At 72.6% G+C, this 54572-nt stretch carries 56 protein-coding genes and 2 pseudogenes (2 of these 58 only partly in view); 27 read left to right on the top strand and 31 right to left on the bottom strand.

What is annotated here, in order from left to right:
* Positions 1–1645 carry the 5' portion of a hypothetical protein gene (locus OIE51_RS12150; RefSeq protein WP_326597657.1) on the bottom strand. Its footprint begins 23 nt before the window's first position, so 1645 of the gene's 1668 nt are visible here — the first part of the coding sequence; it begins with the start codon at positions 1643–1645; the stop codon falls past the left edge of the window.
* Entirely contained in the window at positions 1642–1956 is a 315-nt protein-coding gene (locus OIE51_RS12145; RefSeq protein WP_326597655.1) for a type VII secretion target, read from the bottom strand. Before OIE51_RS12145 ends, OIE51_RS12150 begins: the two co-directional genes overlap by 4 nt.
* A gap of 102 nt (positions 1957–2058) precedes the next feature.
* Between OIE51_RS12145 and OIE51_RS12140 the strand changes: the two genes are divergently transcribed.
* The 3 genes from OIE51_RS12140 (at position 2059) to OIE51_RS12130 (ending at position 5517) form a co-directional block, all read left to right on the top strand.
* The gene (locus OIE51_RS12140; protein WP_326597653.1) at positions 2059–3657 is read left to right on the top strand and encodes a serine/threonine-protein kinase; all 1599 of its coding nucleotides are present in this window, start codon (positions 2059–2061) and stop codon (positions 3655–3657) included.
* 4 nt (positions 3658–3661) lie between these two features.
* Positions 3662–4639, top strand: a complete 978-nt coding sequence (locus OIE51_RS12135) for a C40 family peptidase (protein ID WP_326597651.1) — start codon at positions 3662–3664, stop codon at positions 4637–4639.
* 194 nt (positions 4640–4833) lie between these two features.
* Complete coding sequence (locus OIE51_RS12130) at positions 4834–5517, top strand: phosphatase PAP2 family protein (RefSeq protein WP_326597649.1); 684 nt, start codon at positions 4834–4836, stop codon at positions 5515–5517.
* Positions 5518–5741: 224 nt separating this feature from the next.
* Here the strand turns inward: OIE51_RS12130 and OIE51_RS12125 are convergent, their stop codons facing one another.
* A complete protein-coding gene (locus OIE51_RS12125) occupies positions 5742–5930 on the bottom strand; it encodes a hypothetical protein (protein WP_326597647.1) in 189 nt (62 codons plus the stop codon).
* 112 nt (positions 5931–6042) lie between these two features.
* On the opposite strand from OIE51_RS12125, the gene OIE51_RS12120 reads away from it, so the two are divergent.
* Positions 6043–6882, top strand: a complete 840-nt coding sequence (locus tag OIE51_RS12120) for a hypothetical protein (RefSeq protein ID WP_326597646.1) — start codon at positions 6043–6045, stop codon at positions 6880–6882.
* 43 nt (positions 6883–6925) lie between these two features.
* Here the strand turns inward: OIE51_RS12120 and OIE51_RS12115 are convergent, their stop codons facing one another.
* Positions 6926–7270, bottom strand: coding sequence for a metal-sensitive transcriptional regulator (locus OIE51_RS12115; protein ID WP_326597644.1), 345 nt, complete (start codon positions 7268–7270; stop codon positions 6926–6928).
* 196 nt (positions 7271–7466) lie between these two features.
* On the opposite strand from OIE51_RS12115, the gene pstS reads away from it, so the two are divergent.
* From pstS to pstB, 4 genes are read left to right on the top strand one after another with little or no spacing between them, the layout of a single operon-like run.
* Positions 7467–8567 carry a phosphate ABC transporter substrate-binding protein PstS gene (gene pstS, locus OIE51_RS12110; protein ID WP_326597642.1) on the top strand — a complete coding sequence of 367 codons (1101 nt, stop codon included), beginning with the start codon at positions 7467–7469 and terminating at the stop codon, positions 8565–8567.
* Between the two features lie 13 nt (positions 8568–8580).
* Positions 8581–9528 carry a phosphate ABC transporter permease subunit PstC gene (gene pstC / locus OIE51_RS12105; RefSeq protein ID WP_326597640.1) on the top strand — a complete coding sequence of 316 codons (948 nt, stop codon included), beginning with the start codon at positions 8581–8583 and terminating at the stop codon, positions 9526–9528.
* A complete protein-coding gene (gene pstA, locus OIE51_RS12100; RefSeq protein WP_326597638.1) occupies positions 9525–10601 on the top strand; it encodes a phosphate ABC transporter permease PstA in 1077 nt (358 codons plus the stop codon). Before pstC ends, pstA begins: the two co-directional genes overlap by 4 nt.
* A 38-nt stretch (positions 10602–10639) precedes the next feature.
* Positions 10640–11419 (top strand): phosphate ABC transporter ATP-binding protein PstB, encoded by a 780-nt coding sequence (gene pstB, locus OIE51_RS12095; RefSeq protein ID WP_326597636.1) that lies wholly within the window; start codon positions 10640–10642, stop codon positions 11417–11419.
* A gap of 36 nt (positions 11420–11455) precedes the next feature.
* Here the strand turns inward: pstB and OIE51_RS12090 are convergent, their stop codons facing one another.
* The 8 genes from OIE51_RS12090 to OIE51_RS12055 all read right to left on the bottom strand — a co-directional run bounded on the left by OIE51_RS12090 (position 11456) and on the right by OIE51_RS12055 (position 20744).
* The gene (locus OIE51_RS12090; RefSeq protein ID WP_326597635.1) at positions 11456–14761 is read right to left on the bottom strand and encodes a S8 family serine peptidase; all 3306 of its coding nucleotides are present in this window, start codon (positions 14759–14761) and stop codon (positions 11456–11458) included.
* Positions 14762–14930: 169 nt separating this feature from the next.
* Positions 14931–15929 (bottom strand): inorganic phosphate transporter, encoded by a 999-nt coding sequence (locus tag OIE51_RS12085; protein WP_326597633.1) that lies wholly within the window; start codon positions 15927–15929, stop codon positions 14931–14933.
* A gap of 7 nt (positions 15930–15936) precedes the next feature.
* The gene (locus OIE51_RS12080; RefSeq protein WP_326597632.1) at positions 15937–16557 is read right to left on the bottom strand and encodes a DUF47 domain-containing protein; all 621 of its coding nucleotides are present in this window, start codon (positions 16555–16557) and stop codon (positions 15937–15939) included.
* A 97-nt stretch (positions 16558–16654) separates the two neighbouring features.
* Positions 16655–16999: a DUF2516 family protein gene (locus OIE51_RS12075; protein ID WP_326597630.1), complete on the bottom strand. Its 345-nt coding sequence runs from the start codon at positions 16997–16999 to the stop codon at positions 16655–16657.
* Between the two features lie 92 nt (positions 17000–17091).
* A complete protein-coding gene (locus tag OIE51_RS12070) occupies positions 17092–17592 on the bottom strand; it encodes a hypothetical protein (protein WP_326597629.1) in 501 nt (166 codons plus the stop codon).
* Between the two features lies 1 nt (position 17593).
* Entirely contained in the window at positions 17594–17995 is a 402-nt protein-coding gene (locus tag OIE51_RS12065; RefSeq protein ID WP_326597627.1) for a helix-turn-helix domain-containing protein, read from the bottom strand.
* 76 nt (positions 17996–18071) lie between these two features.
* The gene (locus OIE51_RS12060; RefSeq protein WP_326597625.1) at positions 18072–19895 is read right to left on the bottom strand and encodes an FAD-dependent monooxygenase; all 1824 of its coding nucleotides are present in this window, start codon (positions 19893–19895) and stop codon (positions 18072–18074) included.
* A 267-nt stretch (positions 19896–20162) separates the two neighbouring features.
* Positions 20163–20744: a TetR/AcrR family transcriptional regulator gene (locus OIE51_RS12055; protein WP_326597623.1), complete on the bottom strand. Its 582-nt coding sequence runs from the start codon at positions 20742–20744 to the stop codon at positions 20163–20165.
* Positions 20745–20857: 113 nt separating this feature from the next.
* Here OIE51_RS12055 and OIE51_RS12050 point away from each other — a divergent pair, with 113 nt between their 5' ends.
* Entirely contained in the window at positions 20858–22468 is a 1611-nt protein-coding gene (locus OIE51_RS12050) for an MDR family MFS transporter (protein ID WP_326597622.1), read from the top strand.
* Between the two features lie 250 nt (positions 22469–22718).
* Positions 22719–22844, top strand: a complete 126-nt coding sequence (locus OIE51_RS12045) for a hypothetical protein (RefSeq protein WP_326597620.1) — start codon at positions 22719–22721, stop codon at positions 22842–22844.
* A gap of 42 nt (positions 22845–22886) precedes the next feature.
* Here OIE51_RS12045 and OIE51_RS12040 read toward each other — a convergent pair whose 3' ends face one another.
* Positions 22887–23303, bottom strand: a complete 417-nt coding sequence (locus tag OIE51_RS12040; protein ID WP_326597619.1) for an ankyrin repeat domain-containing protein — start codon at positions 23301–23303, stop codon at positions 22887–22889.
* A gap of 400 nt (positions 23304–23703) precedes the next feature.
* Here OIE51_RS12040 and OIE51_RS12035 point away from each other — a divergent pair.
* A pseudogene (locus tag OIE51_RS12035) lies at positions 23704–24055 on the top strand (MMPL family transporter); the annotation flags it as partial.
* Here the strand turns inward: OIE51_RS12035 and OIE51_RS12030 are convergent.
* From OIE51_RS12030 to OIE51_RS12020, 3 genes are all read right to left on the bottom strand, one after another.
* Positions 23946–25106: an aminoglycoside phosphotransferase family protein gene (locus OIE51_RS12030; protein WP_326597617.1), complete on the bottom strand. Its 1161-nt coding sequence runs from the start codon at positions 25104–25106 to the stop codon at positions 23946–23948. The pseudogene OIE51_RS12035 and the gene OIE51_RS12030 overlap by 110 nt on opposite strands.
* Before the next feature lie 128 nt (positions 25107–25234).
* Positions 25235–25927: an HAD family hydrolase gene (locus tag OIE51_RS12025; RefSeq protein WP_326597615.1), complete on the bottom strand. Its 693-nt coding sequence runs from the start codon at positions 25925–25927 to the stop codon at positions 25235–25237.
* Positions 25928–26794, bottom strand: coding sequence for a winged helix-turn-helix domain-containing protein (locus tag OIE51_RS12020; RefSeq protein WP_326597614.1), 867 nt, complete (start codon positions 26792–26794; stop codon positions 25928–25930).
* A 153-nt stretch (positions 26795–26947) separates the two neighbouring features.
* Between OIE51_RS12020 and OIE51_RS12015 the strand changes: the two genes are divergently transcribed.
* Entirely contained in the window at positions 26948–27133 is a 186-nt protein-coding gene (locus OIE51_RS12015; protein WP_326597613.1) for a hypothetical protein, read from the top strand.
* Between the two features lie 52 nt (positions 27134–27185).
* On the opposite strand, the gene OIE51_RS12010 is transcribed toward OIE51_RS12015, so the two are convergent.
* Genes OIE51_RS12010 through OIE51_RS12000 form a run of 3 tightly spaced genes read right to left on the bottom strand, consistent with a single transcriptional unit; the run spans position 27186 to position 29967 of the window.
* Entirely contained in the window at positions 27186–28433 is a 1248-nt protein-coding gene (locus tag OIE51_RS12010; protein ID WP_326597612.1) for a GNAT family N-acetyltransferase, read from the bottom strand.
* A 57-nt stretch (positions 28434–28490) separates the two neighbouring features.
* Positions 28491–29405 (bottom strand): asparaginase, encoded by a 915-nt coding sequence (locus tag OIE51_RS12005; protein WP_326597610.1) that lies wholly within the window; start codon positions 29403–29405, stop codon positions 28491–28493.
* 37 nt (positions 29406–29442) lie between these two features.
* Positions 29443–29967, bottom strand: coding sequence for an RsiG family protein (locus tag OIE51_RS12000; RefSeq protein ID WP_326597609.1), 525 nt, complete (start codon positions 29965–29967; stop codon positions 29443–29445).
* Positions 29968–30120: 153 nt separating this feature from the next.
* Between OIE51_RS12000 and dtd the strand changes: the two genes are divergently transcribed.
* On the top strand, positions 30121–30546 hold the full coding sequence (gene dtd, locus OIE51_RS11995; protein ID WP_326600608.1) for a D-aminoacyl-tRNA deacylase: 426 nt from the start codon (positions 30121–30123) through the stop codon (positions 30544–30546).
* Between the two features lie 78 nt (positions 30547–30624).
* Here the strand turns inward: dtd and ygfZ are convergent, their stop codons facing one another.
* Together ygfZ and OIE51_RS11985 are read right to left on the bottom strand one after the other, a co-directional pair.
* A complete protein-coding gene (gene ygfZ / locus OIE51_RS11990) occupies positions 30625–31599 on the bottom strand; it encodes a CAF17-like 4Fe-4S cluster assembly/insertion protein YgfZ (protein ID WP_326597608.1) in 975 nt (324 codons plus the stop codon).
* 10 nt (positions 31600–31609) lie between these two features.
* Positions 31610–32068 carry a Fur family transcriptional regulator gene (locus OIE51_RS11985; protein WP_326597607.1) on the bottom strand — a complete coding sequence of 153 codons (459 nt, stop codon included), beginning with the start codon at positions 32066–32068 and terminating at the stop codon, positions 31610–31612.
* Between the two features lie 180 nt (positions 32069–32248).
* Between OIE51_RS11985 and OIE51_RS11980 the strand changes: the two genes are divergently transcribed.
* A complete protein-coding gene (locus tag OIE51_RS11980) occupies positions 32249–33004 on the top strand; it encodes an SDR family oxidoreductase (protein ID WP_326597606.1) in 756 nt (251 codons plus the stop codon).
* A gap of 67 nt (positions 33005–33071) precedes the next feature.
* On the opposite strand, the gene OIE51_RS11975 is transcribed toward OIE51_RS11980, so the two are convergent.
* On the bottom strand, positions 33072–33650 hold the full coding sequence (locus tag OIE51_RS11975) for an FABP family protein (protein WP_326597604.1): 579 nt from the start codon (positions 33648–33650) through the stop codon (positions 33072–33074).
* A 406-nt stretch (positions 33651–34056) separates the two neighbouring features.
* Here OIE51_RS11975 and OIE51_RS11970 point away from each other — a divergent pair, with 406 nt between their 5' ends.
* Positions 34057–34419, top strand: coding sequence for a DsrE family protein (locus tag OIE51_RS11970; RefSeq protein ID WP_326597602.1), 363 nt, complete (start codon positions 34057–34059; stop codon positions 34417–34419).
* 135 nt (positions 34420–34554) lie between these two features.
* Here the strand turns inward: OIE51_RS11970 and OIE51_RS11965 are convergent, their stop codons facing one another.
* The 6 genes from OIE51_RS11965 to OIE51_RS11945 all read right to left on the bottom strand — a co-directional run bounded on the left by OIE51_RS11965 (position 34555) and on the right by OIE51_RS11945 (position 37936).
* Positions 34555–34842 carry a DUF1416 domain-containing protein gene (locus OIE51_RS11965; RefSeq protein WP_326597601.1) on the bottom strand — a complete coding sequence of 96 codons (288 nt, stop codon included), beginning with the start codon at positions 34840–34842 and terminating at the stop codon, positions 34555–34557.
* A gap of 32 nt (positions 34843–34874) precedes the next feature.
* Positions 34875–35714: a sulfurtransferase gene (locus OIE51_RS11960; RefSeq protein WP_326597600.1), complete on the bottom strand. Its 840-nt coding sequence runs from the start codon at positions 35712–35714 to the stop codon at positions 34875–34877.
* Between the two features lie 118 nt (positions 35715–35832).
* Entirely contained in the window at positions 35833–35934 is a 102-nt protein-coding gene (locus OIE51_RS26940) for a putative leader peptide (protein ID WP_407702178.1), read from the bottom strand.
* A 101-nt stretch (positions 35935–36035) separates the two neighbouring features.
* On the bottom strand, positions 36036–36758 hold the full coding sequence (locus tag OIE51_RS11955; RefSeq protein WP_326597598.1) for an LmeA family phospholipid-binding protein: 723 nt from the start codon (positions 36756–36758) through the stop codon (positions 36036–36038).
* Positions 36759–36884: 126 nt separating this feature from the next.
* Positions 36885–37673, bottom strand: a complete 789-nt coding sequence (locus tag OIE51_RS11950) for a hypothetical protein (RefSeq protein ID WP_326597597.1) — start codon at positions 37671–37673, stop codon at positions 36885–36887.
* A complete protein-coding gene (locus OIE51_RS11945; RefSeq protein ID WP_326597596.1) occupies positions 37670–37936 on the bottom strand; it encodes a MoaD/ThiS family protein in 267 nt (88 codons plus the stop codon). The genes OIE51_RS11950 and OIE51_RS11945 overlap by 4 nt, the downstream gene beginning before the upstream one ends.
* Positions 37937–38205: 269 nt before the next feature.
* Between OIE51_RS11945 and OIE51_RS11940 the strand changes: the two genes are divergently transcribed.
* The 6 genes from OIE51_RS11940 (at position 38206) to OIE51_RS11915 (ending at position 45470) form a co-directional block, all read left to right on the top strand.
* Positions 38206–38964: a winged helix-turn-helix transcriptional regulator gene (locus OIE51_RS11940; protein ID WP_326597594.1), complete on the top strand. Its 759-nt coding sequence runs from the start codon at positions 38206–38208 to the stop codon at positions 38962–38964.
* A gap of 109 nt (positions 38965–39073) precedes the next feature.
* The gene (locus tag OIE51_RS11935) at positions 39074–40099 is read left to right on the top strand and encodes a LacI family DNA-binding transcriptional regulator (RefSeq protein ID WP_326597592.1); all 1026 of its coding nucleotides are present in this window, start codon (positions 39074–39076) and stop codon (positions 40097–40099) included.
* 96 nt (positions 40100–40195) lie between these two features.
* Positions 40196–41164, top strand: coding sequence for a S1C family serine protease (locus OIE51_RS11930; protein WP_326597590.1), 969 nt, complete (start codon positions 40196–40198; stop codon positions 41162–41164).
* 15 nt (positions 41165–41179) lie between these two features.
* Positions 41180–41896 (top strand): response regulator transcription factor, encoded by a 717-nt coding sequence (locus OIE51_RS11925; protein ID WP_326597588.1) that lies wholly within the window; start codon positions 41180–41182, stop codon positions 41894–41896.
* 2 nt (positions 41897–41898) lie between these two features.
* Positions 41899–43302, top strand: coding sequence for a HAMP domain-containing sensor histidine kinase (locus OIE51_RS11920; RefSeq protein ID WP_326597587.1), 1404 nt, complete (start codon positions 41899–41901; stop codon positions 43300–43302).
* 173 nt (positions 43303–43475) lie between these two features.
* The gene (locus OIE51_RS11915; protein WP_326597586.1) at positions 43476–45470 is read left to right on the top strand and encodes a glycosyltransferase; all 1995 of its coding nucleotides are present in this window, start codon (positions 43476–43478) and stop codon (positions 45468–45470) included.
* 28 nt (positions 45471–45498) lie between these two features.
* Here the strand turns inward: OIE51_RS11915 and soxR are convergent, their stop codons facing one another.
* Positions 45499–46053 carry a redox-sensitive transcriptional activator SoxR gene (soxR, locus tag OIE51_RS11910; protein ID WP_442811907.1) on the bottom strand — a complete coding sequence of 185 codons (555 nt, stop codon included), beginning with the start codon at positions 46051–46053 and terminating at the stop codon, positions 45499–45501.
* 73 nt (positions 46054–46126) lie between these two features.
* On the opposite strand from soxR, the gene OIE51_RS11905 reads away from it, so the two are divergent.
* On the top strand, positions 46127–46969 hold the full coding sequence (locus OIE51_RS11905; RefSeq protein WP_326597582.1) for a metallophosphoesterase family protein: 843 nt from the start codon (positions 46127–46129) through the stop codon (positions 46967–46969).
* Positions 46966–47685, top strand: a complete 720-nt coding sequence (locus OIE51_RS11900) for a 4'-phosphopantetheinyl transferase family protein (RefSeq protein ID WP_326597581.1) — start codon at positions 46966–46968, stop codon at positions 47683–47685. Before OIE51_RS11905 ends, OIE51_RS11900 begins: the two co-directional genes overlap by 4 nt.
* A gap of 147 nt (positions 47686–47832) precedes the next feature.
* Here OIE51_RS11900 and OIE51_RS11895 read toward each other — a convergent pair whose 3' ends face one another.
* Positions 47833–49611, bottom strand: a complete 1779-nt coding sequence (locus OIE51_RS11895) for a bifunctional metallophosphatase/5'-nucleotidase (RefSeq protein WP_326597579.1) — start codon at positions 49609–49611, stop codon at positions 47833–47835.
* A 137-nt stretch (positions 49612–49748) separates the two neighbouring features.
* Between OIE51_RS11895 and mshD the strand changes: the two genes are divergently transcribed.
* The 4 genes and pseudogenes from mshD to OIE51_RS11875 all read left to right on the top strand — a co-directional run bounded on the left by mshD (position 49749) and on the right by OIE51_RS11875 (position 53886).
* Entirely contained in the window at positions 49749–50657 is a 909-nt protein-coding gene (gene mshD / locus OIE51_RS11890) for a mycothiol synthase (RefSeq protein ID WP_326597576.1), read from the top strand.
* 288 nt (positions 50658–50945) lie between these two features.
* Positions 50946–51122, top strand: a pseudogene (locus OIE51_RS26935) (helix-turn-helix domain-containing protein); the annotation flags it as partial.
* 57 nt (positions 51123–51179) lie between these two features.
* A complete protein-coding gene (locus OIE51_RS11880) occupies positions 51180–53390 on the top strand; it encodes an RNA degradosome polyphosphate kinase (protein ID WP_326600607.1) in 2211 nt (736 codons plus the stop codon).
* The gene (locus OIE51_RS11875; RefSeq protein ID WP_326597575.1) at positions 53374–53886 is read left to right on the top strand and encodes an NUDIX hydrolase; all 513 of its coding nucleotides are present in this window, start codon (positions 53374–53376) and stop codon (positions 53884–53886) included. Before OIE51_RS11880 ends, OIE51_RS11875 begins: the two co-directional genes overlap by 17 nt.
* A gap of 44 nt (positions 53887–53930) precedes the next feature.
* On the opposite strand, the gene OIE51_RS11870 is transcribed toward OIE51_RS11875, so the two are convergent.
* Positions 53931–54572 carry the 3' portion of a class I SAM-dependent methyltransferase gene (locus OIE51_RS11870; protein WP_326597573.1) on the bottom strand. It continues 153 nt past the right edge of the window, so the window shows 642 of its 795 coding nt (coding positions 154–795); its start codon lies off the right edge, out of view; it ends in the stop codon at positions 53931–53933.

Raw genomic sequence — 54572 nt, 5'->3', positions numbered from 1 at the left:
CCCCTTCGGGGGTGCGGAAGGCGGCGGAGACGAAGCTCAGGGTGAGCAGCGGCTCTTCGCCCGGCCCGCCCGCCAGGGTGGCGTCCACGGTGTATCCGGTGCCGGGGTGCGCGAGGAGAAGGCGCGGGGAGCGGTGGGCGTTGGGCTGCTCGCCGTCCTCGACGATCTCCCAGCCGCGCTCCGGGAGTTCGCGGCGCAGCCGGTCAAGGCCCGCTTCCAGCGCCTCGCGCGGCACTCCGGAGAGGGACCAGGGGTGGCGCATCCGGTAGGTCCGGTGGCGCTCCGGATCCGTGCCGCCGGGGGAGCGGGGGCGGTCCAGGGAGACACCGGGCCCCGGCTCGCTCACGGTGCCCCGGACCGCGATGACGTCCAGGATCTCGCTGGACAGGCTCCGCGCCTCCGCGCGCGCCGCCGGCACGGACTTCACGGCCGGTGCCGGGCGCGCGACACCGGCCGGAACGTCGTCGTTCGCGTCGGTCTCCTCGCTCTCGTCCGGAACTTCGCCCGGTGCGCCGACCACCTGCCACGCCTGCCGGGCGAGGCTTCCGGTGGCGTGGCCCTGGCCGATGAGCGTGATGCGGCCGGGCCCGGAGGCTCTGCGCGCGGCCCGCAGACCGGCCGTGAAGTCGCGCAGCGCGGCGGGCGCGAGGGGATCGCCGAGCCAGGTGACCGTGGAGACCCGCTCGCCCGGCGTCAGTTGCTGGACGTGCCGCCACAGGTCGGTCGCGTGCGACAGCTCCTCGGCGACGGTGTCCAGGCCCGCTCCGGGGGCCGGGACGACGACCGCCGTGCGGGCCGCCGTGTCGGGGTCGCCGTTGGCGATGACCGCCCGGCCGGGGCCGTCCGTGGAGAACGCCAGCAGGAACGCCGGCGGCGGGCCCCCCGCGCCGCGCCGGTCGAGGCGCGCGCGGAGGACCGCGATCCCCGCCGGCCACCGCGCGGAGTCCGCGGATTCGGCGTCGATCAGCTCCAGCACGGAACGGTTCGCCCGGTCCCGCACCGTGGCCGGGAGGCCGTCGAGGGCGCCGATCCGGGCGGGGCGGACGGTCAGCAGGGCGTCGCGCTCCTGTGGTGACAGGCCGTCCCACCAGGCGCGGTTGGCGCGCGGCGGGTGGCCGTCTGGGACGGCGGGGGCGCCGGGGAAGCCCGGGGCGGCCGTCAGCTCGGCGAGCGCGGGGGCGTAACGGGCGTCCGTCTCCTCCGCGCGGCGCAGGGCGGCGGCGATGCGCTGGGCCAGGCCCGTGGCGGTCGCGCGGTGGCCGATGCCGGAGGAGGCGACGGCGGCGGCCGGAGCGGGATGGCGGAGGCCGCCGTCGTCCGTGACCTCGTAGCCGAGCTCCGCCGCCTCGTCCAGCGCCGCGCGCAGGCTCGTCCGCGCCTCGGTCAGCTCCTCGGCCAGACCGGTGAGGGCTGTCTCGACCAGCCCGCACCGGGCCCGCGCGTACCGGCAGTTGTCGGACAGCAGCCGCAGCCGGTCACGGGCGGCGGTGGCCGCCTCGTCGTCCGGCGGCGGGTCCGCGGCGAGCATCCGGCCCTCGACGAACCGCCACGCCTCCTCCGCCCACTGGGCCGTCGCGCCCCAGCGGGCCGCCTCGGCCGCGAACGACTGGGGCAGCATGTCACGCAGTTGGGGAACGGTGATCACCGGAGAGAGCCCTCGGCCCGCTCATCGGCCCGCTCATCGGCGCGGTCGGAGGCGGTGGCGGCGAACGTGAACCCGTCCCGCAGCCGCGCGCATTCGGCCTGCACGGCGGTGAGCCGCTCCGCCCAGCTCGCCCGCACCCGCCGCAGGGCGTGTGCGGACGCCAGCTCGGCCGTGCCGTGCCGTCCGGTGCCACCGCCATCGGCGTCCGCGCGCAACCGGGGGAGCACCGCGTTCAGTTGCTCGTGGAGCGTGTCGGCGTGGCGGGCGAGGCGGCGCAACGTGGCGGTGTCGACGTCGGCTTGTGACGTCATGTAGTCATCCCTTCACTCAGGGCTCCGGTGGGCGCCCCACCGTACCGAAGGGCGGGGACCGGCGCACGCCGACGGTCCGGCGGATGCGGCACAGTAGTGCGCGTGGAGCCGTTGCGTAGCCAGGACCCCGCCGCGATCGGGGAGTTCACGCTGTTGGCCCGGCTCGGCGCCGGCGGCATGGGGCGGGTGTATCTGGGACGGTCGCCGGGCGGGATCCTGGTGGCGGTCAAGGTGATCCGGGAGGACATCGCCGACGACCCGGACGCGCTGGCCCGGTTCCGGCGCGAGGTGGCGACCGTGCGGGCGGTGCGCGGCGCCTATACGGCCGATCTGATCGGCGCCGCGCTCGACGCGCCGCCGTACTGGCTGGCCACCGAGTTCGTGCCGGGGCCGACGCTGCTGCGGGCCACGAGGGAGGCCCCGCTGGCGCCCGAGCTGTGCACCGGGCTGTTCGCCGCGCTGGCCGAGGCGCTGGCGGTGGTGCACGACCAGGGCGTCGTGCACCGGGACGTGAAGCCGCACAACGTGATCCTGTCGCCCGCCGGGCCCCGGCTGATCGACTTCGGCATAGCGCGGGCGGCCGACCTCACGCGGCTCACCCGGACCGGACAGGCGCCCGGCACGCCCGGCTACGCCGCGCCCGAGGTGCTGACGGGCTCGGCGGCGGGGCCGGCGGCCGACGTGTTCGCGCTGGGCGCGACGCTGGCCGCGGCGGCCACCGGCAGACAGCCGTACGGCGACGGCGAGTGGCCCGCCGTCAGCTACCGGGTGGTGCACGGCGAGATCGACGTGGACGGCGTGCACCCGGGGCTGGCGGCGCTGATCCGCGCGTGCGTGGCGCGCGACCCCGCGCGGCGGCCGTCGCCGCGGGAGGTGATCCGGCGCTGCGGTGTCGACTGGGCGCTCGCGGACGTTCCGGCGTACCGCGCGCTGACCGCGGGCGCCGAGCCGCCCCCGGCCGATCTGCGGGCCGCCACGACGGCCGGCCTGGTCCCCCCGGGCCATGGCTCGCCCTTCCCGGCCCGCCGGGGCCGGGGCCGGGGCGTGCTGGCGACGGCCCTGGCCGTCGCGGCGATCGCGACGGCGACGACGTTGATCCTCCTCCCGGAGGGCGGGGGCGACGACGGGACGGCGGAGGACCCGGGAGCCCTGGAGACGACGGATCTGATCGGCGTCGAGCCGGCGCCGCCGGAGGACGACGGCGGGACCGGGGAGGACGACGGGGCCCCGGACCTCCAGTCCGGCGAACCTCCGCGCCTGAACGCCGACTTCAGCACCGCGAATATCTGGGACTCCAACGCGGGATACTGCCTGCAGGCGGCCGAGGAGAGTCTTGACCAGTTCCAGTGGAGTCACACGAGGGAAGCGGCCGGCGACACGGTGCGGATCGGCTGGCGGCTGAAGGCGGATCTCGGCCAAGGGGAGGCTCCGTATCATGTCGCCGCGGCGGTGCGCCGCCCCCGGACGTCCGACACCACGGGCTCCTCGGGGCAGGATCTGGTCTTCTCCAGCGAGAGCTACGACTTGTTCGAAGGGGATCCCGTGGAGTGGCGATACGTCACGTATCCCGACGACTTCCCCGGCGCCGTCCCCCTGCGGGACATGGCGGGCGACTGGACCGTGATCCTCTATCACGTCCGCGCGCCGGACGACGCGGCGAGCATCGGCTGCGACGGTTTCACCGTGCCCGGGGGAGGGTGAGCGCATGAAGAAGGTCCTTCTGGTGGTCGGCCTCGGCTTCGGCGGGCTGGCCGGCTTCATGGCCCTGCTGGTCGTCGGCGTCTACAGCGCCGGCGTCGGCCTGGTCGGCGGCGACGGGCGCGGCGGCGGCCAACTGGCGAGCAACACCGTGCCGGAGGAGTACGTGGCCCTGGTGCAGCGGTGGGGCGCCTACTGCGACACCCTCAGCCCGGCGCTGCTGGCCGCCCAGCTCAACCAGGAGAGCGGCTTCCTCGTCGACCAGACGAGCGGTGCCAACGCCCAGGGCATAGCCCAGTTCATCCCCAGCACCTGGGCGACCCACGGCATCGACGCCAACGGCGACGGCGAGGCCAACGTCTGGGACCCGGAGGACGCCATCCCCTCCGCCGCCGTCTACGACTGCGCGCTCGCCGGGTACGTCGAGGACGTCCCCGGGGACCCGGTGGACAACATGCTGGCGGCCTACAACGCGGGCCCCTACGCGGTGATCCAGTACGGCGGCGTGCCGCCCTACACCGAGACGCAGAACTACGTCCGCATCATCCGCGAGGCGGAGACCAGCTTCGCCGCCGTCCCCGCCGAGCAGCGGCTGCCCCCGCTGGAGCAGGCCGCCGGGGCCGTGCACTTCGCGCAGGAGAAGCTGGGGACGCCGTATCTGTGGGGCGGTGACGGCACGCCCGAGGAGGGCGGGCGGTTCGACTGCTCCGGACTGACCAAGGCCGCCTACGACTCGGTCGACATCGAGCTCCCGCGCGTCGCCAACGATCAGTGGAACGCCGGGCCGCACCCGGACCGGGACGAGCTGCTGCCGGGGGATCTGGTCTTCTTCGCCTACGACCTGAACGATCCGCGCAGCATCCACCACGTCGGCCTCTATGTCGGCGGCGGGTACATGATCAACGCGCCGTACACCGGTGCCGTCATCCGGTTCGACCCGATCGACTCGCCCGACTACTTCGGAGCCACCCGGCCGACGGCGTGATCCCGTAAAGCCTTGGCCAAAGCTTCCGTGTTCACCTGCCGCCCAGCGTTGCTGTTCGATAACACCGACGCCGCCTTTCGATGGACATCGGCGCACACGGGGAAATAGTTGACGTTACCTGTACCGGAACAGGGGCTCCTCTTCCCCGCCTGCCCCGGTGGGGACCCCCACGCCTGAAGGGCCCGCGACGGCACATGGCTGGACTCGATCAACTCGATAATCCGGACGTCGAGCTGGACGTCCTCTACGATCTCAACGGCCTCGCCGAGCGGCTCCCCGGCGGCGCCGAGAGCGTCCTGGTCTTCGTCGGCCAGCGCGGCATCCCGGCCGCGCTGGCGCTGCTCCTGATCACCGCCTGGGCGCTGCTGCGCCGTCGGCCCGACGCCGCGCAGGCCGTGGCCGGGGTGCTCTGGGCGGGGCTCGCCGCCGGGATCGCCCATCTCGTCAACGTGCCCATCCGCGGCTTCGTCGCCCGGCCCCGGCCGGTCGACACCTATCCGGACCTGCACGTCCTGGTCGAGGGCAACGACGGGCACTCGTTCGTCAGCGACCACGCCGGTGCCGCCATGGCGATCGCGGTGGCGCTCTTCCTCGTGCACCGCGCTCTCGGCCTCGCCGTCTTCGGGCTGGCGGTGCTCCAGGGCTTCGTTCGCGTCATGCTCGGCGTGCACTACCCCACCGACGTCATCGGCGGCTTCGCCCTCGGCGCCGCCGTCGCGCTGCTGCTCGCGCCCCTCGCCATGGCGGCGCTGACGCCGCTGGTCGCGCTCTGCGCCAGGACCCGGGGCCTGGGCTGGATCGCGCGCCGACCGGCCGCCGACGGGTGTCCGTCGACGCCGCGGGGACAGCAGACGCCCGAGCGCGGGCTCGCCGCCTAGGGCCCGTCGTCGACGAGGCCGCCCTGCCCCCGACGCCTGGCACGCACGCTCGTCCGCGTCGCCGAATCGCCCACGTACTCCCCCAGACCCCGTCCGGGGGACCCCCAGGCGTCCGAGGACGATCCGGCGCCTTGCGATCGCACGCCAGACGCCGGGGGCGGCCTGACGCCCCCTTTGACGACGGACCCCCGCCGTGTCCGACCCGGGGACCGGCGGCCCGGCGGCTACGCGACGGTGCCGGCCAGGTGCGCCGCCGCCTCGGTCCGCGCGAGCGGGCGGGAGCGGCGGGCCGGGCCGTACCAGCCGCAGATACATCGCGGGGCGATGAAGGGCCCGCGCTCGGTGAGAGTGACTTGGTGCTCGGCCCTCGTGGAGGCGGGCGGCGGCGGCTCGGCTTCACCCTGCTCATGCACCCCACCACCGTAACGGCCGCCGCGAGGAGTCGTTAGGGGGGACAAGTCCGAAACGACGGTTGTTTGGGGGTGTCGGCAGACCATGGCGGTGTGGCGGCGCGCGCGAGGGAACGTGATCGCCCCGGGAGGCGCGGGCCGCGCCGGGCCGCTCGCCGCTCTGCTCGCCGCTCTGCTCGCCGCTCTGCTCGCCGTCGCCGGCTGCGCGGGCACGGGCGCCGCCGCCGAGGACGAGCGGGCCGGCGCGAGCGGGGGTGCCGGTGCCGGTGCCGGTGCCGAGGAGATCATCCGCCGGGCCGCCGACCTGCTCGCGGAGTCCGGCACCTCGCAGGCGCACACCGCGATGCACATGGCCTCGGGCGGCACCCGCATCACCATCCACGGTGAGGGCGGCTTCGACTATGCCGAGCGCGTCGGTGAGCTGCGCGTCACCCTGCCGGAGGGCGAGCCGGTCACCGAGATCTTCGTGCCGGGCCTGCTCTACATGAAGAACCGGGGCGCGGGCGTCCCCGCCGACAAGTGGGTGCGTGTCGACATCGCCTCGCTGCCCGACGGGAATCTGGTGACCGGCGGCGCCACCGACCCGATCACGGCCGCCGAGCTGCTGCGCGGGGTGCGGACCGCCGACGACCTCGGCGAGGCCACGGTGCACGGCGAGACGCTGCGCCATTTCCGCGGGGTGACCGACATCGCGGCGGCGGCGGAGGCGACCCGCTCGGAGCACTCCCGGCGGCAGCTCAGCGCCGCGCTGGACGGCTTCTCGGAGACGGAGGTCCCGTTCGACGCCTTCCTCGACGACCGGGGCCTGCTGCGGAAGGTCCGCCACCAGTTCAGCTACGCGGGCGACGCCGCGGGGGTCGACGTCGCCTCCACCGTGACGCTGCACGATTTCGGGGTGCCGGTGGCGGTCGCGCTGCCCGAGGCCGGGGACGTGTACGCCGGGGCCGTGGCCTGACGCCCGTCCCGGGCTTCCCGCCGCCCTCCCCGGACCGGCGGCCTCACGTCCTGAGCATGCGGGCGATGGCCGCCGTGGCCTCCTCGACCTTCTCGTCGATGCCGGGGCCGCCCTTCTCCGCGGCGTGCGCCACGCAGTGCCGCAGGTGCTCCTCCAGAAGCTGGAGGGCGAACGACTGGAGGGCCTTGGTGGAGGCGGAGACCTGCGTCAGTATGTCGATGCAGTAGACGTCCTCCTCGACCATGCGCTGGAGCCCGCGGATCTGCCCCTCGATGCGGCGGAGCCGCTTGAGGTGCGAGTCCTTCTCCTTGCTGTAGCCGTGGGGGCCCTGTGGGCCGCCGGCCACCGGTGCTTTCCCCGCCGCCGCGACCGTGTCAAACGTGGTCATTTCGGTCCTCCTGGGACTCTTATACCCCTGCTGGGTATAGCGTAACGAATGGACGACGGGGCAGGCAGTATGGTGCAGCCCCGGGCGGCCCCGTACGCCTGCCCTGTTCATCTTCTATTCACTTATAACCGTCGGCTGATTCACCTGATCTGCCTACTTTCGGAACCGAGCGGCTAACGGGAAGGACGGAACGACAGTGACGCTACGCCTCGGCGCGGTGCTGGTCTCCGGCGCTCTGGTCGCCCTCACTGCCTGTGGAACGGACGACAACTCCGGCCTTTCCGGCGCGGTGGACTTCTCGCTGGAGGATCTCGACTGCGGCCCCGGCGGCACGCTGCTCGCCTCCGGGTCGAGCGCCCAGTCCAACGCCATGGAGGTCTGGGTGAACACCTACCAGGCCAACTGTGACGGCAGCCAGATCAACTACAAGGCGACCGGCTCCGGGGCCGGGGTGCAGGAGTTCCTCCAGGGCACCACCGCCTTCGCCGGCACCGACTCGCGGCTCACCGAGGGCGAGGTGGACGAGTCGCGTTCCGTCTGCCGCGACGGCGGCCAGGCCGTTCACCTTCCGATGCTCGCCGGGCCCATCGCCGTCGGCTACCACGTTCCCGGCGTCGACGACCTCGTCCTCGACTCCGCCACCCTGGCCCGGATCTTCGACTCCGAGATCCGCCGGTGGAACGATCCGGCCATCGCCGAGCTCAACCCGGACGCCGAGCTGCCGGACATCCCGATCACCCCGTTCCACCGCTCCGACGGCTCGGGCACCACCGACAACTTCACCTCCTACCTGCACACCGCCGCCCCCGACGCCTGGCCGTACGAGCCGGACAAGGCATGGAAGGGCTCCGGCGGCCAGTCCGCCGAGGGCTCCTCCGGGCTGGTCGGCATGGTCCAGCAGAACGAGGGCGCCATCTCGTACTTCGAGCTGTCCTACGCCCACCAGAACGGCATCGACACCGTCCGCGTCGACACCGGTGCCGACGAGCCCGTCGAAGCCACCGTGGAGAACGCCTCCAACGCCATCGCCGAGGCCGATCTCGTCGGCACCGGGGGCGATCTGGCCCTGGAGCTCGACTCCGCCACCCGCGAGAGGGGCGTCTACCCGATCGTCCTGGTGACGTACGAGATCGTCTGCGACCGGGGGAACGCCCCGGGCACGCTGGACCTCACCCGGGCCTTCCTGGGGTACGCGGCCGGTGAGGAGGGACAGCGCGCCCTCGCCGAGATCGACTACGCGCCGATCTCCGACGACATCATCCAGCAGGTGCGCCGGCGCATCGACGCGCTGGCCTGAGACCGGGAACGGTATGCCCGCCACGAAGAAGAACACCGACACGCGCCTCGGCGACCGGGTGTTCAGCACCCTGTCCAAGGGGTCGGGGATCGCGCTGCTGGTGATCATGGCCGCGATCGCCGTCTTCCTCGCCATCCGCGCCGTGGTCGCGATCGGCGAGGACGAGGGGAACTTCCTCACCACCTTCGAGTGGGACGCCAACGCCGACCCGCCCGTCTTCGGTATCGCCGTCCTGCTCTTCGGCACCGTCGTCAGCTCGGTCATCGCCATGGCGCTGGCCGTGCCGGTCGCGGTCGGGATCGCGCTGTTCATCTCGCACTACGCGCCGCGCCGGCTGGCCACCACCATCGGCTACGTCGTGGACCTGCTGGCCGCCGTGCCGAGCATCATCTACGGCCTGTGGGGCGCGCTCTACCTGGTGCCGCACATGACCGGCCTGTTCCTCTGGCTCGACCAGTTCTTCGGCTGGACCGGCGTCCTCGCCTACGACGGCACGCCCGCCCGCTCCCTGATGACCGTCGGCATCCTGCTCGCCATCATGATCCTGCCGATCATCACCAGCGTCACCCGCGAGGTCTTCCTCCAGACCCCCAAGGCCAACCAGGAGGCCGCGCTCGCCCTCGGCGCCACCCGCTGGGAGGTCGTCCGCATGACCGTCCTGCCCTTCGGCCGCTCCGGCGTGATCAGCGCCTCGATGCTCGGCCTCGGCCGGGCGCTGGGCGAGACGATGGCCGTGGCCACCGTGCTCTCGCCGAGCTTCCTGATCGACCCCAGCCTGCTGGAGTCCGGCGGCGGCACGTTCGCGCAGAACATCGCCAGCCAGTTCAAGGAGGCCGGCTCCACCGGCCGTGACGCGCTCATCGCCTCCGGCCTCGTCCTCTTCCTTCTCACCCTGCTGGTCAACGGCGCGGCGCGGCTGATCATCGCCCGCCGCCGGGAGTACTCGGGGGCCAACGCATGACCGACATCGATGTGACCGTCCGCCGCACGCCCGTCGGCCCCGGCCGGGCCACCCTCCGGCCGCCCCGGCTGCCGCGCTGGGCCACCGCCGCGCTGGTCGTCGGCTCCCTCGCGGCCGGTGCCACGGCCGGGCTCGTCGGCCGGCTCGACAGCCGCGCGCAGTGGGGCCTGATCGCGGCGCTGGTCTTCATCACCGCCACCTACGGCCTGTCCGCCGCGATAGAGGGCCGCCGGTACGCCAGGGACCGGATGGCCGCCATCCTGGTCTGGGCGAGCTTCATTCTCGCGGTGCTGCCGCTGGCCTCCCTCGTCTGGGAGACGGTCGCCCGGGGCGTGCCCGGCGTGAGCTGGTACTTCCTGACCCACTCCATGAACGGCGTGCTGAGCTGGCAGGACGGCGGTGGCATCTACCACGCCCTGCTGGGCACCGTCGAGCAGGTGCTGATCGCCTCCCTCATCGCCATCCCGATCGGCCTGCTCACGGCCGTCTACCTGGTCGAGTACGGGCGCGGCAAGCTGGCGAAGACCATCACCTTCTTCGTGGACGTGATGACCGGCATCCCGTCCATCGTGGCCGGCCTGTTCATCCTCAGCCTGTGGATCATGATGCTCGACTTCGGGTACTCGGGCTTCGCCGGGGCGATGGCGCTGGCGATCCTCATGATGCCGATCGTGGTCCGCTCCACCGAGGAGATGCTCAAGCTCGTCCCCAACGAGCTGCGCGAGTCGGCGCTCGCGCTGGGTGTGCCGAAGTGGCGGACGATCCTGAAGGTCGTGCTGCCGACCTCGATCGGTGGCATCACCACCGGCGTGATGCTGGCCCTGGCCCGGATCGCCGGCGAGACCGCGCCGATTCTGCTGCTCGTCTTCGGCAATCAGATGATCAACGGCAATGCGTTCGAAGGGGCGCAGTCCTCCCTGCCACTGTTCGTCTACGAGCAGTGGGGGTACGGGACCGAGCAGGCGTACGACCGCGCCTGGGCCGCCGCCCTCGTCCTGATCGCGTTCGTCATGATCCTCAACCTGGTCGCCCGCGGCATCGCCCGCTGGAAGGCCCCCAAGACCGGCCGCTGACGAGAGCGACGAGAGAAGAAGAAAGAGAAGTCCCCATCATGGCCAAGCGCATCGAGGTCAGCGGACTGACCGCCTACTACGGCACGCACAAGGCGATCGACGACATCACGCTGCACGTGGAGCCCCGGTCCGTGACCGCCTTCATCGGCCCGTCCGGCTGCGGCAAGTCGACCTTCCTGCGCACCCTCAACCGCATGCACGAGGTCACCCCGGGCGGGCGCGTCGACGGCAAGGTGCTGCTGGACGACGAGGACCTCTACGGCCCCGGCGTGGACCCGGTCTCCGTGCGCCGGACGGTCGGGATGGTCTTCCAGCGGCCCAACCCGTTCCCCACCATGTCCATCTACGACAACGTGGCGGCCGGGCTGAAGCTCAACGGCGTCTCCTACCGCAAGCCCGAGCTGGACGACATCGTGGAGAAGAACCTGCGCGCCGCGAACCTCTGGAACGAGGTGAAGGACCGCCTCAACAAGCCCGGCTCCGGGCTCTCCGGCGGTCAGCAGCAGCGGCTGTGCATCGCCCGCGCCACGGCCGTGGAGCCCGAGGTGCTGCTGATGGACGAGCCGTGCTCCGCGCTGGACCCGATCTCGACCCTGGCCATCGAGGACCTGATCGACAAGCTGAAGACCCAGTACACGATCGTCATCGTCACGCACAACATGCAGCAGGCGGCCCGTGTCTCGGACCGCACCGCCTTCTTCAACCTGTCGGCGATCGGGCAGCCGGGGAAGCTCATCGAGGTCGACTCGACCCACAAGATCTTCTCCAACCCGTCGGTGCAGGCGACCGAGGACTACATCTCGGGCCGCTTCGGGTGAGAAGCGGCCCGAGACGCGGGACGTGCTAGCCGTTCATCAGACGGTGCGGTAGGCGTCGATGATGGTCTGGGTCAGGGTGTTGCCCTGCTTGTCCTCGACCTCGGCGCGGAAGGAGACCGTGCGGCCGGCCTTCGGGTTGGTGATCCGGATCTTGCCGCGCTTCACCTCGACGTCGGTCCAGGTCCGGCCGTGGTCGTAGGAGACCGACACGGTCAGGGAGTCCAGGTTCCGGCCGGCGGCCGAGCCCTGGACGGTGACCGGGACGTCGACGGTCCTGCGGGCCGCCGCGGTGCTGTCGTCGTTCAGCCGGGGCGTGAACCGGACGGCGGACGCGGGCAGCGAGACCGTCTCCTCCTCGCCGACCCCGGCGGAGGTGAAGGTGTAGGCCGCGGTGACCTCCGTCGAGACGTCGGCCGCCGCGTACGACTGCTCCGGGTCACGGCTGGCGGTGGTCACCAGCTCGTACTCGGCCTCGTCGGACGGCACCTCGAACTCGACGTAGTCGATGATGTCCTCCGCCGTGGCGTACACCTCGCCGTCGCGATACAGGATCGTCTGGGAGCTGTCGACCACGCTGTACCCCAGATGGCCCTCGCCGTCGCTGAACGGGGAGATCCAGCCGCTGATGACGTCACCCGTGCGGAAGAGCCCGTTGGCCGGGCCGAAGGCGGGGCCGAAGACGCCGACGTTGAACGTCTCCGCGTAGCGGATCCGCGGCCGGTAGGTCTCGTAGTCCGTCCAGCCGCCCGCCGAGGCGAACACCTCGTCGTTCTCCTGCATGAACTCCTGCGACCACTGGCCGGTGCCGGCCTCCACGTAGACCTCGGTGGTGTGCGGCAGTTCGTGCGTCATCGCCGAGGCCGAGCCGACCTCGGACGAGAACGTGAACAGCACTCCGCGCTGGCCGGGCAGCGACGCGCCCTCCCGGGTGGTGATGCGGGCGAAGTCGCCGCTTCCGATGTGGTCGGTCAGACCCGTGTAGAAGGAGTCCTCCCGGGTGTCCACGGAGTAGTACTGGCGGTTGCCGCGTTCCCAGGTGGTGCTGGCGTAGCCGGAGATGTCGGCGGTGCCGCCGCCCTCGCCGATCTGCGCGGTGCGGAAGCCGCCGGGCAGCCCGGCCGCGCTCCATGAGGAGTCGAAGGAGTACGCGTCCTCGTTGACGACCCGGTATCCGACGGTCAGGTCGGTCTGTTCGGCCCGGGTGTCGGCCACCGTCATCTCGATGGCCTCCGCGTCGCGGGCGTCGGCATCCAGGGTGGTGTCCTCGGTGAGCGCCAGGTTCGGCGCCACCAGCCAGTCGAGACCGTTCCAGTCCTCCTCACCGGGGTCGACGACGTTGGTCTCGACCTGGTACTCGCCGGCCGGCAGGCGGACCGAGCCGGAGCTGGTGCCCTCGTCGCCGTAGATGTCGTAGAACTGGAAGGTCTCCGCGTCGATCACCGTCGCCCACCAGTCGGTGGCCGGGGCGCCGGAGCGGTCGGTGACGTCGACGGTGAGCTCGAACATCCGCTCCTCGCGTTCCACCGCGCCGGCCGTGGTGACGCTCTCCCCGCCGTCGCCGGTGGCGGTCAGGTACAGGCTGTACGCGCCGTACACGTCGCCGCCGACGCTCGTGTCGGCCGAGACCTCGACGGTGGCGGTGCCGCCCGCCGGAACGGTCACCTCGTCGGCGCCCAGGGTGAACATGCCCTCGGGCGCCGCGTTGCCCTCGGGGTCGAGGCCGCTCGCGTCGAGCTGGAGGGTGACGTCGGTCTCGTCCAGGTTGCGGTAGGTCAGCTCCCTGGTGACCGGGTCGGCGTCCTCGTGCGGCCACGGCACGGTGCCGAAGCTGAGGGAGGACTGTTCGGCGATGACAGTCTGCTCGATCGCCGCGGGCACGTCGATCCGGCCCGCGCCCTGCTGGAACGCGCCGTAGCCCTCGCCGGTGACGGCCGAGCCGGTCAGCGCGGACTTGATCTGCTCGCCCGTCCAGTCCGGGTGGGCCTGGGCGAGCAGCGCCGCGGCGCCGGCCGCGTGCGGCGTCGCCATGGAGGTGCCTGAGATCGCGACATAGCCGTCCTCGGCGGCCGGGGTGCCGTACTCCCAGATGGAGGCGCCCTCGGCGCCCGCCGCGGTGATGTCCACGCCGGGTGCGGTCACATCGGGCTTGAGCCCGCCGTCGCGCGACCGGGGGCCGACGGAGGAGAAGTCGGCGAGGACGTCGGACTTGTCGACCGCGCCCAGGGTGAGCGCGGCGTCGGCGGTGCCGGGGCTGCCGATCGTGCCGGGCTCCGGGCCCGAGTTGCCGGCCGCGATGACGAACAGCGCGTCGGACTCGGCCGACAGCGTGTTGACGGCCTGCTCCATCGGGTCGATCTCGGGGCCGGCGAAGCCGCCCAGACTCATGCTGACGACGTCGGCGCCCTGGTCGACGGCCCACTGCATGCCCTCGATGATGTCCGACTCCCAGCCGGAGCCGTAGTCGTCCAGCACCTTGCCGTTGATGAGGTTGGCGCCGGGCGCGACGCCGCTGTAGCGGCCGTCCGAGTGCGCTCCGGTGCCGGCGGCCGTGGAGGCCACGTGGGTGCCGTGGCCGTCGCGGTCCTCGGCGTCGGCGGCGTCCGAGAAGTTCTGCTCGGCGATCACCTTGCCGCCCGCGAGGTCGGGGTGCTCCGCGCTGATGCCGGTGTCGAGGACGGCGATGGTGGCGCCCTCACCGTCGTAGCCGGCCTCCCACGCCTCGGGGGCGCCGATCTGCGCGACACTCTCGTCCAGAGTCTTGGTGGCGATGCCGTCCAGGGCGATGGTGGCGATGCCTGGGGTGGCGGCGAGGGTCCGCTCGCCGGAGGCGGCGCCGGTCAGGGCCTCCCAGACGGCGGTGATCTCGTCGCCCTGAACGGTCAGGGCCTCGCCGTTGATGGCGTTGAGCGTGGTGGTGCCGTCGTCACCGGCCGCCCCGTACAGCTCGGCCTGGGCGGCGTCCGCCCGCGCGGCCCGCCCGGAGTAGGTGACGATCAACGGCAGGCCGTCGGCGGAACGGTACTGCTCCCGGCTCAGCTCGGTGACGTTGAACAGCCGTTGGTCCAGCGTGCCGTCCGCGATGAGCGGCATCACGTCCTGTGGGATGACGTGCGTGGCGTCGCCGATCCTCATGATCCGCACCGGGACGGATTCGCGTCCCTCGGCGCGGACGAGGCCCGTGACCTCGCCCCCGCGGGCCACCACGACGTGATCGCCCGTGATGAGCGTGACGCGCTGGGCCCCCGCGGCCCCGGAACCGGGGCCGGACCCGCCCGCTTCCCCCGTCGCCCCGCTCCGCGCGGCGGCCGGTGCTATTAATCCGGCGGTCAGTGTCACGACCACGGCCGCGCAGGCGACGGCCGTCGCCCCCCGCCGCGCACTCTTCGGTTTGCCTATCAAGGTCTCCCCTAACCTGAGGTGACGGGGACGCACATCACCGTGCGCCCCCCTCCGGTTAGACGTCGAACGGAGAGGAAGCGGCTCGTGTGAGAAGTGAGAAAGTTGTGATGTTTCAGTCGAACAGCAGACGGACCACCGCGTAGCCCAGCGCGGCCACGGCGGCGGCGGCCGGCATGGTGATGACCCAGCCCGTCACGATGTTCTTCGCCACGCCCCAGCGCACCGCCCGGACCCCGCGGGTGGCACCGGAGCCCATGATCGCGGCCGTGATCACATGGGTGGTCGAGATGGGCGCGTAGAAGATGTACGAGGCGACGTAGAGCACGGACGCCGCCGTCGTCTCGGCGGCGAAGCCGCGGGGCGGGTCCAGCTCGATGATGCGGCGGCCCAGCGTCCGCATGATGCGCCAGCCGCCGGCGTAGGTGCCGAGCGAGAGCATCAGCGCGCAGGAGACCTTGACCCAGATCGGGATGCTGCCCGCGTCGTCCTGCACATCCGCGATGACCAGAGCCATCACCACCACGCCCATCGTCTTCTGGGCGTCCTGGAGCCCGTGGCCCAGGGCCATGCCCGCGGCCGAGACGGTCTGCGCCATGCGGAAGCGGCGCTGGGCGACGTGTGGGTCGGCCCGGCGGAAGGTCCACAGGAGGGCGACCATCAGCAGGTAGCCGAGGATCAGACCGAGGACGGGGGAGAGGATCATGGGCAGCACGATCTTCGTCAGCACGCCGTCCCAGTGGACGGTGGAGGTGCCGGCCAGGGCGGCGCCGACCAGGCCGCCGAAGAGCGCGTGCGAGGAGGACGACGGCAGCCCGAGGTACCAGGCCACGAGGTTCCAGGTGATCGCGCCGAGCAGGGCGGCGAAGAGGATGGTCATGCCCTCCTCACCGGTGGGCGTCTCGATCAGGCCCTCGCTGACGGTCCTGGCGACGCCGCTGCCGAGGAAGGCGCCGGCCATGTTCATGAAGGCGGCCATGGCGAGCGCGATCCGCGGGGTGAGCGCCCGGGTGGAGATGGAGGTCGCGATGGCGTTGGCGGAGTCGTGGAAGCCGTTGGTGTAGGTGAAGAAGAACGCCGCGCCGATCACGACCAGCAGTGAAAACGTTTCCACCGGGGTCTCAGGTCTCCTTGACCACGATCGTCTCGACCGTGTTGGCCACCGACTCGAAGGCGTCGGCCGCCTCCTCCAGCACGTCCACGATCTGCTTCAGCTTCATGACCTCGATGGCCTCGTAGCTGCCGCTGAACAGGTGCGCCAGGAGCTTGCGGTGGATCTGGTCCGCCTGGTTCTCCAGGCGATTCACCTCGATCCAGTACTCGTTGAGGTTCCGCATCGTGCGCAGGTGCGGCATGGCCTCGGCGGTCAGCTCGGCGGCCCGGGCCAGCACCTCGATCTGCTGGTCGACACCCTTGGGCAGCTCGTCGATCTCGTACAGCACGACGAGGTCGACCGCCTCCTCCATGAAGTCCATGATGTCGTCGAGGCGGGCGGCGAGGCGGTAGATGTCCTCGCGGTCGAAGGGGGTGACGAAGGCGGAGTTCAGCTGGTGGAAGATCGCGTGCGTCGCGTCGTCACCCGCGTGCTCCGCGGCCCGCATCCGGTCGGCGATCTCGACGCGCGTAGCGGGGTCGGCTCCGAGGAGCTCCAGCAGCAGCTTCGAGCCGCTGAGAACGTTGTCGGCGGCGGTGGCGAACAGTTCGTAGAAGCTCGTCTCCCGTGGTGTCAGGCGAAAGCGCACTGGCGGTCCTCTGGCGTTCATCAGCGGGTGTCCCCGTTGATGCTAAGCGCAGAATCCGGCCACGGCTAACCCTCTGCGCGGGGGGACGGGCGCTCGCTCACCGGTTGCCGTTGTACGGCCCGTAGGGCCCGTCGCTGCTGCTCCGGCCGCCGCCCCGGCCGCCGCCGGAGATCGACCGGAGGGCCGGCCGGACGTCCACCAAGTAGACGATCGTGGCGACGATGCCCGCGAGCACCAGCATGAACCCGAAGGGGCCGAGCGGCAGAAACTGGACGATCACGCTCAACCCCAGGATGAGCAGCCAGAACGGCTTCGTCTGCTTGTCCACGGCGCGGAAGGCGTCCTCGCGCTGGAGCGCGGCGTGCGCGAATGCGTAGAGGCTCAGGGACACCAGCGCCACGGAGATTCCGAAAACGACCCAGCTATAGCCTTCCAACAGCATGCGCTACACCACCGTCCATTCTCCGACTGTCGTCTCCCACGCTACCGGCCGGGGGGCCGGGTGCGTAATGCCCGGCCCCCGCCCGGTGGAGCTCACGCCTCCGGCGAGCTCTTCTTCGGCGCGGCCTTGCGGGGTCCCGGGGTCTTGCGGGCGCGCGGCTTGGAGTCCGAAGCCGACTCGGCGACGGGCTCCGTGACGGGCTCGCCGACCGGCTCCGTGACGGGCTCGGTCACCGGCTCGGTGAACGGCACCCGCTCGACGGTGACCTCGGTCTCCGCCGCCGCCTCCGCGCCCGGCTCGGGCTCGGCGTCGGTGCGGCGCCGCTCCACGACGGTCTTGCCGCGCTCGGCCAGCCCGTCGTACGTCTCGCGCGCCTTCACGGCGTACTCCAGGGCCATGCCGACGCCCTGGAGCGCCACGTTCTGCGCCTGCTCGCGCAGCTTGGGCAGCCGCTCGGGCGCCTCGGCCCGCAGCCGGTCGATGGTCGCGGGCAGCTCGCGGAGCTTCTGCGCCGCGAGATCGGCGGTGCCGGCGGCGACGTAGAGCGGGGTCGCGTTGGTCAGTGTCTTGCGGAGGTCATTGGTGAAAGCCATGTCAGTCCCCTCCCGGTGGGCTGTTCTCTTTGCGGAATGAGCTGTAGATCTGGAGCAGCGCCTGCTTCTGCTGCTCGGTGAGATACGGATCGGCGAGCACCGCCTCCCGCACCCCGGCCCCGGTCCCGGTCCCGGTCCCGGTCCCGGTCGTCCGGCCGTCGCCCTCCTGCGCGCGCTCGTCCAGAATCCCGGCCTGCACGTAGAGCGTCTCGGCGGAGATCCGCAGTCCCTTGGCGATCTGCTGGAGGATCTCCGCGCTGGGCTTGCGCAGCCCGCGCTCGATCTGGCTGAGATACGGATTCGACACCCCGGCGGCATCGGCGAGCTGACGCAACGACAACCGCGCCTGCCGACGCTGCTCCCGGAGGAACTCCCCGAGGTTTCCGACACCGAGTGAGGCCATGCCCCCAGCGTGCCCGACACCGCTAACTATTGCAAGCGAACGCTTGCAAGCGCCCCCGTGCTCCCGCACACCCGTTTCAGCGCGCCCCGGTCACCGCCCGACCGGGGCGTTCGGCGTGCCGCGCCAGCAGCGCCTCCAGCGCGTCCGCCAGCACCTCGGCCGGGGCGTCGGCCCCGGTGGCCGAGCGCCAGGCGATGAAACGGTCCGGACGCACCAGCACCGCTCCCGCCGGGCCGTGGCCGCGCCAGCGGGTCCAGGTGGAGCGCACGTCCCGGTAGTCCCCGTCCAGATGCCCGATCCGCACGGCGTCCAGCGGCAGCGACGTCGCGGCGGCGATCTCCGCCGCCGCCTCGCACCACGCGCCCCCGTCCTCTCCGGCGACGAGCAGGAAACGGCCGGGCCGTATCAGCCGGGCCAACGGCAGCCGTTCGCCGTCCTCGTCCTCCAGCCACGCGTGCGGCAGCGGATGGCCGGGCCGGGCGGCGGGCTGGTAGAGGCGGACCGGGTCGGGGTTCTCCGGCGGGGGCGTGCCGTCGGGGAGGACGGCGCCGCAGGAGCCGTAGGTGTAGCCGAACTCGACGCCCAGCTCGTTGAACTCCATCGACTGCGCGGCGACGGTCCGCCGGAACGCCCGCCGGAGCTCCGCGTCGGCCGGGTCGCCGCTCCACAGGCGGCGGGCCCGTCGCCAGTTCTCCTCGGGCGGGGCGCCGGGCCGCAGGCCGAACTGCGCCGTTATCGCGAGCTGGTTGAGGGCGTTCTCCAGGGAACGCCGGACGGTGGCGGCGTCTATCGGGCGGCGCTCGCGTTCGTAGCTGTCGAGCAGCCCCTCCCCGGCGTGGCCGCCGAGCACGGCGGCGAGCTTCCAGGTGAGATTCTGCGCGTCGTGCGTCGCGGACGTCAGGCCGAGGCCGCCGGTCGGCGCGTGGCGGTGCGCGGCGTCGCCTGCCAGGAAGACGCGGCCGACGCGGAACCGGTCCGCCAGCACGCCCTCCAGCGACCAGCGGGAGATCCGGTGAACGGTCAGCTCGGCGGCGTCCAGCCCGAGCGCGGTGCGCAGATCGGAGAGCACCGCCTCGTCGTCGAGGGCGCGGACGTCATCCGGTCCGTAGTGGAGATGGAACACCCACTCCTCCGACTCCGGCCCCCACCGCTCGGGCCCCATCGGCACCAGCACGCCGCCCGCGCCGAGGTCGGGCAGCCCGAGCCAGCGGATCAGCACCTCCGGGTCCCCGGCCCAGCGGGACAGGTCGGCGGAGAGGTGGAACGAGACCATGCGCGCCACGTCCCGCATCCCCTCCAGCCGGACGCCGAGGGCCGGTCCGACCGTCCGGCCGCCGTCGCAGCCCAGCAGGTACCGCGCGCGGACCCGGTACGCGGTGCCGGTATCGCGGTCGGTGATGGTCGCGGTGACGCCGTCGGGGTCCTGCGTGAACGCGGTCAGCTCGTGGTGGAAGCGGACCATGCCCGGCGCCAGGGCCTCGGCCCGGGCCCGCAGCCGGGGCTCCAGGCGGATCTGGGGGAGGTTGGCCTGCCGCTCCGGGCTGGCCGCCAGCCACTCCGGCGAACGGCCGCCCGCGCCCCAGGACTCCATGACGGCGACCCGGCGTCCGTAGTCGGCGCCGTCACCGGCCAGGCCGACGTACCAGCCGGAGTAGGCCATCTGCTCGGCCGGCGTCGAGGCGGCGTAGACGGCGTCGGCGAGGCCGACATCGCGCAGGATCTCCATGGTGCGCTGGTTGAGGACATGGGCCTTGGGCAGGTCCGAGGTCGAGGGCGCGGCGCTGATCAGCAGGGACCGGGTGCCCATCAGGCTCAGCAGCATCGAGGCGGTCAGCCCCGCGACGCCGCCGCCGACGACGAGGACGGGCACGTCGGGAACGGTGACGCCGGTGTCGTTCATGGGGCTCCCTGGGCGGGTCTTCGGTGGGGGCGAGGGCAGCGGGAAGAGCGCCGGGCTGCGGCGTCCCATGTCTTCCCAGCGGGTGGCGGGGAGCCGACTTTCCTCACGAGACAAACCGATAAAATCACCTGTGAAGATGAATCTTTGACCAAAGGGTTTGGCGCCGCCCGGTCAGCCGGTGGCCTCGGCCCCGATGAGTTCGCCCCGACGAGCTCGGCCCCGCCGTGCTGGTCTTGACCGCGCTGAACGCGCCGTCCAGCCGGACGATCACGTCCGGTCCCCGGCGTGGGCCCGTTCCACCAGCTCGATGGCGACCTCCAGCGCGGCCAGCCGCTTCTCCTCCGGGGTGGCGTCGACGTGCCGCATCCCGTGCATGCCCATGTGCATCGTGAACAGCGCGCTGACGCAGCGCATCCGGTCGGTCAGTGACGCCTTCTCCGGCACCATCAGGTCGCCCATCACCATCAGACGCTTCTTGATGCCCTCCCCGATGCTCAGCTCGCGCAGCGCCGCCTGGTTCTCCTGCAGGAAACGGAACAACGGCCCCGCCCCGCGCAGCGCCTCGCTGTAACGGCGCAGCACCTCGCGCCGGGTCTCCAGGGTGGGCGGCTGCTCGCGCGCCCACGCGACCAGCTCCTCCATCGGCCGCGTCAGGTCCTCCACCAGGCCGGTGAGGATGTCCTCCTTGGTCCGGAAGTGGTAGTACAGCGCCGCCTTGGTGACGTCGAGCCGCTCCGCGATCTCGCGGAGCGACGTCTTCTCGTAGCCCTGCTCGGCGAACAGCTCCAGGGCGACGTCCTGGATGCGCTGGCGGGTGTCCGACCGCCGAGTCTGCCTCGTGCTGTTCATCGTGCTCCCGGGCTCCCTACCTACTTACTTGACGACCGGCTAGTGACCGTTCTAGCGTCTCCAGAGTATGTCAACTAGCCGGGCGGCAAGTAAGCCGGGGAAGCGGGGAAAACGTGTCCGAGAGCACCACCGACACCACGGGCGGGGCGGCGACCGCCCCGGCCGCCGCCCCGGCCGCCGAGCCGCCCGCGCGCAGCGTCCGCGTCGTCCTGATGGCGCTGCTGATCTCGATCATGCTCGCCATGCTGGACAACATGATCATCGGCACGGCGATGCCCACCATCGTCGGCGACCTCGGCGGCGTGGAACACCTGTCCTGGGTGGTCACCGCCTATACGCTCGCCACCGCCGCCTCCACCCCCATCTGGGGCAAGATCGGCGACATGTACGGCCGGAAAGGCGCCTTCCTCACCGCGATCGTCATCTTCCTCGTCGGCTCCGCGCTCTCCGGCCTCGCCCAGAACATGGGCGAGCTCATCGGCTTCCGCGTCGTCCAGGGCCTGGGGGCCGGCGGTCTGATGGTCGGCACCATGGCGATCATCGGCGACCTCATACCCCCGCGCGAACGCGGCCGGTACCAGGGCATGATCGCGGGCGTGATGGCCCTGGCCATGATCGGCGGCCCGGCCGTTGGCGGCGTCATCACCGACCACCTCGGCTGGCGCTGGACCTTCTACATCAACCTGCCGCTCGGCGCCGTCGCCCTCGTCATGGTCACCATGGTGCTGCACCTGCCGAAGAAGCGGGCCGTCGGCCGCATCGACTACCTCGGCGCCGCGCTGCTCACCCTCGGCATCACCGCCATCGTCCTCGTCACCACCTGGGGCGGCACCGAGTACGCCTGGGGCTCCGCCCGCATCATCGGCCTGACCGTCGTGGGCGTCGCCGCCCTGGCCGCGTTCCTGCGCGTCGAGACGCGGGCCGCCGAGCCGGTCATGCCGCTGCACATCTTCCGGAACCGCAACTTCACGCTGATGGCCGTCATCGGCTTCATCAGCGGCTTCGTGATGTTCGGGGCGATCCTCTACCTGCCGCTGTTCCAGCAGGCCGTCCAGGGCGCCTCGGCCACCAACTCGGGGCTCCTGCTGATGCCGATGCTGCTGGCCATGATGGGCGTCTCCCTGCTCGTGGGCCGGGCCACCACCCGCACCGGCCGCTACCGGGTCTTCCCCATCGTGGGCAGCGCGCTGGTGGTCGTCGGCCTCCTGCTGCTCTCCCTGATGGACACCGGCACCTCGCGGCTCACCGCGGGCCTCGCCATGGCCGTGCTCGGCGCCGGGCTCGGCTTCCTGCTCCAGATCACCATGCTGGTCGCTCAGAACAGCGTGGAGATGAAGGACATGGGCGTCGCCTCCTCGACCGCCACCCTTTCCCGCACGCTCGGCAGCTCGTTCGGCGTCGCGATCATGGGCGCGGTCTTCACCAGCCGGGTCCAGGACGAGATGTCCCGGCGCGGCGGCTCGTCCGCCACCGCCGGGTCGGCCCAGCTCGACGCCGAGAGCCTGGCCGCGCTGCCCACGGCGGCCCGCGAGATGTACCAGCACGCGGTCGCCTCCGGCACCCACGCGGCGTTCCTCCTCGGCGGCCTCATCGCGATCCTGGCCTTCGCCGCGTCCTGGTTCGTCCACGAGGTCCCGCTGCGCGGCGGCCCCTCGGAGCGGAAGCCCGAGGACGGCCCCCGCCCGTCGACGGAAGACCGCCCGGTCCCGGCCGGCGCCGCCTGAGCGGCACCCCACACCGAAGGCCCCGCCACATCCGGCTCAGGTTCCAGGGATCATCGCACCACTGGTGATCAACTGGCTTCGGTGAGGACTTCGGCGAGACGCTCGGCTGGTGTGTCCCAGCCGAGCGTTGTGCGTGGGCGGCTGTTGAGCTCGGCAGCGACGGCGGGGGACCGCCCACCAGGTCGTCCGCCTGGAACACCTGGGCCGAACAGGTCGCCGCCACCGTCCCCACCCGGTCCGCCGCGGCTCCATGGACCCCATCCTGTCCAGCCTCCGGACCATCGCCCGCTGGACCGAGACCAACGGCTACCGCTCCCTCGGGATGGCGCGCGAGGTCTACCCGGAGGCCCCGGGCGAGGACCGGAGCACGGGGTGACGGAGCTTCAGGAGACCGTGGCGGCGGCGGTCGAGTCCCTCGTCAGTCGGCGCCGAAGAGGTCGAGCAGCTCGGTCCGGCCGAACATCCGGGCCGTGTCGATCGCCGACGGCTGCCCGGCCGCCGGGTCCGCACCCGCCGCGAGGAGGGTGCGGACCACGTCGATCGCGCCCTTGAACACCGCCCCGGCGATGGGGGTCTGGCCCTTGTCGTTGCCCCGCCGGGGGTCGCCGCCGCGTTCGAGCAGCACCCGGACGGTGTCCGCGTGCCCGTGGTAGGCGGCGAGCATCAGCAGCGTGTCGCCCTTGTCGTTGCTGAGGTTCGGCGGCACGCCCGCGTCGACGTAGGCGGCGACGGTCGCGGTGTCTCCCTGCCGGGCCAGATCGAAGATCTTCGCCGCGAGCTGGAGCACCTCTGGATCGTGCGCGGGCTCGTTGGTCTCCGGTTCCGGGCCGGTCATGGGGACGTCCTCCTGGGGAGAGAGGTTTTCGTAGCGGACGAAGCTGTCTGAGAGCGGGGGTGGATCGGGTGGATCGGGTGGACCCCAGCCTACGTACTCCCGCTCCCCTGGTTCCCTCAATCCGGCGGGCATTCCGGGTGGATCGCGCGATGCCGCCGCCCGATGCCGTCGTGCTCGGTGACATCGCGTCGCTTCCGCTCCGCGACGTGGACACCGGCCCGCGGCCCTCGCGCTGGGCTGGGCCCCGGTCGGGGCGGGCTGGACGGTCCTCGGCCCGCGGGACCGGGGGCCCGTGCCGGTGGCCCCGATGACGATCGCGGTCCCACGCTCGGCGTCACCGTGCTCGCCTCGCACGCCTGCACCATCGCGGACGACACGACCCTGCGTGATGACGCTGGTCGCCCTCGTCATCGGGCTCTCCTTGGACTACGGGATCTTCCTGGCCTCGCGCCCACGAGGAGGGGGAGCGGACCCGGGACCACGTCCTGGCGGTCCGCGAGGGGGTGGCCCACACCGGCTCGGTGATCACCGCGGCGGGCGCCACCGTGATCGTGGTCTTCGCCGCCTTCACGCTCAGCCCGGAGCGGACGCTCCAGCAGTTCGGCTTCGGCATGGCGGTGGCCGTCTTCGCGGCCGCGGTCGTCATCCGCCGCCTGATCGCCCCCGCGGCAATGCGGCTGATGGGCCCGCGCGCCTGGTGGCTGCCGGCGCCGCTGGCGAGGGTGCTGCCGAAGGTGGAGCCGGAGCGGCACTCCGCGCCCGCGTCGCGGGAATCGGCGCGGCGCTGAACGCCGCGTAGACGGCCTCGACAGCACGCGGGCCGGGCACCCGGCGCAGCCCGAGCACGTGCGCGGCCCGTCCCAGCACGGTGCTCACCACCTCGCCGGTACGGGCCAGTTGCGCGGGCAGCTCGGCGGACGGCGTCGAACGCACCTGGTACGCCTGCCGGATGACGTCGGTGAACACCGACTGGACGCGCTTGTACGCCAGATAGCGCGGCAGGTCGCGCGATAGCCCGGCCGCCGCCCCTGGCAGGGACTCGTCCACCGCCCGGGCCCACCGGGCCAGCACCTCGCGTTCCTGCTCGGGCGGGTACCGCATCAGGTGCAGGTGGGTGGCCAGGTCGTAGACCGGGTCCCCGATCAGCGCCAGCTCCCAGTCGATCACGCACAGCCCGCCGTCGGACTCGGCCACGATGAGGTTGTCGCGGTGCAGGTCGGCATGGAGCAGGCAGAAGGGCCGGTCCGTCAGCAGCGCGGCCTCCCTGGCCAGCGGTCCGGTCGGGGCCAGCACCGCCGGGTCGACCCGCAGCGCGGCGAACAGCCCGCCCAGGGCCGGGCGGTGCACGGCGTACACGCGGCGGCGGGTGAAACGGACCAGGCCGCGCAGGAAGTCCCGGCCGGTGCGGGGCCGCAGGCCCACCGGGCAGCGGTGCATCAGGGCCAGCGCGGCCGGGGACACGGTGGCCAGGCGCCCGAACATCGCGGTGAGCTCGTCGAGTTCGGAGTCGGTGAGCGCGGTGCCCGGCGGCCGGGGCACGGACAGCGGCTCGCCCTCGATGTAGCCGTGCACCCGTATGTCCCCGGGACCGACGCGGTACACCGGGGCGATCCGTTCCACGCCCAGCAGGGCGAGTTCGATGAGGAGGTCTTCCTCGTTGTCGAAACAGCGCGGGTCGAAGCGGTGTGCTCCGGGCCGTGGACGGCCGACCTTCAGCCGTCCCAGGGACGCCAGCTCCCCCTCCGCGCGCAGGACCTGCCAGATGCGGTGGTGCCCGCGCAGAGCGGGCAGCGGTTGGCTCATGGTGGTGGCCTTCCGGCAGCGGGTCGGTCGGGTTGGTCGTGGTTGGTCGCGATTGGTCGCGGTTGGTTCCGAGTGACAGCACGGTACGCCGCACGGGGGGCGCTGCCGATGGCCCGATGGGGCAGGTCTCACCCGAAGGAGGGGGCGATGAGCGCCGTGAGCACCTGTTCGAGGGAGCGCACGACATACGACGCGCCCGCGTCGGAGAGCTGATCCGCCGCCGAGTCCTCGGGCGCGTAGCCGATGAACGGCACGCGGGCCGCCGTCGCCGCCGCCAGGTCGGCGACGCTGTCCCCGATCATCAGCGCGCGGTGCGCGGGCGTCCGGGTCGAGGCCAGGGCGCGCAGCAACGAGTCGGGGTGCGGTTTGAGCAGCGCGACGTCGCCGGTCCTGCCGTGGACCCGGCCGCCCACGTAGCCGGACAGCTTGTGCCGGCGCAGGTATGTCTCGGCGGCCAGCGGCGAGTTGTTGGTGGCGATGGCGACCTGCCGGCCCCGCGTGGACAGGGCCGCGATCAACGCGGCGGCGTACGGCGTCGGGTGGGCCGTGGCCGCGGCCGACACCTCCTCGCCGGTCAGCGTGGCCTCCAGCCGCTGCAGGACCGCCGCTCCCGGCCGGCGCCGGGCGATGCCGCGCAGCACCTGATGTGGGTCGGGCGAGGTGCGTAACTCGGCGGTCAGCAGGGTCGATATCGACAGCTCCGCCGCCAGGTCGCGCAGCCGGTGCGCGATGGACTCAGCGGACCTGACGGCGAAGAGATGGCATACGGGGCCGTCGAAGTCGAAGAGAACACAGCTGGCGTTACCGATGAGTTCCCTCATCTAACCGAGTGTGAGCGGTTGGGCCAGCGTTGACCAGAGGGACTCGAACCACAGGTGTGACTCTTCAACAAAGGCGGTGTCCGAGGACGAACGGAAGACCTTGGAGCTCAGCCCGAGCACGTCGTAGATCTCCAGCTGCTCCCGCTCGAACTCCACCACGCGGGGAACGACCTGGTAGTACGCGGTGAGCACCTCGGTGCCGTTGAGCAGATAGAGCTTCTGCACGGGGGTGATGGGGACGCTGCGGATCTCCACGCTGACCTTCGGGACCAGCCGCATCTCGGCCAATGAGGTGAGCTGGTGGCGCAAAGAGGTCGAAAACGTCCGGGTGAGCTGGCGCAGCCGGGCCCGCGGGCGGCGGTCGTCCGGGTCGGAGACCAGGCGGGGGTAGGCCAGCGGGGCGTCCGGGCTGGGCAGGAGGACCCGGACGGAGATGGAGACGGGGGCCAGTTCGCCCGCCGAGATGGCGATCAGTGGGGCGGCCAGCGCCGAGTTGAGCGTCTCGGTGGTGAGGCAGAAGGCGTCGATGGAGACGTCGGCGGCCTGGAACGCGACGGCGATGCGGTCGGCGACCTCGACGCCGGCCGGGCGGGGCGTGTCCGCCGTCGGCGCGCTGACCAGGGCCGGAGCGCCGCGTCCCCGGGTGCTGACGTAGCCCTCGCGCTCCAGAATTCCCAGCGCCTGCCGGACGATGGTCCGGTTGACGCCGAACTCCTCCACCAGGGCGCGCTGGGTGGGCAGCTTCGCGTGCATCGGAAGCTCGCCCGAGCGTATGCGGTCACGCAGGACGTCGGCGATGTGGTCCGAAGAGAGCAGGTCACCTGTTGGGTGGGGGGGCTCGCTGTCCGGGGTGATCTCCTCACTCACGGACACACCCTACAACTTTCGGCCAGATGCGGAACGTTGATATGAAGACGTTTCCCGGCTGCCGCCAACTGGGGACAAGGAGAATATAGTTGGTTGACAACTTGGCCAACTTTCCAAGACTTCAGTGAAGTTGACGTGATGTAAGGAGGAGTCATGCTCGTATCCACGATTACCGTGGCTGCCTTCGGCATCGCGGTTGAGCGGGCGGTAGAGATCCAGTTCGGGCTGCCGGGCCTGGTCGGCCTGCTGATCCTGCGGACGGGCCTGTGGAAGCGGAACTACACCTGCGCGTGCGTCGGCACCACGGTGCTGGTGACGCTGCTGGTCGGCGGCCTCTGAGCCGTTTCCGGTCGGTGACCGCTGGTTTCCGCCATGGGATCAGATCTGAGAATCAGAAGATGTCGGGGCACCAAGGGCGGTGGCCCGTGCGGAACAGCAGATCCGCACGGGCCACCGCTCCCGTCGTCTCCTCCCCGATCCACCCGGACGTCGCCAGCCGCGCGGCGGAGCTGTCACCGAGATACATCCGGGAGAGCGCTCCGGTGTCGAGCGTGAGATCGGGCTCGCGGCCGGTCGGCGCGCAACTCGCCCCCTGCGGTGAGGCGTCGAGCAGGAAACGGCCCCCGGCCAGACCCAGCGGATCGCGCACGTCGAACACCAGCTCGCCCTCGGCCGCGTAGCGGCGGGCGGCCAGCATCCGGGGGATGTCCAGCGGGCGCAGCCAGAGGAAGTCCGCGTGCTGGTGAACGACGGCGGCCCTGGCGTCCGGCAGCAGGAGCGTGAGCGGGGAGTCGGGGCCGGTCCGTCCGGTGTCCACCGTCATCACCCAGTCCAGGGACAGCAGGAACCGCCACAGCGTGGCCTCGACGGCCGGTGAGGTGGCGAACAGATCGCGGACGGACGCGGTGTTCGCCGGTCGGCCCGCGTCCCAGCGGTCGTCCACCGAGAAGGTCACCAGCCCCTGCGGCACACCGTCGGCGTCGCGGTACAGCACGTGGAACGGCTCCTGCCACGGCGTTATGTCGAACCGCGCTTCTCCGGTGGCCCGCTCCCAGAACAGCGGATTGCGGTCGATCGCCCCCGCCTGCCCGAGCCGGAACCGCTCGTGCACCCCGGGCCCGGCCTCGCGCACTTCGGCGCCGTCGACGAAGGCGAGTGTGCCCTCGCTCTCGGGCAGCGCCCAGCGCGGATCGAGACCGGTGCGCGCGCCGTCGACGTGCCAGGTGGTGACCATGGTGGCCGGCCCGAACCCGAACCGCCCGTAGATCGGATACTCGGCGGCGACCAGCGTCGCCACGGCGTCGCCGCGCTCCTTGGCCTCGGCGAGGTCGGTGGCCATCAGCCCGCTGAGCAGCCCGCGCCGCCGGTGGGTGGCGGTGACGGTGACCGCCGATACGGCGTTGGCGGCTACGGTGGCCCCGCCCACGACGGTGAGCCGCTGATCGAAGCTGCGGAAGGTGGCCACGCAGCGGTCCCCGTCGAAGACGCCCCGCGCCCGCCGGAAGTCCTGCCTGGCCCGCCGCTCGTCCAGGCTCTCCTGGGTGAGGGCGGGAGGGCTGAGGAATCCGGTGTGGACCGCCCGGATCCAGGTATCGGTATCGGCGGCGCTGTCGACGACGAAGCGGGTGCTCAGGGCCATGCGCCGAGGCTACGTCCCCCCTCGGGACCCGGGCCAAGGAATTTCCCCGCCGTCCGGTCACAGGACCGCGCGGACCTCGCCGACCTCCCGGCCGCCGCCGAGGACCGGGGACGGCGGGATCGCCGAGGCGTCCACGCCCAGGGAGGCCAGCGCGGCGGCCAGGACCGGGCCCCGGGCCCGGGCGTGGCCGTCCTCTATCTTCAGCGCTATCGCCCGGCCGTCCGCGAGGGCCACCGCCTGGACGCCCTCCGCGCCCGCCTTCGACAGCAGCCCGGGGACCGCGCGCATCAGCAGCGTGTCCGTCCGGCCGGTGCCCGCGACGTACTCGGGGTGGGCCCGCATCGCGTCGGCGACGCGGCGCCCGGGGGTGCCGGGGTCGGCCAGCACACAGGCGCGGAACGCCCGCGCCAGGCCGGTCAGGGACAGCGCGAACAGCGGTGCGCCGCAGCCGTCCACCGCCACATGGGCCACCGGCTCGCCGGTCGCCGTCTCCACCGTCTCGCGGATCAGCCGCTGCAACGGGTGGTCGGGGGCGAGATAGGTTTCCGTCGGCCAGCCCCGGGTCACGCACGCGGCCAGCATCGCCGCGTGCTTGCCCGAACAGTTCATCGCCGTCCGGCCGCGCGGCCCCGGCCCCTCGCCGTAGCCGGGCAGGTCCTCCGGGCAGCGCAGCGCCGCCTCGGTCAGGCCGTGCTCGGCCAGCAGCGTGGACACCAGGTCCCGGTGGAAGTCCTCCCCGGCGTGGCTGGCCGCCGCGAGGGCCAGCCGTTCGCCGGCCAGGTCCAGGCCGGCGCGCAGCATCCCGGCCGCCTGCATCGGCTTGTTGCTGGAGCGCGGGAAGACCGGCGCGGCCACGTCACCGAGCGCCCGTTCCACCGTGCCGTCCGGGGCCAGGATCACCAGCGTGCCGTGGTGCCTGCCCTCCACGAATCCGGACCGGACGACTTCGGCGAGCACGGGGGACGTGGTCATGGCGGGCCTCTCGGTGGTGCGGTGGTGCGGTGGTGCGTCAGGACAGCAGGTCGTCCACCTGTGCCTCTCCCACACGGTACCTGCGGGCGATCTCCGCGCCGCAGGCGTCCGTCGTCCGGTGCAGGGACTGCCGCCGCCGGGAGACCTGCGCCTCCCAGCGCGCCAGCCGGCCCAGCGCGTCGTGCAACTCGTCGTCGCTCAGCGCCGTCAGGTCGGACAGCGAGACCTCGTCCAGCATCTCCTCGGCCAGCCGCTGGTACTCCTGACTCGCCGGCAGCCCGAGCGTCACATGGCGGGCCGAGGACCGCTGGCGCGACGGCTCGTCCGTCAGAATGCTCGGCAGTTGGTCGAGCAGCCCCGACTCCTGCGCGATCCGCCGCCGCCGCTCCGCCTCCAGAATGTCGATTCGCCCCTGCAACAGCCGCCGCACGAAGCTGAGATCGGCCTCCTCGCGGATCGCCGCGCGGCGCAGCTCCCGCACCTGCGGCAGGCCCAGCGCCGTGAGCTCCGGCCGCGCGACCTCCCAGGGGGTGCTGCGCGTATCGGGACCCGGTGTGATCATCCGCTTTTAGTCCCCTCGTCCCCGTTTCGGTCCGGTAGCGCGGTACATACCCCGTAGCCCGCATCGTGTCACTGTGTACCCGCCATGCGCAGCGCCGGGGCACCCATCCGGCTCCTCCGCGCCGAACAGGAACGTTCCGGCATGATGGCCCTCATGCGAGCTGTGGTACAGCGGGTCGACGGCGCGGCCGTCACCGTGGATGGCGAAACCGTCGGTGAGATCGTGGGCCAGGGGCTGTGTGTGCTGGTGGGAGCCACACACGAGGATACGGAGGAGACCGCCGACCGGCTGGCCCGCAAGCTGTGGACGCTGCGGGTTCTGGATGGTGAGAAGTCCTGCTCCGACGTGGGAGCCCCACTGCTTATCGTTTCGCAGTTCACTCTCTACGGTGATGCCAGGAAGGGCCGTCGCCCCACGTGGAACGCCGCCGCGCCCGGCGGGATCGCCGAGCCGCTCGTCGAAACGGTCTGCGCGCGGCTGCGGGCCCTCGGCGCGCACGTCGAAACGGGCCGGTTCGGCGCGGACATGCGCGTCTCGCTGACCAACGACGGCCCGTTCACCATCCTGCTCGATGTCTGACCCGGCGTCATCCACGGTGACGGCGTCGGCGACGGGCGTCATCCACGGCTACGGCGACGGCGACGGCGTCGGCCACGGTCACGGCTCGACCACCGTCTCCTGCGCGGCCGGGGTGTTCCCGGCCAGCAGCCCGGCGTCCGCCGGCACGTTCCGCTTCACCAGCGCCAGCGCGATCGGCCCCAACTCGTGGTGCCGGGCCGCCGTTGTGACGAAGCCCAGCTCCCGGCCCTCGGCGCCGTCCGCCGCCAGCCGCACCGGATCGCCGTGCTCCGGCAGCTTCACCTCGCTGCCGTCCAGGTGCAGGAAGACCAGGCGGCGTGGCGGCCGGCCCAGGTTCTGCACCCGGGCCACCGTCTCCTGGCCCCGGTAGCAGCCCTTCCGCAGGTGCACCGCCGTCTCCAGCCAGCCCAGCTCGTGCGGGATCGTCCGGTGGTCGGTCTCCCGGCCCAGCCGGGGCCGGCGCGCCTCCACACGCAGCGCCTCGTACGCCAGCACACCGACCGCCGGGCCGTGCTCGGCGGCGAACGCGGCCAGGCCGTCGCGCGGCACGAACACGTCGCGCCCGTACGGCGTCTCGCGCACCACCGGGCCATCCGTGATCTCGGCGATCGAGCCGGCCGGCAGATACACGACGGCGAACTCGGCGGTGCGGTCGGCGGCCTCCACCCGGTAGAAGAACTTCATGCTCTCCAGATAGGCGAGCAGCGCGGGCGCGGCGCCCGGCTCGGTGTGGAACCAGGTGGTCGCGCCGTCGTCCACCAGGTACAGCGCGTGCTCGATGTGGCCCTTGGCGGAGAGGATCAGCGACTCCGTGGCCCGGCCCGGCTCCAGGTCGGCCACGTGCTGGGTGAGCAGCAGATGCAGCCAGGTCAGCCGGTCGGGGCCGGAGACGGTCACCACGTCGCGGTGCGACAGATCGACCAGGCCCTCGCCCCGGGCCAGCGTCCGTTGTTCCTTGAAGAGGTCCCCGTAGTGCGCGGCGACCCCGGCGTCCGGCTCTTCGGCGGGCACGGCACCGGGCAGGGAGAGCAGCGGACTCGCGTACGGCGTCATGCCGTCAAGCCTACGACTCCTCCGCCGGGCGCTTACCGGCCCGCTCGGTCAGGCGGGCCGTGCACTCCTCGCAGCGCCCGAAGATCGCGAAGTGCCGCAGGTCGGTGTCGAAGCCGAAGGTCTCGCGCAGCCGCTCCGCGAACGGGCCGGCCACCTCCATGTCCGCCTCGACGACCCGCTCGCAGTCCCGGCACATCAGGTGCAGATGCCGGTGGCGCTCCGCCAGGTGGTACGTGGGCGCGCCGTGGCCCAGGTGCGCGTGCGACACCAGGCCCAGCTCCTCCAGGAGCTCCAGCGTGCGGTAGACCGTCGAGATGTTGACGCCGCCGGCGGTGCGGCGGACCTCGCTGAGGATCTCCTCCGGCGTGGAGTGCTCCAGCTTTTCGACAGCTTCGAGCACAAGCTGCCGCTGCGGCGTCAGCCGGTAGCCGCGCTTGCGCAGATCGCTCTGCCAGTCGGTGCTCACCACACCGCCCAGTGTAGGAGCACCCAAGGGCACGGACCCCGCCCGAGGGGATCCGGCGGGGTCCGTGCGAGGAGGCGAACACCATCCTCCCGGTCCCGACGTCAAACCGCCGTAAGTGCCACCGTCGGCGCCAGCCGCGCGCGGGACCGCCGTAGAGTGCCCGTGTCTGGAAGGGACGGTGGGATGGATCTAGGACTGGCGGATCGGGTCTACGTCGTGACCGGCGGCAGCAAGGGCCTGGGCTTCGCGACGGCCGCGGCGCTGGTGGCCGACGGCGCCCGCGTGGTGGTGTCCTCGCGCGACGAACGGAACGTCGCCGCCGCCGTCGAACGCCTCGGCGGCGCCGGCAAGGCCCTCGGCCTGGTGGCGCACCTCGGCGACCAGGAGACGGCGGCGCGGCTGGTGGACACGGCGCTGCGCGGCTTCGGGCGGCTGGACGGCGCGCTGATCTCGGTGGGCGGACCGCCCCCGGGGACGGCGGCGGAGGTCGGTGACGAGCAGTGGCGCACGGCATTCGAGTACGTCTTCCTCGGCGCCGTACGGGCCGCCCGCACGGTCGTCGGCCGACTGGCGGCGGGCGGCGCGGTCGCCATGGTCCTGTCCACCTCGGCGCGCTCCCCGATCCCGGGCCTCGGCATCTCCAACGGGCTGCGGCCGGGCCTCGCCATGGTGGCCAAGGACATGGCCGACGAGTTCGGCCCGCGCGGCATCCGGGTCTTCGGCCTGATGCCGGGCCGGATCTCGACCGACCGGATGCGGGACCTGGACGCGACGGCCGACGCCGAGGCCCGCCGCCGCGCTCTGGAGTCGATCCCGCTCGGCCGCTACGGCGAGCCCGACGAGTTCGGCCGCACCGCCGCGTTCCTCCTCTCCCCGGCCGCCGGCTACGTCACCGGCACGGTCATCCCGGTGGACGGCGGCGCCCTGCGCACTCCGTGATCCACTCCGGACGTCACGCCATGCCGGGGGACGCCCCCATCATGAGAAGCGGGTGGCCACTTCGGGCTCAGCGGAAGAACGCGATGCCGTCGTCCGGCAGGTTCTTCAGATCCGCGACCCACTCCTTCGGGTTCACGGACTTCTTCAGGTGCGCCGACATGTACGGGCGCAGCGCGATATCGGGGGTGGCCTTCTCACCGACCCACATCAGGTCGCCGTTCACATAGCCGTACAGCCGTTTGCCGCCCGAGTAGGCCGGGGAGCCCTGGGTGCGGGCGACCGCGTCCGTGACCAGGTCGATCTGGGGCTTGGCCTCGGCCAGCTCGCCGTACCAGATCTCCGCGACGCCCTGGTCGCGGATCATCGTGACCTCGACCTGCCGGTCCGGCTTGATCCGCCAGAAGCCGTGCTCGGACTCCAGCGGCTCCAGCCGGTTCCCCTCGGGGTCCAGCCGCCAGGTGTGCGAGGCGTATTCGAGGAAGTCACGGCCGTCGTGCGAGAAAGACACCTCCTGACCGAAATTGCACGCTTCCTGACCGGGGTCCCCGAACTGGTCGAGGGCGGCGACGCCCGCGCCCTGCCAGGTGCCCAGCAGGAAGACCAGTGGGACGAGGTCCGGGGGGAGGTCGGTGGGGATCTCGATCATGGATCAGCGCTGGCCCTGGTAGAGCCTCATCACGACAAGGGCGGCGAAGGCGGCGCTGCCGACGCCCACCGCGACCATCAAGGTGATGAAGAAAGCCTCCAGCACGGGGGTGCTCCTTGCCCTTCGAATGTGAATAACGACCGTGTCCGAGTCTAGTCCTCGCGTCTGGGGGAATCTCAGTGGGTGGGTCGCACGGGCACGCGGCATGAGTGCGGCCTTGACCGTTTTGTGATCACTGCGGCTGAACGCGATTGGTCGCTCTTGCGTCTAAGCGCGTGGAAAGGGTGTGATCATGAGTTGTCCGAACTGCGGTGGAGCCATGCATCAAGGACCACGCGGGGATTGGGTTTGCGCCACGTGTGGCACGACTCGTTAGCGCCGTAGATCTCACGACTACGGTGGCGCCATGGCTCAGAAGCTGGTGATCAAGGTGACGGCGGGGGCGGACGCTCCCGAGCGGTGCTCGCAGGCGTTCACGGTGGCGGCGGTGGCCGCCGCCAGCGGGGTGGAGGTGTCGCTGTGGCTGACCGGGGAATCCGCGTGGTTCGCGCTTCCCGGGCGCGCGGCGGAGTTCCAGCTGCCGCACGCGGCGCCGTTGCCTGACCTGATCGACGGTATCCAGGCCGGGGGGCTTGTCACGCTGTGCACACAGTGTGCCGCCCGCCGGGGGATCGACGAGAAGGACGTGATCGACGGGGTGCGGATCGCCGGGGCTCAGGTCTTCGTGAGCGAGATCATGCCCGACGGCGTGCGCGCGCTCGTCTACTGACAGCGTCGGCGGGTCCATCGGGGACACGGGGATCCGCCGGCATCTCACGGAAGCACGTGCGCGGCAGCGGAACGGGGCACGAAGAGGCGGCGCCACCCGGACGAGTCGACCGGGTGGCGCCGCCTTCCGTACACCTCAGACGGCGATGGTGACCTCGGTCAGCCCGCCCTGCTGGGCGACGACCTCGCGGTCCGCCGTGCCACCGGGGACGAGCGCACGCACGGTCCAGGTCCCCTCGGCCGCGTAGAACCGGAACTGGCCGGTCGCCGAGGTGGGGACCTCGGCGGTGAACTCACCGGTGCTGTCCAGCAGCCGGACGTAGCCGGTCACCGGCTCGCCGTCCCGGGTGACCGAACCCTGGATGGTCGTCTCACCGGGCTTGATTCCCGCGGCGTCGGGGCCGCCGGGCTTCGCTCCGCACATGCGCTCTTCCCTCTCGTGTCACGTGGCTCGTGTTACTTGGCCGGGCCGGTCTCGACCGGCACACCGACCAGCGAGCCGTACTCGGTCCAGGAGCCGTCGTAGTTCTTGACGTTCGGCACACCGAGCAGCTCGTGCAGCACGAACCAGGTGTGGGCGGAACGCTCACCGATGCGGCAGTAGGCGATGGTGTCCTTGCCCAGGTCCACGCCCTCCTCCTGGTACAGCTCCGTCAGCTCCTCGTCGGAACGGAAGGTGCCGTCGTCGTTCGCCGACTTCGACCAGGGGATGTTGCGGGCGCTGGGGATGTGCCCGGCCACCTGCGACTGCTCCTGCGGCAGGTGGGCGGGGGCCAGCAGCTTGCCGCTGAACTCGTCGGGGGAGCGGACGTCCACCAGGTTCTGGGCGCCGATGGCGGCCACGACCTCGTCGCGGAAGGCGCGGATGGAGGCGTCCTGCTCCTTGGCGCGGTACGTCGTGGCGGCGCGCGGCGACACCTCCTCGACCAGCTCGCGGGCGTCCAGCTCCCACTTCTTGCGCCCGCCGTCCAGCAGCCGGACGTCGCCGTGGCCGTAGAGCTTGAAGTACCAGTAGGCGTAGGCCGCGAACCAGTTGTTGTTGCCGCCGTAGAGCACGACGGTGTCGTCGTTGCCGACACCCTTGGCGGACAGGAGCGCCTCGAAACCGGCCTGGTCCACGAAGTCGCGGCGGACCGGGTCCTGGAGCTCCTTCTTCCAGTCGATGCGGATGGCGTTGCGGATGTGGTTCTTCTCGTAGGCGGACGTGTCCTCGTCCACTTCCACGATCACGACATCGGAGTCGTCGATGTGGTCCTGGACCCAGTCGGCGTCCACCAGGACGTCACTGCGGCTCATGCGTTGGTCTCCTTCGGCGATCGGGCAGGGAAGGGTGATGCGTACCGGGGTGCAGACGTACGCGCCGCCTTGAGCGGGCGGCGGCGCGGCGGTGCCGCGCGGGATGAGGGCGTGGTCGTCAGCCGACGCGGCGACAGAGCATGGCGGCGACGCGGCACAGATCAACCGCCCGTCGCTTCGTCAGTCCCCCGGCGGGGGTACCCGTGGCCTGTCGCGTCATGCCCGCGATCGTACGGAGGCGGCGGCGGTCATGTCACCGCTGTTCCGGATGCTGAGACAATATTGACTGCGATGTGGGATGAGAGGTCCACGGGGACCGGGTCACCCGGTGATGTCCACGTCGCTGCCGGTGATGGTGAGCGCGAGGCCGTCCTCGGTGGGCTCCAGCGAGTCGAGCGACAGGCCGTCGGGCAGACCCGCGATCTCCCGCTCGATGTCGAGCTGTTCACGGATCGCCGCCTGCACCTCGGGGCCGCCGGTGTCCGGGATGTCCTCGTCCGCGACCTCCAGCCGGATGCTGCCGTTCTCCAGCACGATGTCGCCGGTCACCTCGCCCACGTCCAGGCTCTGGCCGAGCACGCTCGCCTGAAGGGTCAGCAGCAGCCGCCCGTCCTCCGCGTAGCCGAACTCGACACCGAAGCCGTTGCCGCTGACAGCCAGCAGCTCGCCGTACGCCCGGGTCAGCTCCTCCCAGGAGATCAGCCCCTCGCCGCCGGCCCGTTCGGCGACCGCGCTGGAGTACCCGCTGCCCAGCTCGACATCCTCCAGCCGGACGTCCAGCTCCTCAAGAGTCAGCATCTGGTCGTCCACCAGCGCCTCGTAGCCGTCGAGGCCGAGGTCCACCCGGTCCAGGTGGCTGCCCAGCACCTGGGTCAGGAAGGGGAAGCCCTTGATGGAAACGTCCGGCTCCGAGGACAGCTCCAGGGTCTCCCTGGCCTGCGAGGCGACCTCGCCCTGGGCGATGAACAGCGCGATCCGGTCGGCGATCAGGGCGAGCACCAGCAGCGCGCCGAAAACGATCAGACTTATCCGCAGTGCGCGCATCGGCCCGTTTCCCCCAGGGTGTGGTTCACAAAACGCCGCGAGCGTAACCCGCGGGTACGCCGCCACGGCGGCTGGGGCGGCGCTTGCAGCACGGCCGTTACACAGGCGGCGTCACCCGCCCGGCGGCTACAGCAGCGCCCGGGTCAGCGCGTAGCAGGCCGGCGCGGCGGCGGTCAGCGGCAGGGCGACACCCGCCGTGAAGTGCACGAAGCGGGACGGGAAGTCGTAGCTGGCCACCCGCAGTCCGATCAGCGCCGCCAGGCCCCCGGCCGCGGCGAACGCCAGCGCGTCCGCCGTGCCCAGGTCGCTCAGCCGGGTGCCCGCGGCCCCGGCCGCCGCCGCGGCGGCCAGCGCGAGCACGGCGGTGACCGCGCCCGGCCCCGGGAGCGCCCGGAAGAGCGTGGCCGCGCCCGCCGCCGCGGCCGTCACCGCGACCGCCGCCGCCGAGATGTCCACGGCGGCCAGGTGGCCGGTGGCCAGCCCGGTGAGCAGCGTGGCGGCGGCCGTCGCGGTCAGCGAGTCGAGCCGCTCGTCCGCCGAGCCCCGGTGCCGCAGCTGGAGCACCACCACCAGCAGGAACCACACGCCCAGCACGCCGAGCATCGCCTCGGTCGCCCGGTCCGCGCCGGCGATCAGCACCGCCGCGTCGGCCGTCAGGCCACCCGCGAAGGCGAGCGCGATGCCCTGCCTGGCGGGCCACATCCCGTTCAGCCGGAACCAGCCGGCCGCCGTCACCGCCTGGAGCACCGCCACGGTGGGCAGTGCCGCGGCCTGGCCCAGCGGCGCGGTCGCGGCGAGCAGCGCGGCCAGCGCGACGGTCAGCGCGGCGGGCTGGATCCCCGGCGCGATGATGGGCGAGCGCGCCCGGTGGCGGGCCCGGGCCGGCTGCGGCTCCTCGCTGGTGCGCACACTCATCGGGCGCCTCCCGCGAAAGGGGGGAGCACCTCGATCGTGCCGCCCTCGGCGAGCGGGACGCTGTCGTGGCCCCGGGCGCCGACCTGCTCACCGTTCACGAGGAACGAGCAGCGTGTCAGCACCCGCGCGAAGTCCGGCCGGTCGCCGTGACGGGCCCGCGCGGCGGCCAGCGCTCCGGCGAGCGTCGTGGCCTCGTATGTTTCCTCCGCCGTACCGGCGGCGGCTTTCGCCGCGGCCCAGTAACGGATCGTGCCGCTCGGCATCGCCGTGCTCCGTTCCTCCGGGGCTTCCCCGATCCACCGCCCGTTTCCCGTGCCGACCCATGATGACGCCTGATCGGGACTGGATACACGTCCGGCCCACCCGGAGCCGGACAGGTGGGTGATTCCGGTAGGTACGCAATGTGAATTGTTTCGGCTATGCTGCTCCCCAAGTAAGGATCCGGGCACTGAAGCCACCCCGGGTCCTTTCGTGCTTTCTGGGCAGAGCCGCTCGAATCGTCCCCGCCAGGACTGAGGAAGGAACGCCCCCTATGAGTTCGCTGCTTCTCCTGACCAACGCCCTCCAGCCGTCCTCGCAAGTGCTGCCCGCTCTGGAGCTGCTGCTCCACAACGTCCGGGTGGCGCCCGCCGAGGGCCCGGCCCTGGTGGACGCCCCCAGCGCGGACGTGATCCTCATCGACGGCCGCAAGGACCTGCCGCAGGTCCGTTCGCTCTGCCAGCTCCTGCGCTCCACCGGCCCCGGCTGTCCGCTGGTGCTCATCGTGACCGAGGGCGGTCTCGCCGCCGTCACCGCCGACTGGGGCGTGGACGACGTGGTGCTCGACACCGCGGGCCCGGCCGAGGTCGAGGCCAGGCTCCGGCTGGCCACCGGCCGCCAGCAGCTCTCCACGGACGACAGCCCGATGGAGATCCGCAACGGCGACCTGTCGGTCGACGAGGCCACCTACAGCGCCAAGCTCAAGGGCCGGGTCCTGGACCTGACCTTCAAGGAGTTCGAGCTGCTGAAGTACCTGGCGCAGCACCCGGGCCGCGTCTTCACCCGTGCCCAGCTGCTCCAGGAGGTCTGGGGCTACGACTACTTCGGCGGCACCCGGACCGTGGACGTCCACGTCCGGCGCCTGCGCGCCAAGCTCGGCCCCGAGCACGAGGCGCTGATCGGCACCGTGCGCAACGTCGGCTACCGCTTCGTGGTGCCGGAGAAGGAGAAGGCCGCCGACGACGAGCACGCCCGCGCCGTCACGCGCGAGGCGGAGCAGGTCGTCAAGGAGGCCGCTGCCCGCCGCAACTGAGCGGTGAGCGGCCCGAGTGCCGGGCCGGGACAAGCGTGCGCCGGGCCACCGCCCTGTGGGATACGGACCCCGTATCCCACAGGGCGGTGGCGCGCGTAGACTACGCCCTGTGGCCAAGGTGACGCGGGACGACGTGGCACGACTGGCGGGTACCTCGACCGCCGTTGTGAGCTATGTCATCAACAATGGGCCGCGTCCGGTGGCCGCCAGTACACGCGAGCGGGTGCTGGCCGCGATCAAGGAGCTGGGGTACCGCCCGGACCGGGTGGCGCAGGCGATGGCCTCCCAGCGGACGGACCTGATTGGTCTGATCGTGCCGGACGCCAGGCAGCCGTTCTTCGCGGAGATGGCGCACGCGGTCGAGCAGGCCGCCGCCGAGCGCGGGAAGATGGTCCTGGTGGGGAACTCGGACTATCTGGACGAGCGCGAGGTCCACTATCTGCGGGCGTTCCTCGGGATGCGGGTCTCCGGGCTGATCCTCATCAGCCAGGGCCCCAGCGAGCACGCCGCCGCCGAGATCGACGCCTGGGACGCGCGGGTCGTGCTGCTGCACCGGCGGCCCGACGCGATCGACGACGTGGCCGTGGTCCTGGACGACATCGGCGGCGCCCAGCAGCTCACCCGGCATCTCCTGGTGGACCACGGGCAGCCGTATGTCGCCTGTCTCGGCGGCGTGGACTCCACGCCGGAGTCCGGCGACCCGGTGACCGACCACGTCACCGGCTGGCGGCGGGCCATGGCGGAGGCCGGGCTGAGCACCGAGGGCCGGCTGTTCAAGGCCCCGTACAACCGGTATGACGCCTATCGCATCGCGCTGGACCTGCTGGCCGGGCCCGACCGGCCGCCGGCCCTGGTCTGCGCGACGGACGACCAGGCCATCGGCGTGCTGCGGGCGGCGCGAGAGCTGCGGCTCGACGTGCCGGGCGAGCTGGCGGTCGCGGGCTTCGACGACGTGAAGGAGGCGGCGCTGACCGATCCGCCGCTGACCACGGTCGGATCGGACCGGGAGGCGATGGCCCGCGCGGCGGTCGATCTGGCCGTAGACGACCCGGAGCAGGGGCCGGGGGACCGGCTGCGGCAGTTCACGGTGGCCCTGCGCATCCGCCGCTCCTGCGGCTGCGACCCGGCCGACTGAGGCCCCGCCCGGTCCCGCGGGGACCGGGCGATTTTCGGAGAGAACTCTGAGCCGCGGCTCAGAGTCCTCTCATTTTCCCGGCCCAGAGTCGGGGGCATGAGCGAACAGCAGACGTTTCCGACGTTCCCGCCACGGCCGCCGTACCAGCCCGCGCCCTCCTCCGCGTTCGCGTCCGCGCCCGCCGGGACGGGGCACCGGGGTCGGCGGGCGCGTGGGCCGGTGGCCCTGCTCGCGGCGGTCGCCATCGTCGCCGCCGCGGTCGGCGGAGGGACCGCGGCGCTCCTCGACGGCACCACCGCCACGGACGCCGCCGCTTCCGGCGTGTCCGGGACGACCGTCGCCGACCGGATCGCGGCGGGTGGGGGGACCGTGGCGGCGGTCGCCGCCGCCGTCGGCCCCAGCGTGGTCGAGATCTCCACCGGCACCGCGACGGGCTCCGGCGTGATCCTCTCCGAGGACGGCGAGATCCTCACCAACAACCACGTGGTCTCCGGCGCCGGCACCGTCGAGGTCACCTTCCACGACGGCGGCACCGCGCGGGCCACGGTCACCGGCACGGACCCCGACACCGACCTCGCCGTGCTCCGGGCGGAGGACGTCAGCGGCCTGACCGCGGCCACCCTCGGCGACTCGGACGACGTCTCGGTGGGTGACCAGGTCGTCGCCATCGGCTCTCCCGAGGGCCTGACCGGCACGGTCACCAGCGGCATCGTCTCGGCGCTCGACCGCGAGGTGACGGTCGCCAAGGACGAGGGGAACGCGGGCGGCGGGCAGCAGGGCTGGAACGAGTGGCCGTTCGAGTACGGCGGCGGTCAGTACAACGGCGACGTCGGCTCCTCCACCACCACCTACGAGGCCATCCAGACCGACGCCTCGCTCAATCCGGGCAACTCCGGCGGCGCCCTGGTCAACATGGCGGGCGAGATCATCGGCGTCAACTCCGCCATGTACAGCACCTCGGGCGACTCCGGCAGCGCCGGTCTCGGCTTCGCCATCCCCGTCAACACGGTGCGGGACGTGCTGAGCTCCATGGAGTCGGGATCGGGCTCCGGCCGTGGTGCCTGATGCGAGACTGGCGGCATGAGTGACGGTGCCCGGGTGCTGATCGTGGACGACGAGCCAGCCGTGCGGGAGGCGCTCCAGCGCAGCCTCGCCTTCGAGGGATACGTCACGGAGACCGCGGTGGACGGCTTCGAGGCGCTGGCCAAGCTGGAGACCTACGCACCCGACGCCGTCGTCCTCGATGTCCTCATGCCGCGTATGGACGGGCTCACCACGGCCCGCCGGGTGCGCGCGCTCGGCGACCGGGTGCCCATCCTCATGCTCACCGCGCGTGACACGGTCGGCGACCGCGTCACCGGGCTCGACGCCGGTGCCGACGACTACCTGGTGAAGCCGTTCGAGCTGGACGAGCTGCTGGCCCGCCTCCGGGCGCTGCTGCGGCGCGGCTCGTACACCGGGGGCGCCGGCCAGGACGCCGGGGGTGAGGGGGGACGCGAGCGGACGCTGTCCTTCGCGGACCTGCGGATGAACCCGGCCACCCGCGAGGTGACGCGCGGAGCCCGGGAGATCGAGCTGACCAGGACCGAGTTCACCCTGCTGGAGCTGCTCCTGGCCCACCCGAGGCAGGTTCTCACCCGCGAGCAGATCCTGCACGCCGTCTGGGGCTTCGACTACGAGCCCTCCTCCAACTCCCTGGATGTCTACGTCATGTATCTGCGCCGCAAGACCGAGGCCGGGGGAGAGCCGCGCCTGGTGCACACGGTCCGGGGTGTCGGCTACGTCCTGAGGGGCTGAGCGTGCGGCGGAGGTTCGCGGCGTTGCCGCTGCGGTCCCGGCTGGCCCTGCTGACCGGACTGGCCGTGGCGTCCGCGGTGGTGCTGTGCGCGGCGGCGGCCTGGTTCGTGGTGCGCGGGCAGCTGATGGCGTCGCTGGACGACTCGCTGCGCGACAGCGCCAGCCGGGAGGAGCTGGCGCAGGTGCTCGGGGCGCCCTGCGCGGCGGAGCCGGGCGAGCTCGGCGAAATCCCGGGGCTGGTCCGCGACCCGATCCAGCTCGTCACCGCGGAGGGCGGCACGTGCGTGCTGGCCGGCGGGGTCAGCCTGGAGCCGGCCGACTCCGACATCGCCGTCGCCCGGTTGGAGCTGGGCGAGGCGCTGCACGACGCCGAGGGCTCGGACGGCGAGAGATACCGGGTGCTGACCCGGCCCGTCCGCGGCGGCGCGGCGATCACGGTGGCCCGGCCGCTGTCGGAGGTGCACGACCCGCTGCGGGCGCTGGCCGTCGTCCTGGCCCTGGTCGCGGCGGCGAGCGTGGTGGGCGGCGCGGGCGCCGGGGTGGCGCTGGCCCGCACCGGGCTGCGGCCCGTCGACCGGCTCACCGGCGCCGCCGAGCACATCGCCCGTACCGAGGACCTGAGCGTGCGCATCCCGGTGACGGGGGACGACGAGATCGCGCGGCTGTCCCGCTCGTTCAACTCGATGACCGCCGCCCTGGCCTCCTCGCGCGACCTCCAGCAGCAGCTCATCGCGGACGCCGGGCACGAGCTGCGCACGCCGCTGACCTCGCTGCGGACCAACATCGAGCTGCTGGCGCGCAGCGAGGAGACCGGCCGGCCGCTGCCGGAGGGGGACCGGCGGGAGCTGCTGGCCTCGCTGACCGCGCAGCTCAGCGAGCTGGCCGCGCTGATCGGGGACCTGCAGGTCCTCTCCCGGCCGGAGCGGACGGTGAGCAGCGGGCGGCTGCTGGAGGTCGTCGCGCTGCATGACACGGTGGCCAGGGCCGTGAGCCGGGCCCGGCTGCGCGCCCGGTCGCTGCCCATCGCCGCCGAGCTGGTCCCGTGGTATGTCCGGGCCGAGCCGGCCGCGCTGGAGCGGGCGGTGGTCAATCTGCTGGACAACGCCGTCAAGTTCGGCGGCGGCGACGAGCGTGGCGTCGAGGTGGCGCTGCGGGACGGCGTGCTGCGCATCCGCGACCACGGCCCCGGCGTGCCGGCCGAGGAGCTGCCGCACGTCTTCGAGCGCTTCTGGCGCTCGCCCGGCGCCCGCGGCCTGCCTGGTTCGGGGCTCGGCCTGTCCATCGTCGCCAGGACCGTGCGTGAGTGCGGTGGCGCGGTCGCCCTGCGGCCGGCCGGGGGCGGCGGCACCGAGGCGGTGCTGACCCTGCCCGGCGCTCCCGTGCCGCCGCCGGGCGCCGAGGACTGAGAGCCGCGGGGCTGAGGGCTGGGGGGCTGAGGGCTGGGGGCTTGGGGGCACGGGGGTCGCGCGCGGGGGTCCGTAAGTAAAGCGTCAAGAAAACCGGCCACGCTTGCTTCCCGGCCGTGGATGGCGCACCGTTGCTCCGGTTATGCGCGACGAGCGAGATGTGTGAAACAACGGTGAAGATCGCTTTTCTTGCCTACAGCATCGACGGCAGCGGCACCGCTGCCCGTTCCACCGCCGGCCTCGCGTCCGCGCTGGCCGCGCGCCACGAGGTGGAGATCGCGTCCGTCCGTCCGCCGGACGGCACGGCGCCGTCGCACTCGTCGCTCGATCCCCGGGTCCGTGTCGGCCCGCTCCTGGATTCACGCCGCCGGGCCGCCGCGTTTCTGCGCCGCACCGACGCGGATGTGGTCATCGCCACCCGCCCGGCCCTGGTCGGATTCCTCGCCGAGTACGGCCAGGAACGGTACGCCCGCGTCGGGCGGCTCGGGCGCGCGCTGCCGACCGGTCCCAGGCCCGCCGACATCGCGCGGCTGGACGCCTTCGTCGTCGGCTCCGAGGAGGAGGCTGCCCGGCACCGCGCCGCGCTGCCGCCGGGCAGTACGACCCGCGTGGTGTGCGTGCCCTGCTGCGTGCCGTCCGTCGCCGTCCGGCCCTCGCCCGGCGACTCGCGCACCATCGTGGCGGCCGGGCGGCTGGTCCCCGTCAAGCGCCATGACCGGCTGATCGACGCCTTCGCCAGGATCGCTCCCCTGCGCCCCGACTGGAGCCTGCGGATCTACGGGCACGGCCCGCTCGCCGGGCCGCTCCAGCGGCGCGTGGACGAGCTGGGCCTGTACAACCGCGTCCGGCTGATGGGCGCCGTGCCGCGCGCGGAGCCGATGGAGACCGAGTGGGTCAAGGCCGCCATCGCCGCCGTCCCCTCCGACGGTGAGCCGGACGGCACCGCGATCCTCGCCGCGATGCGGTGCGGCGTGCCGGTGGTGGCCACCGACTGTCCCTCACGGCCCGGCCAGATCATCAGCCACGGCGGCAACGGGCTGCTGGTGCCCACGGCCGGCGGCGAGGCCGCGTTCGCCGACGCCCTGCTGCGGCTGATCGACGACCCCGGGGAGCGCGATCGCATCGCCGCCGCCGGCCTGGCCACCGCCGCCGCCCACGACCCGGCCGTGCTCGCCGGGCGCTACACCAACCTGGCCGAGGAACTGCTGGCCGGGCGTCGCGGGCGTGGCCGCCGGCTGCGCGACGCGCTGCGCGCCGCCGTGCCCGCCGCCCGCGCCCCGCGCGCCCCCCGGCCGGTGCGCGCGCTTGACGGCGATCAGCCGCGCGTCCGGGCCCGTTGCACGGTCGGCGCGGACGGCTCGCTGACCGTGGCCCTGGAGGCCGACACCCTGCCACCCGGCGGCCTGGCCGACTTCGTGGCCGCGCGGCGCGAGGACCCCCAGGGCCGGCGGATACGGGTCCCGATCCTGCGCGAGCCGGGCGACCCGGGCGGCTACGCGCGGATCACGATGGAACGTGCCGCCCGCGTCCTGCCGGAGGGCCGCTGGGACTGCTACGTGGAGCCGCACGACGCGGGCGCGCGGCGCCGGATCGCCGCCGAGTTCATCGACGCGGCCTCGCTGGTCACCCTCCAGCCCACGGTGCACGAGCACGGCGTGGCCTGCTGGCTGCCGTACACCACCAGCGAGGGCGATCTGAGCCTGCGCACCTGGCTGCGCCGGGCGCACGCCGAGGTGGAGCGGATCACCGTGCACGAGGAGTCGGCCACGGTCGTCGCCGCGCTGCTCGGGCCTGGCGCCAAGCGGCTGGCGCCGCGGGCCGAGGCGGTGGCGATCTCCCGCTGCGGCACCGGCGCCGACCTGCGGATGCCGCTGCGCGGCCTGCCCGGCGGGCGCGTGGAGTTCACCTTCCCGTACGCGGACGCGCTGGCCCGGCGCTCGGCGGCGCGGGACATCTGGGACGTGAAGCTGGTGCTGGCGCCCGGCTGCGGCATGGTCCCGGTCGGCCGGATCGGCGGGGACAGCATCGACCGCACCCGGACCGAGAGCTTCCCGGCGGTGCGCCTGACCCACCCCGACCGGGGCCCGACGGACCTGCGCCCGTTCTTCACGGCGCCGCACGGCCTGGCCGTCTCGGTGGCGGACGCGCGGGCCGGGGCCGCCGCCTGACCGAGGTCAGGGTCCGGGGCCCGGGGGATCAGCGGCAGGAGGGCGAACGGGTCCGGCCGCCCGGTCCCGCCGCCCCGGCGGTGACGGCGGCCCCGGCGGTGGCAGCCGTGACGGCGGCCGGCTCGGGATCGTCCAGGAGGCGGCGCGGGCCGCAGCCGTCCTCACCGCAGATGTCGTAGGGGTTGGCGAGCATGCAGCTCTCCAGGGACAGACAGCCGCAGCCGATGCAGTCGGTCAGGTTGTCCCGCAGACGGGTGAGCTGGCGGATTCGGGCGTCGAGATCCGCGCGCCAGGACTCGGAGAGCACCGCCCAGTCCGGCTTGTTCGGCGTCCGGCCCTCGGGCAGCCGGGCCAGCGCCTCGCGGATCGCGGTCAGCGGCATGCCCACGTTCTGCGAGACCCGGATGAACGCCACGCGCCGCAGTGTGTCCCGGCGGTAGCGACGCTGGTTGCCGGAGGTGCGGCGGCTGCTGATCAGCCCCTGGTCCTCGTAGAACCTGAGGGCCGAGGTGGCGACGCCGCTGCGCTGGGCAAGCTGCCCGATGGTGAGTTCCTTGGCGATCTGGGGGGCCATGGGGTCCATCGTAGCGAGACCTCAACATTTCTTGAGATTCATGGGTTAGCGTGAAGCACCTGGCTGATGAGGGGAGTTGCGCGTGGGGAAGCTGGTGGCCATCAGCGATCTGCATGTGCGGTATGCCGAGAACCGGGAGATAGTCGAGCGGCTGCGGCCGACCGGCGAGGAGGACTGGCTGCTGGTCGCCGGTGACGTCGGCGAGATGGTCGCGGACGTGGAGTGGACTCTGGAGACACTCAGCCGGCGGTTCGCCAAGGTGATCTGGGTCCCGGGCAACCACGAGCTGTGGACCCCGCCCGACGACCCGGTGCGGCTGGTCGGCGTCGAGCGGTACCAGCACCTGGTCGCCATCTGCCGGCGGCTCGGGGTCGTCACCCCCGAGGACCCGTTCCCCCTGTGGGAGGGCGAGGGCGGCCCGGCCGTGATCGCGCCGCTGTTCCTGCTGTACGACTACACGTTCCGCCCGGTCGGCACCACCACCAAGGCGGAGGCGCTGGCCGTCGCCAAGGCGGCCGGCGTGATCTGCACTGACGAGTTCTTCCTCAACCCCGACCCGTATCCCACCCGCGACGCCTGGTCCAGGGCGCGGGTCGAGGAGACCGAGAAGCGGCTGACCGAGGAGGTGCCGGACGGGCTGCCGACCGTGCTGGTCAACCACTGGCCCATCGTGCGCGAGCCCACCCGGATTCTGCGGTACCCGGAGTTCGCCCTGTGGTGCGGCACCGAGACCACCGAGGACTGGCCGCGCCGCTTCCGGGCCGCCGCCGTCGTCTACGGCCACCTCCACATCCCGCGGCTGATCTGGCAGGACGGGGTGCCCCACCAGGAGGTGTCGCTGGGCTACCCGAGGGAGTGGCAGCCGCGCGGCACCCCGCCGGGGCGGCTGGTGCAGATCCTGCCGCGCGTGGTGGTGGAGCGGTGATCGAGGAGCTGCTGCCGCCGTCGGTGGCGGCCGTGGAGGCGTTCGCGGACCCGGCCGAGCCGCCCGCGCTCTTCCCCGAGGAGGAACGCCACATCGCGCGGGCCGTGGACAAACGGCGCCGCGAGTTCGCCACCGTGCGGGTGTGCGCCCGCGCCGCGCTGGAACGGCTCGGCGGGCCGCGCGTTCCCCTGCTGCCCGGGGAACGGGGGGCGCCCGGCTGGCCGGACGGCTTCGTGGGGAGCATGACGCACTGCCACGGCTACCGCGCGGCGGCCGTCGCGCGGGCCGGCGACCTGGTGAGCGTCGGGATCGACGCCGAGCCGAACGAGCCGCTGCGCGAGCGGGGCGTGCTGGACACCATCGCGCTGCCCGGGGAGCGGGCGGCGCTGGCCGGGCTGGCGACGCGGCGGACCGGGGTGAGCTGGGAGCGGCTGCTGTTCAGCGCGAAGGAGAGCGTCTACAAGGTCTGGTTCCCGCTGACCCGCCGCTGGCTCGACTTCGAGGAGGCGGCGATCGACATCGACCCGGACGCGGGCACGTTCACCGCCCGTCTGCTGGTGCCCGGACCAGAGGTGGACGGGGTCCGGATGCCCGGGTTCACCGGCCGGTGGCTGGCCCGCGACGGGCTGCTGATCACGACGATCGCCGTGGTCCGCCGCCCGGCCGTGCCGCCGGGGCCGCGCGACGCGGACGGCGGTCGGCGGGCCGTCGCGTAGGGCCCGCGCGTCCCGGCACCCGGCTCGGCGGACACTCAGGCACCCGGACATGAAGCCGCCCCGGCGCGCGGGGCGCCAGGGCGGCTTCCGGGGGCGAGACAGCCGTGGGGGGACTGGGATCGTCGTCTGCCTGTCAGCCGCGCCCGGTCAGCGGACGACCGTGATCCGGTCGGCGGCCGGGGCGGCGAGGGGCGCGGTGGCGGACGAGGTGGCGGTCAGGAAGTCGGCGAGGACGGCCATGTCGTCGTCGCCGACCAGCGGGTTGGTGCCCTGAGCCAGGGTGGCGAAGCCGTCACCGCCGCCCGCCAGGAACGAGTTGACCGCGACCCGGTAGGTGGCCGCCGGGTCGAGCGGCTGACCGGCCACCAGGACCGAGTCCGCCACGATCCGGTCCGCTCCGGTCCGGGTCAGGTCCAGGGTGTAGCTCAGGCTCTCGGACGGCTGGAGGATCTTCGGCACCGCCGCGTTGCCCCCGGTCACCTGCTCCCGGAGCACCTGGAGGAGCTGGGCGCCGGTCAGGTCGAGCAGGTTGACCGTGTTGGAGAACGGCTGGACCGCGAAGCCCTCGCCGAAGGTCACCACGCCGTCGCCCTCGGCCCCGGACGCCGCGTACACCAGGTCGGTGCGGACGCCGCCGGGGTTCATCAGCGCGAGGTCGGCCGACGGGTCGAGCGACTGGGCGTGCGCGAGCTGGGCGTCGGCGATCAGGTCGCCGAGCGGGAACTCGGGGGTGCCGGCGCCGCGGCCCCGGATGTCCTCGGCGATCCAGCCGATGGGCCGGTTGGCGACGGGCGCGGCCAGCGCGTTCCAGTACGAGATCAGCTCGGTCAGGTCCGGGGCCCGCTCCTGGAGCCGGTCCACGACGCGGTTGGTGCCCTCGACCGAGGTTCGCACGATGTCCTCGGTGCCCAGGTCGTAGGCCATGTTCAGCTCGGTGAACAGGCGGCCGTTGGAGGAGGCCGAGGTGACCAGGCGGTCGTGGCCCGACGGGTCGGGGATGGTGCACACGTACGGCTGGTGGGTGTGGCCGGTGACCAGCGCGTCGACGTCCGAGGAGGTCCGCTGGGCGATGTCCACGATCGGGCCGGACAGGCCGCCGGAGGGGCCGTCGCAGTCGTGGTTGTACGCGGGGGCCGCCGGGTAGCCGCCCTCGTGGATCAGGGCGACGACCGCGTTGACGCCGCGCCGCTTGAGCCGCGCGGTGTAGGTGTTGATCGTCTCGACCTCGTCCAGGAAGTCGATGCCCTCGATGCCCTCCTGGGTGACGATGTCGGCCGTCCCCTCCAGGGTGACGCCGATGAAGCCGACCTTGACGCCGCCGAGGTTCTGGATGGTGTACGGCGCCAGGATCGGGCGGCCGGTGTCCTCGTGGACGACGTTGGCGGCCAGGTAGGGGAAGTCGGAGCCCTCGAACTCGCGGCCCTCGACGTAGCAGCCGTCCACCGGGTGGCAGCCGCCGTCCTGAAGCCGGGTCAGCTCCTCCCAGCCCTCGTCGAATTCGTGGTTGCCGACGCCCGCGACGTCCATGTCCAGGGCGTTGAGCGCCTCGATGGTCGGCTCGTCGTGGAACAGTCCGGACAGCAGCGGCGTCGCGCCGACCAGGTCGCCGGCCGCGACGGTGACCGAGCGGCGCTCGCCCTCGCGGGCCTCGCGCAGGCCGGTGGCCAGGTACTCCACGCCGCCCGCGGTGATCTGGGTGGTCGTTCCGTCCGGGTTCTCCCGTGTGAGCGTGCCGTTGGAGCCCGCGGGCGGCTCCAGGGCGCCGTGCAGATCGTTGATGGCGAGGACCTGCAGGTCGACGGTCCGACTCGGCTTGCTGTGCGCGGCGGAGTCGGCGGCTTGGGCGGCGGGCAGGGCGACGGCGAGCGCCGCCGCGACCGCGAGCGCCGCCGCTCCCGCGGTCACGCTGTACTTCCGTGCGTGCATGTGTCCCTCTCGGCGATCAGGGCATGACTTTTCCAGTCCGGCCCGAACCCTAGTGGCTACGCGCGTAGCAAGGCAGGGGGTCCCGGTAACAAGGAGATGAAAGCTCCGGCGCCCGGGCAGGCCCTAAAGTCGCTTCCATGAGTGACGTCATGGTGCGGGACCAGGTGACGGAGAAAGAGCTGCGCGAGGCGTGGGCGCTGATCGAGGCGGCGGCCCGGGCGGACGGGCAGAGCGCGGTGTCGGAACAGGGTCGGCTGCTGTTGCGCGGCGGGGCGCGGGAGGGCGTGCGGCATCTGCTGATGCGCCGGGGCGCGAGCGAGTTGGTCGGCTACGCCCAACTGGACGGAACGGACCCGGTGGAGGCGCCCTCGGGCGAGCTCGTCGTCCACCCCGAGCACCGGGGCCGCCGGTACGGGCGGGTGCTGGGCGAGGCGCTGCTGGCCGAGTCGGGCCACCGGCTGCGGCTGTGGGCGCACGGCGGCCACCCGGCGGCGCGGCACCTCGCGCAGCTGCTGGGCCTCAGGCTCTTCCGGGAGCTGCGGCAGCTGCGCCGCCCGCTGGGCGGGCTGAGGTCCGCCGGCGAGCCGAGGCTGCCCGAGGGCGTGCGGGTGCGGACGTTCGTGCCCGGCCAGGACGAGGAGGCGTGGCTGGCCGTCAACGCGGCGGCCTTCGCCCACCATCCGGAGCAGGGCTCGCTCACCCGCCAGGACCTGGACGCGAGGATGGCCGAGCCGTGGTTCGACGCGGCCGGTTTCTTTCTCGCGGCGCGGACGGACGACGACCGGATTCTCGGCTTCCACTGGACCAAGCCGCACACCGGGCAGGGGCTGGGCGAGGTGTACGTCGTCGGCGTGGCCCCGGAGGCCCAGGGCACGGGCCTGGGCCGGGCCCTGACGGCGATCGGCCTGCGCTACCTCGCGGCGAACCCCGCCCTGTCGACCGCGATGCTGTACGTCGACGCGGACAACGCCGCCGCCCTGCGGGTCTACGAGTCTCTGGGCTTCCGCACCTTCGAGACGGACCTGATGTACCGGACCGAGACGTAGGTGTGGTGTGCGGGGAGGTCGGTGACGCGGCCGGCTTTCCTGCTCGTCGGGAAGCCGGGGCCGGGGCCGGGGCCGTCGGGCGGTGTCGTGAGTCCTCGGTGCGGGCCGGGCTGGGCCGGGGCCTCACGGGGGACCGGGAGGCCGCGGGCCTGGTCCACGGAGGTCGAACGGAGATCGAACGGAGATCGATAGGCCCGCCCCCGCCCCCGCCCCCGCCCCCGGCCACCGGATCGGGGTATCGGGAGTCGTCCCCGGGTGGGGCACGAGAGGCGCGGGTACGCTCCCGGCGTGGAAGGTCGTCGGAGTGGTGAGCCCCTGAACGAGGCGGAGCGCGTGCGGCTGGGCAGGGCCGTGGTCGAGGACGGATGGTCGCTGCGGCGGGCGGCGTTCCATTTCGGGGTGTCGGTCAGCACCGCGAAGCGCTGGGCGGATCACGTCCGCCGGTCGGGGGCGGCCGGTCGTGCCGCCTCCGTTCACTTCGCTGACGTGCCGCGTTCCCGGCGAAGGCGCGAGAATGGGGATATGAGCCAGGAAACGCGGACCTTGTCCCCCTTCACGGCCTCCGAGCCGGCCGAGCCGAGCGAGCGGGCCGAGCCGGAGTCCGCCCCCGAGACGGCCGTCGAGCCCGGAGCCGAGGTTTCCGTATCCGGCCCCGAGGCCGAGGCCGAGCTGCCCGAGGACCGTTTCCTGGACCGCGAGCGGAGCTGGCTGGCGTTCAACGAGCGGGTGCTGGAGCTCGCCGAGGACCCCACCACCCCGCTGCTGGAGCGGACGCACTTCCTGAGCATCTTCGCCAGCAACCTGGACGAGTTCTTCATGGTCCGCGTCGCCGGTCTCAAGCGCCGCATCGCCACCGGCGTGGCCACCCGTTCCGTCACCGGACAGGCGCCGCGCGAGGTGCTGGGGACGATCTGGACCCGGGCCAGGGAGCAGATGACCCGGCACGCCGCCTGCTACCAGCAGACCGTTGCCCCCGAGCTCGCCGAGCGGGGCATCCACCTGCTGCGCTGGCGCGACCTCACCGAGCAGGAGCAGATCCAGCTGTTCTCGCTCTTCCGCAAGAAGATCTTCCCGGTCCTCACCCCGCTCGCCGTCGACCCGGCGCACCCGTTCCCCTACATATCCGGGCTCTCGCTCAACCTGGCCGTCGTCGTGCGCAACCCCGCCAGCGGCCACCGGCACTTCGCCCGCGTGAAGGTGCCCCCGCTGCTGTCCCGTTTCCTGGAGGCGTCGCCGCAGCGGTACGTGCCGGTCGAGGACGTGATCGCCGCGCACCTGGAGGAGCTGTTCCGGGGCATGGAGGTGCTCGCCCACCACGTCTTCCGCGTCACGCGCAACGAGGACCTGGAGGTCGAGGAGGACGACGCGGAGAACCTGCTCCAGGCCCTGGAGAAGGAGCTGCTGCGCCGCCGCTTCGGCCCGCCCGTGCGCCTGGAGGTCGAGGAGTCCATCGACGACGAGGTGCTGGATCTGCTGATCCGCGAGCTGAAGATCCGCCGCGAGGAGGTCTTCTGCCTGCCCGGCCCGCTGGACCTGACCGGCCTCAAGTCCATCGCCGCGCTGGACCGGCCGGAGCTGAAGTACCCGAAGTTCGTGGCCGGCACCCACCGGGACCTGGCCGAGGTCGAGTCGGCCTCCGCGCCCGACATCTTCGCCGCGCTGCGCACCCGCGACGTGCTGCTGCACCACCCGTACGACTCGTTCTCCACCTCCGTGCAGGCGTTCCTGGAGCAGGCCGCCGCCGATCCGGACGTGCTGGCGATCAAGCAGACGCTGTACCGCACCTCCGGCGACTCCCCGATCGTGGACGCCCTCATCGACGCGGCCGAGTCCGGCAAGCAGGTGCTGGTGCTGGTGGAGATCAAGGCCCGCTTCGACGAGCACGCCAACATCAAGTGGGCGCGGAAGCTGGAGGAGGCCGGCTGCCATGTCGTCTACGGCCTGGTCGGCCTGAAGACGCACTGCAAGCTCTCCCTCGTCGTCCGCCAGGAGGGCGAGGACCTGCGCCGCTACGCCCACGTCGGCACGGGCAACTACCACCCGAAGACCGCGCGGTTCTACGAGGACATCGGGCTGCTGACCGCCGATCCGGCGGTGGGCGCGGACCTGTCGGACCTGTTCAACCGCCTCTCCGGGTATTCCAGACGCGACAACTACCGTCGTCTGCTGGTCGCCCCGCGCTCGTTGCGCGACGGGCTGGTCACCCGCGTCCGCCGCGAGATCGAGCACCACCGGGCCGGCCGCCCGGCCTTCGTCCGGATCAAGGTCAACTCCATCGTGGACGAGACCGTCATCGACGCCCTTTACCGGGCCTCCCAGGCGGGTGTGCCGGTCGACATCTGGGTGCGCGGCATCTGCGCGGTGCGCCCCGGCGTGCCCGGCCTGTCGGAGAACATCAGGGTGCGCAGCGTGCTCGGCCGGTTCCTGGAGCACTCCCGCGTCTACACCTTCGGCAACGGCGGGGAGAACGAGGTGTGGCTCGGCAGCGCCGACCTCATGCACCGGAACCTGGACCGGCGCATCGAGGTCCTGGTCCGCGTCGCCGACCCGGCCCACCGCTCCTCGATCACCCGGCTGCTGGCCACCGGCACCGCCGACTCCACCGCGTCCTGGCACCTCGGCCCGGACGGCGCGTGGACGCGACACGCGGTGGACGCGGAGGGCAAGCCGCTGCGGAACGTCCAGGAGACGCTCATCGAGTCCCGGAGGAAGCGGCGTGTCACAGCGGCCTGAGGCGGACAGCGGCACGGACGGCACCGGCACCGGCACCGGTACCGCTGGCACCGCCGACGGCGCCGACGGCGCCGGCACCGACACCGTCGACGGGGACCTCGTCCGCGCGGCCGGCTGCGTCCTGTGGCGCCGGGCGCCGGGCGGCGGCGTCGAGGTGGCGCTCGTCCACCGCCCCCGCTGGGACGACTGGTCGCACCCCAAGGGCAAGCTGCACCCCGGCGAGACCCCGGCCGACGCGGCCCGCCGGGAGGTGCGCGAGGAGACCGGCATGGACTGCGTGCTCGGCACCTCGCTCCGCGCCGCCCGCTACCGCGCCAGGGGCCGCCGCAAGGAGGTCACCTACTGGGCGGCGGAGGCCACCGACGGCCGATTCGTCCCCAACGGCGAGGTGGACGAGCTCCGCTGGCTCCCGCCGGACGAGGCCCGCGCCCAGCTCAGCCACTCCGGGAACCGGGCGCTGCTGGACGAGGCGTTGACGACCCTGAAGCTGCCCTGAAGCGTGTCGCGGAACCGCCAGACGGCCGTCGATGCTCGTGATCACTACACCGGGCCCCGGTGTCCGGGCGCCACCGCCGGCCAGCGCACCGTGACCTCGCCCTGCCGCCAGCGGCGCGGGCCGTCCGCGAGCGGCCAGTCGGCGGCCAGCGACCGCACCGCCCGCACCCACCGCTGGCGCGCGCCGAGCGGCCCGTAGGGCGCGGCGGCGGCCCAGGCGCGGTCGAAGTCGCGCAGGAAGCGGTGCACCGGCTCGCCGGGCACGTTGCGGTGGATCAGCGCCTTCGGCAGCCGCTCGGCCAGCTCGGAGGGGGCGGCCAGCCCCGCCAGCCGGGCGGCGAACGTCACGGTCCGGGGACCCTCCGGGCCCAGCGCCACCCACACGTGGCGGCGGCCGATCTCGTCGCAGGTGCCCTCCACCAGGAGCCCGTCCGGGTCCAGCCGGGCGCACAGCCGCGCCCACGCGCCCGCCACCTCCGCCTCGGCGTACTGGCGCAGCACGTTGGCGGCCCGGATCAGCAGCGGGCGCTCGCCGCCGGGCAGCGGCAGCTCGAAGCCGCCGTGCGCGAAACGCAGCCCCGGCCCGGCGAACGGCAGCGCCGCCGTGACCCGCGCCGGGTCGATCTCCAGGCCGGTCACCCGGGCGTCGGGACGCACCCGGCGCAGCCGGTGCAGCAGCTCGACGGC

The sequence above is a fragment of the Streptomyces sp. NBC_01803 genome (genome assembly GCF_035917415.1).
Lineage (GTDB): Bacteria > Actinomycetota > Actinomycetes > Streptomycetales > Streptomycetaceae > Streptomyces.
This window is presented reverse-complemented; position numbering and strand designations above follow the sequence as displayed.

Bases quoted from the DNA above. Each gene is read 5' to 3' on its own strand.
- OIE51_RS11960 (WP_326597600.1), bottom strand. From the start codon at position 35,714: ATGAGCCGCAGTGACGTCCTGGTGGACGCCGACTGGGTCCAGGACCAC.
- OIE51_RS12015 (WP_326597613.1), top strand. From the start codon at position 26,948: ATGCTCGTATCCACGATTACCGTGGCTGCCTTCGGCATCGCGGTTGAG.
- OIE51_RS26940 (WP_407702178.1), bottom strand. From the start codon at position 35,934: ATGACGCGACAGGCCACGGGTACCCCCGCCGGGGGACTGACGAAGCGA.
- OIE51_RS11945 (WP_326597596.1), bottom strand. From the start codon at position 37,936: ATGCCGAGCGGCACGATCCGTTACTGGGCCGCGGCGAAAGCCGCCGCC.
- OIE51_RS12060 (WP_326597625.1), bottom strand. From the start codon at position 19,895: ATGAACGACACCGGCGTCACCGTTCCCGACGTGCCCGTCCTCGTCGTC.
- OIE51_RS12045 (WP_326597620.1), top strand. From the start codon at position 22,719: ATGGACCCCATCCTGTCCAGCCTCCGGACCATCGCCCGCTGGACCGAG.
- OIE51_RS12040 (WP_326597619.1), bottom strand. From the start codon at position 23,303: ATGACCGGCCCGGAACCGGAGACCAACGAGCCCGCGCACGATCCAGAG.
- pstC (WP_326597640.1), top strand. From the start codon at position 8,581: ATGCCCGCCACGAAGAAGAACACCGACACGCGCCTCGGCGACCGGGTG.
- OIE51_RS11980 (WP_326597606.1), top strand. From the start codon at position 32,249: ATGGATCTAGGACTGGCGGATCGGGTCTACGTCGTGACCGGCGGCAGC.
- OIE51_RS12135 (WP_326597651.1), top strand. From the start codon at position 3,662: ATGAAGAAGGTCCTTCTGGTGGTCGGCCTCGGCTTCGGCGGGCTGGCC.
- OIE51_RS12010 (WP_326597612.1), bottom strand. From the start codon at position 28,433: ATGGCCCTGAGCACCCGCTTCGTCGTCGACAGCGCCGCCGATACCGAT.
- OIE51_RS11940 (WP_326597594.1), top strand. From the start codon at position 38,206: ATGAGTTCGCTGCTTCTCCTGACCAACGCCCTCCAGCCGTCCTCGCAA.
- dtd (WP_326600608.1), top strand. From the start codon at position 30,121: ATGCGAGCTGTGGTACAGCGGGTCGACGGCGCGGCCGTCACCGTGGAT.
- pstA (WP_326597638.1), top strand. From the start codon at position 9,525: ATGACCGACATCGATGTGACCGTCCGCCGCACGCCCGTCGGCCCCGGC.
- OIE51_RS12115 (WP_326597644.1), bottom strand. From the start codon at position 7,270: ATGACCACGTTTGACACGGTCGCGGCGGCGGGGAAAGCACCGGTGGCC.
- OIE51_RS11950 (WP_326597597.1), bottom strand. From the start codon at position 37,673: ATGAGTGTGCGCACCAGCGAGGAGCCGCAGCCGGCCCGGGCCCGCCAC.
- pstB (WP_326597636.1), top strand. From the start codon at position 10,640: ATGGCCAAGCGCATCGAGGTCAGCGGACTGACCGCCTACTACGGCACG.
- OIE51_RS11925 (WP_326597588.1), top strand. From the start codon at position 41,180: ATGAGTGACGGTGCCCGGGTGCTGATCGTGGACGACGAGCCAGCCGTG.
- OIE51_RS11895 (WP_326597579.1), bottom strand. From the start codon at position 49,611: ATGCACGCACGGAAGTACAGCGTGACCGCGGGAGCGGCGGCGCTCGCG.
- OIE51_RS12145 (WP_326597655.1), bottom strand. From the start codon at position 1,956: ATGACGTCACAAGCCGACGTCGACACCGCCACGTTGCGCCGCCTCGCC.
- mshD (WP_326597576.1), top strand. From the start codon at position 49,749: ATGAGTGACGTCATGGTGCGGGACCAGGTGACGGAGAAAGAGCTGCGC.
- OIE51_RS12025 (WP_326597615.1), bottom strand. From the start codon at position 25,927: ATGAGGGAACTCATCGGTAACGCCAGCTGTGTTCTCTTCGACTTCGAC.
- OIE51_RS12070 (WP_326597629.1), bottom strand. From the start codon at position 17,592: ATGGCTTTCACCAATGACCTCCGCAAGACACTGACCAACGCGACCCCG.
- OIE51_RS11970 (WP_326597602.1), top strand. From the start codon at position 34,057: ATGGCTCAGAAGCTGGTGATCAAGGTGACGGCGGGGGCGGACGCTCCC.
- OIE51_RS11955 (WP_326597598.1), bottom strand. From the start codon at position 36,758: ATGCGCGCACTGCGGATAAGTCTGATCGTTTTCGGCGCGCTGCTGGTG.
- OIE51_RS12030 (WP_326597617.1), bottom strand. From the start codon at position 25,106: ATGAGCCAACCGCTGCCCGCTCTGCGCGGGCACCACCGCATCTGGCAG.
- OIE51_RS12130 (WP_326597649.1), top strand. From the start codon at position 4,834: ATGGCTGGACTCGATCAACTCGATAATCCGGACGTCGAGCTGGACGTC.
- OIE51_RS11930 (WP_326597590.1), top strand. From the start codon at position 40,196: ATGAGCGAACAGCAGACGTTTCCGACGTTCCCGCCACGGCCGCCGTAC.
- OIE51_RS12075 (WP_326597630.1), bottom strand. From the start codon at position 16,999: ATGCTGTTGGAAGGCTATAGCTGGGTCGTTTTCGGAATCTCCGTGGCG.
- ygfZ (WP_326597608.1), bottom strand. From the start codon at position 31,599: ATGACGCCGTACGCGAGTCCGCTGCTCTCCCTGCCCGGTGCCGTGCCC.
- OIE51_RS11975 (WP_326597604.1), bottom strand. From the start codon at position 33,650: ATGATCGAGATCCCCACCGACCTCCCCCCGGACCTCGTCCCACTGGTC.
- OIE51_RS12000 (WP_326597609.1), bottom strand. From the start codon at position 29,967: ATGATCACACCGGGTCCCGATACGCGCAGCACCCCCTGGGAGGTCGCG.
- soxR (WP_442811907.1), bottom strand. From the start codon at position 46,053: ATGGACCCCATGGCCCCCCAGATCGCCAAGGAACTCACCATCGGGCAG.
- OIE51_RS12055 (WP_326597623.1), bottom strand. From the start codon at position 20,744: ATGAACAGCACGAGGCAGACTCGGCGGTCGGACACCCGCCAGCGCATC.
- OIE51_RS11965 (WP_326597601.1), bottom strand. From the start codon at position 34,842: ATGTGCGGAGCGAAGCCCGGCGGCCCCGACGCCGCGGGAATCAAGCCC.
- OIE51_RS11880 (WP_326600607.1), top strand. From the start codon at position 51,180: ATGAGCCAGGAAACGCGGACCTTGTCCCCCTTCACGGCCTCCGAGCCG.
- OIE51_RS12005 (WP_326597610.1), bottom strand. From the start codon at position 29,405: ATGACCACGTCCCCCGTGCTCGCCGAAGTCGTCCGGTCCGGATTCGTG.
- OIE51_RS12065 (WP_326597627.1), bottom strand. From the start codon at position 17,995: ATGGCCTCACTCGGTGTCGGAAACCTCGGGGAGTTCCTCCGGGAGCAG.